The sequence below is a fragment of the Hamadaea sp. genome (assembly GCF_013362815.1).
Taxonomy (GTDB): Bacteria; Actinomycetota; Actinomycetes; order Mycobacteriales; family Micromonosporaceae; genus Hamadaea.
Genome location: NZ_JABFVK010000064.1, coordinates 1 through 55,022, shown reverse-complemented (window position 1 = coordinate 55,022; position 55,022 = coordinate 1). Strand labels below are relative to the sequence as shown.

General features: G+C 69.2%; 57 protein-coding genes and 1 tRNA gene (1 of these 58 running past the window's edge). 32 read left to right on the top strand and 26 right to left on the bottom strand.

Going from position 1 to position 55,022, the window contains the following annotated elements; all coding sequences use genetic code 11:
* Positions 1-645: the 3' portion of a hypothetical protein gene (locus HOV77_RS26730; RefSeq protein WP_290866337.1), read on the top strand. It extends 174 nt beyond the left edge of the window; only the last 645 of its 819 coding nucleotides appear in the window; its start codon lies off the left edge, out of view; the stop codon is at positions 643-645.
* Positions 646-696: 51 nt separating this feature from the next.
* Here HOV77_RS26730 and HOV77_RS26725 read toward each other — a convergent pair.
* Together HOV77_RS26725 and HOV77_RS26720 are read right to left on the bottom strand one after the other, a co-directional pair.
* Positions 697-768: transfer RNA gene (locus HOV77_RS26725), tRNA-Lys, on the bottom strand.
* 338 nt (positions 769-1,106) lie between these two features.
* Positions 1,107-1,850: a hypothetical protein gene (locus tag HOV77_RS26720; RefSeq protein WP_290866335.1), complete on the bottom strand. Its 744-nt coding sequence runs from the start codon at positions 1,848-1,850 to the stop codon at positions 1,107-1,109.
* A gap of 159 nt (positions 1,851-2,009) precedes the next feature.
* Between HOV77_RS26720 and HOV77_RS26715 the strand changes: the two genes are divergently transcribed.
* The 5 genes from HOV77_RS26715 (at position 2,010) to HOV77_RS26695 (ending at position 6,852) form a co-directional block, all read left to right on the top strand.
* Positions 2,010-3,263 carry a threonine/serine exporter family protein gene (locus tag HOV77_RS26715; protein ID WP_290866333.1) on the top strand — a complete coding sequence of 418 codons (1,254 nt, stop codon included), beginning with the start codon at positions 2,010-2,012 and terminating at the stop codon, positions 3,261-3,263.
* Entirely contained in the window at positions 3,256-3,831 is a 576-nt protein-coding gene (locus tag HOV77_RS26710; protein WP_290866331.1) for a histidine phosphatase family protein, read from the top strand. The genes HOV77_RS26715 and HOV77_RS26710 overlap by 8 nt, the downstream gene beginning before the upstream one ends.
* A 116-nt stretch (positions 3,832-3,947) precedes the next feature.
* Positions 3,948-4,493 carry a YciI family protein gene (locus HOV77_RS26705; protein WP_290866329.1) on the top strand — a complete coding sequence of 182 codons (546 nt, stop codon included), beginning with the start codon at positions 3,948-3,950 and terminating at the stop codon, positions 4,491-4,493.
* Positions 4,490-4,933 carry a GNAT family N-acetyltransferase gene (locus HOV77_RS26700; RefSeq protein WP_290866327.1) on the top strand — a complete coding sequence of 148 codons (444 nt, stop codon included), beginning with the start codon at positions 4,490-4,492 and terminating at the stop codon, positions 4,931-4,933. Before HOV77_RS26705 ends, HOV77_RS26700 begins: the two co-directional genes overlap by 4 nt.
* Positions 4,934-4,983: 50 nt before the next feature.
* Positions 4,984-6,852, top strand: coding sequence for an ABC transporter ATP-binding protein (locus HOV77_RS26695; RefSeq protein ID WP_290866325.1), 1,869 nt, complete (start codon positions 4,984-4,986; stop codon positions 6,850-6,852).
* Here HOV77_RS26695 and HOV77_RS26690 read toward each other — a convergent pair.
* Complete coding sequence (locus tag HOV77_RS26690) at positions 6,837-7,202, bottom strand: MerR family transcriptional regulator (protein WP_290866323.1); 366 nt, start codon at positions 7,200-7,202, stop codon at positions 6,837-6,839. The genes HOV77_RS26695 and HOV77_RS26690 overlap by 16 nt on opposite strands.
* Before the next feature lie 66 nt (positions 7,203-7,268).
* Here HOV77_RS26690 and HOV77_RS26685 point away from each other — a divergent pair, with 66 nt between their 5' ends.
* Together HOV77_RS26685 and HOV77_RS26680 are read left to right on the top strand one after the other, a co-directional pair.
* Positions 7,269-7,697, top strand: coding sequence for a hypothetical protein (locus HOV77_RS26685; RefSeq protein ID WP_290866321.1), 429 nt, complete (start codon positions 7,269-7,271; stop codon positions 7,695-7,697).
* On the top strand, positions 7,664-8,179 hold the full coding sequence (locus HOV77_RS26680) for a GrpB family protein (protein ID WP_290866319.1): 516 nt from the start codon (positions 7,664-7,666) through the stop codon (positions 8,177-8,179). The genes HOV77_RS26685 and HOV77_RS26680 overlap by 34 nt, the downstream gene beginning before the upstream one ends.
* Before the next feature lie 179 nt (positions 8,180-8,358).
* Here the strand turns inward: HOV77_RS26680 and HOV77_RS26675 are convergent, their stop codons facing one another.
* From HOV77_RS26675 to HOV77_RS26645, 7 genes are read right to left on the bottom strand one after another with little or no spacing between them, the layout of a single operon-like run.
* Complete coding sequence (locus HOV77_RS26675) at positions 8,359-9,363, bottom strand: GNAT family N-acetyltransferase (RefSeq protein WP_290866317.1); 1,005 nt, start codon at positions 9,361-9,363, stop codon at positions 8,359-8,361.
* 53 nt (positions 9,364-9,416) lie between these two features.
* Positions 9,417-10,505 (bottom strand): DUF3419 family protein, encoded by a 1,089-nt coding sequence (locus tag HOV77_RS26670; RefSeq protein ID WP_290866315.1) that lies wholly within the window; start codon positions 10,503-10,505, stop codon positions 9,417-9,419.
* Complete coding sequence (locus HOV77_RS26665; RefSeq protein ID WP_290866314.1) at positions 10,489-11,631, bottom strand: SDR family oxidoreductase; 1,143 nt, start codon at positions 11,629-11,631, stop codon at positions 10,489-10,491. The genes HOV77_RS26670 and HOV77_RS26665 overlap by 17 nt, the downstream gene beginning before the upstream one ends.
* A complete protein-coding gene (locus tag HOV77_RS26660; protein ID WP_290866313.1) occupies positions 11,628-12,503 on the bottom strand; it encodes a hypothetical protein in 876 nt (291 codons plus the stop codon). Before HOV77_RS26660 ends, HOV77_RS26665 begins: the two co-directional genes overlap by 4 nt.
* Entirely contained in the window at positions 12,496-12,741 is a 246-nt protein-coding gene (locus HOV77_RS26655) for a hypothetical protein (protein WP_290866312.1), read from the bottom strand. Before HOV77_RS26655 ends, HOV77_RS26660 begins: the two co-directional genes overlap by 8 nt.
* Positions 12,731-13,606 carry a diiron oxygenase gene (locus tag HOV77_RS26650; RefSeq protein ID WP_290866311.1) on the bottom strand — a complete coding sequence of 292 codons (876 nt, stop codon included), beginning with the start codon at positions 13,604-13,606 and terminating at the stop codon, positions 12,731-12,733. The genes HOV77_RS26655 and HOV77_RS26650 overlap by 11 nt, the downstream gene beginning before the upstream one ends.
* Entirely contained in the window at positions 13,603-14,541 is a 939-nt protein-coding gene (locus HOV77_RS26645; RefSeq protein WP_290866309.1) for a 3-oxoacyl-[acyl-carrier-protein] synthase III C-terminal domain-containing protein, read from the bottom strand. The genes HOV77_RS26650 and HOV77_RS26645 overlap by 4 nt, the downstream gene beginning before the upstream one ends.
* Positions 14,542-14,751: 210 nt before the next feature.
* On the opposite strand from HOV77_RS26645, the gene HOV77_RS26640 reads away from it, so the two are divergent.
* From HOV77_RS26640 to HOV77_RS26625, 4 genes are all read left to right on the top strand, one after another.
* Positions 14,752-15,738, top strand: a complete 987-nt coding sequence (locus HOV77_RS26640; RefSeq protein WP_290866307.1) for a glycosyltransferase family A protein — start codon at positions 14,752-14,754, stop codon at positions 15,736-15,738.
* Positions 15,735-16,478, top strand: a complete 744-nt coding sequence (locus HOV77_RS26635) for a polysaccharide deacetylase family protein (protein ID WP_290866305.1) — start codon at positions 15,735-15,737, stop codon at positions 16,476-16,478. Before HOV77_RS26640 ends, HOV77_RS26635 begins: the two co-directional genes overlap by 4 nt.
* Before the next feature lie 76 nt (positions 16,479-16,554).
* The gene (locus tag HOV77_RS26630; protein ID WP_290866303.1) at positions 16,555-17,736 is read left to right on the top strand and encodes an N-acetylmuramoyl-L-alanine amidase; all 1,182 of its coding nucleotides are present in this window, start codon (positions 16,555-16,557) and stop codon (positions 17,734-17,736) included.
* A gap of 145 nt (positions 17,737-17,881) precedes the next feature.
* A complete protein-coding gene (locus HOV77_RS26625) occupies positions 17,882-18,709 on the top strand; it encodes a septum formation family protein (protein WP_290866301.1) in 828 nt (275 codons plus the stop codon).
* On the opposite strand, the gene HOV77_RS26620 is transcribed toward HOV77_RS26625, so the two are convergent.
* Positions 18,700-20,724: an AAA family ATPase gene (locus tag HOV77_RS26620; protein ID WP_290866299.1), complete on the bottom strand. Its 2,025-nt coding sequence runs from the start codon at positions 20,722-20,724 to the stop codon at positions 18,700-18,702. The two genes, HOV77_RS26625 and HOV77_RS26620, sit on opposite strands and share 10 nt — an antisense overlap.
* 165 nt (positions 20,725-20,889) lie before the next feature.
* Between HOV77_RS26620 and HOV77_RS26615 the strand changes: the two genes are divergently transcribed.
* Positions 20,890-21,474 (top strand): DUF4291 domain-containing protein, encoded by a 585-nt coding sequence (locus tag HOV77_RS26615; protein ID WP_290866353.1) that lies wholly within the window; start codon positions 20,890-20,892, stop codon positions 21,472-21,474.
* Here the strand turns inward: HOV77_RS26615 and HOV77_RS26610 are convergent.
* Entirely contained in the window at positions 21,461-22,063 is a 603-nt protein-coding gene (locus HOV77_RS26610) for a hypothetical protein (protein WP_290866297.1), read from the bottom strand. The genes HOV77_RS26615 and HOV77_RS26610 overlap by 14 nt on opposite strands.
* 101 nt (positions 22,064-22,164) lie before the next feature.
* On the opposite strand from HOV77_RS26610, the gene HOV77_RS26605 reads away from it, so the two are divergent.
* From HOV77_RS26605 to HOV77_RS26585, 5 genes are all read left to right on the top strand, one after another.
* Entirely contained in the window at positions 22,165-24,348 is a 2,184-nt protein-coding gene (locus HOV77_RS26605; RefSeq protein ID WP_290866295.1) for an MMPL family transporter, read from the top strand.
* Between the two features lie 63 nt (positions 24,349-24,411).
* Entirely contained in the window at positions 24,412-24,828 is a 417-nt protein-coding gene (locus tag HOV77_RS26600) for a MarR family transcriptional regulator (RefSeq protein ID WP_290866294.1), read from the top strand.
* A complete protein-coding gene (locus tag HOV77_RS26595) occupies positions 24,825-26,570 on the top strand; it encodes an MFS transporter (protein WP_290866292.1) in 1,746 nt (581 codons plus the stop codon). The genes HOV77_RS26600 and HOV77_RS26595 overlap by 4 nt, the downstream gene beginning before the upstream one ends.
* A 187-nt stretch (positions 26,571-26,757) precedes the next feature.
* Entirely contained in the window at positions 26,758-27,138 is a 381-nt protein-coding gene (gene paaI / locus HOV77_RS26590) for a hydroxyphenylacetyl-CoA thioesterase PaaI (RefSeq protein ID WP_290866351.1), read from the top strand.
* A gap of 140 nt (positions 27,139-27,278) precedes the next feature.
* Complete coding sequence (locus tag HOV77_RS26585) at positions 27,279-28,910, top strand: cellulose binding domain-containing protein (protein ID WP_290866290.1); 1,632 nt, start codon at positions 27,279-27,281, stop codon at positions 28,908-28,910.
* 4 nt (positions 28,911-28,914) lie between these two features.
* Here the strand turns inward: HOV77_RS26585 and HOV77_RS26580 are convergent, their stop codons facing one another.
* Positions 28,915-30,003 carry an FAD-dependent monooxygenase gene (locus HOV77_RS26580; protein WP_290866288.1) on the bottom strand — a complete coding sequence of 363 codons (1,089 nt, stop codon included), beginning with the start codon at positions 30,001-30,003 and terminating at the stop codon, positions 28,915-28,917.
* Positions 30,004-30,066: 63 nt separating this feature from the next.
* On the opposite strand from HOV77_RS26580, the gene HOV77_RS26575 reads away from it, so the two are divergent.
* The 3 genes from HOV77_RS26575 to HOV77_RS26565 all read left to right on the top strand — a co-directional run bounded on the left by HOV77_RS26575 (position 30,067) and on the right by HOV77_RS26565 (position 32,126).
* On the top strand, positions 30,067-30,621 hold the full coding sequence (locus HOV77_RS26575) for a TetR/AcrR family transcriptional regulator (RefSeq protein ID WP_290866286.1): 555 nt from the start codon (positions 30,067-30,069) through the stop codon (positions 30,619-30,621).
* 10 nt (positions 30,622-30,631) lie between these two features.
* Positions 30,632-31,648 (top strand): methyltransferase, encoded by a 1,017-nt coding sequence (locus HOV77_RS26570; RefSeq protein ID WP_290866284.1) that lies wholly within the window; start codon positions 30,632-30,634, stop codon positions 31,646-31,648.
* An 85-nt stretch (positions 31,649-31,733) separates the two neighbouring features.
* On the top strand, positions 31,734-32,126 hold the full coding sequence (locus HOV77_RS26565) for a hypothetical protein (RefSeq protein ID WP_290866282.1): 393 nt from the start codon (positions 31,734-31,736) through the stop codon (positions 32,124-32,126).
* Positions 32,127-32,158: 32 nt separating this feature from the next.
* Here HOV77_RS26565 and HOV77_RS26560 read toward each other — a convergent pair whose 3' ends face one another.
* Positions 32,159-32,770, bottom strand: a complete 612-nt coding sequence (locus tag HOV77_RS26560) for an SGNH/GDSL hydrolase family protein (protein ID WP_290866280.1) — start codon at positions 32,768-32,770, stop codon at positions 32,159-32,161.
* Positions 32,771-32,830: 60 nt separating this feature from the next.
* Here HOV77_RS26560 and HOV77_RS26555 point away from each other — a divergent pair, with 60 nt between their 5' ends.
* Positions 32,831-33,082, top strand: coding sequence for a glutaredoxin domain-containing protein (locus HOV77_RS26555; RefSeq protein ID WP_290866278.1), 252 nt, complete (start codon positions 32,831-32,833; stop codon positions 33,080-33,082).
* Between the two features lie 11 nt (positions 33,083-33,093).
* On the opposite strand, the gene HOV77_RS26550 is transcribed toward HOV77_RS26555, so the two are convergent.
* The 4 genes from HOV77_RS26550 to HOV77_RS26535 form a co-directional block, all read right to left on the bottom strand.
* Positions 33,094-33,567, bottom strand: coding sequence for a DinB family protein (locus HOV77_RS26550; protein ID WP_290866276.1), 474 nt, complete (start codon positions 33,565-33,567; stop codon positions 33,094-33,096).
* A gap of 209 nt (positions 33,568-33,776) precedes the next feature.
* Positions 33,777-34,541 (bottom strand): FkbM family methyltransferase, encoded by a 765-nt coding sequence (locus HOV77_RS26545; RefSeq protein WP_290866274.1) that lies wholly within the window; start codon positions 34,539-34,541, stop codon positions 33,777-33,779.
* Between the two features lie 4 nt (positions 34,542-34,545).
* A complete protein-coding gene (locus HOV77_RS26540; protein WP_290866272.1) occupies positions 34,546-35,034 on the bottom strand; it encodes an NUDIX domain-containing protein in 489 nt (162 codons plus the stop codon).
* A gap of 22 nt (positions 35,035-35,056) precedes the next feature.
* Positions 35,057-35,809 (bottom strand): CDP-alcohol phosphatidyltransferase family protein, encoded by a 753-nt coding sequence (locus HOV77_RS26535; RefSeq protein ID WP_290866270.1) that lies wholly within the window; start codon positions 35,807-35,809, stop codon positions 35,057-35,059.
* A gap of 17 nt (positions 35,810-35,826) precedes the next feature.
* On the opposite strand from HOV77_RS26535, the gene HOV77_RS26530 reads away from it, so the two are divergent.
* The 3 genes from HOV77_RS26530 to HOV77_RS26520 are packed head-to-tail and all read left to right on the top strand — an operon-like array spanning position 35,827 to position 38,184.
* Positions 35,827-36,834 (top strand): zinc-binding alcohol dehydrogenase, encoded by a 1,008-nt coding sequence (locus HOV77_RS26530; RefSeq protein WP_290866268.1) that lies wholly within the window; start codon positions 35,827-35,829, stop codon positions 36,832-36,834.
* A 1-nt stretch (position 36,835) separates the two neighbouring features.
* Positions 36,836-37,234: a 6-carboxytetrahydropterin synthase gene (locus HOV77_RS26525; RefSeq protein ID WP_290866266.1), complete on the top strand. Its 399-nt coding sequence runs from the start codon at positions 36,836-36,838 to the stop codon at positions 37,232-37,234.
* Positions 37,231-38,184: a glycosyltransferase family 4 protein gene (locus HOV77_RS26520; RefSeq protein ID WP_290866264.1), complete on the top strand. Its 954-nt coding sequence runs from the start codon at positions 37,231-37,233 to the stop codon at positions 38,182-38,184. The genes HOV77_RS26525 and HOV77_RS26520 overlap by 4 nt, the downstream gene beginning before the upstream one ends.
* On the opposite strand, the gene HOV77_RS26515 is transcribed toward HOV77_RS26520, so the two are convergent.
* The 4 genes from HOV77_RS26515 to HOV77_RS26500 all read right to left on the bottom strand — a co-directional run bounded on the left by HOV77_RS26515 (position 38,185) and on the right by HOV77_RS26500 (position 41,915).
* Complete coding sequence (locus tag HOV77_RS26515) at positions 38,185-38,802, bottom strand: hypothetical protein (protein ID WP_290866262.1); 618 nt, start codon at positions 38,800-38,802, stop codon at positions 38,185-38,187. It lies immediately after the preceding gene.
* Positions 38,803-38,804: 2 nt separating this feature from the next.
* Positions 38,805-39,782, bottom strand: a complete 978-nt coding sequence (locus HOV77_RS26510) for an aldo/keto reductase (protein ID WP_290866260.1) — start codon at positions 39,780-39,782, stop codon at positions 38,805-38,807.
* Positions 39,783-39,813: 31 nt separating this feature from the next.
* Positions 39,814-41,397, bottom strand: coding sequence for a Na+/H+ antiporter (locus tag HOV77_RS26505; protein ID WP_290866259.1), 1,584 nt, complete (start codon positions 41,395-41,397; stop codon positions 39,814-39,816).
* A gap of 68 nt (positions 41,398-41,465) precedes the next feature.
* Positions 41,466-41,915: a YdeI/OmpD-associated family protein gene (locus HOV77_RS26500; RefSeq protein WP_290866258.1), complete on the bottom strand. Its 450-nt coding sequence runs from the start codon at positions 41,913-41,915 to the stop codon at positions 41,466-41,468.
* A 168-nt stretch (positions 41,916-42,083) separates the two neighbouring features.
* On the opposite strand from HOV77_RS26500, the gene HOV77_RS26495 reads away from it, so the two are divergent.
* From HOV77_RS26495 to HOV77_RS26475, 5 genes are all read left to right on the top strand, one after another.
* Complete coding sequence (locus HOV77_RS26495) at positions 42,084-42,983, top strand: lysylphosphatidylglycerol synthase transmembrane domain-containing protein (protein WP_290866257.1); 900 nt, start codon at positions 42,084-42,086, stop codon at positions 42,981-42,983.
* Positions 42,976-43,680 (top strand): dihydrofolate reductase family protein, encoded by a 705-nt coding sequence (locus tag HOV77_RS26490; protein ID WP_290866256.1) that lies wholly within the window; start codon positions 42,976-42,978, stop codon positions 43,678-43,680. The genes HOV77_RS26495 and HOV77_RS26490 overlap by 8 nt, the downstream gene beginning before the upstream one ends.
* An 11-nt stretch (positions 43,681-43,691) precedes the next feature.
* Positions 43,692-44,297, top strand: coding sequence for a GTP cyclohydrolase II (ribA, locus tag HOV77_RS26485; RefSeq protein WP_290866349.1), 606 nt, complete (start codon positions 43,692-43,694; stop codon positions 44,295-44,297).
* A 63-nt stretch (positions 44,298-44,360) separates the two neighbouring features.
* The gene (locus tag HOV77_RS26480; protein ID WP_290866254.1) at positions 44,361-45,962 is read left to right on the top strand and encodes a sulfatase; all 1,602 of its coding nucleotides are present in this window, start codon (positions 44,361-44,363) and stop codon (positions 45,960-45,962) included.
* 68 nt (positions 45,963-46,030) lie between these two features.
* Positions 46,031-47,002 (top strand): proline racemase family protein, encoded by a 972-nt coding sequence (locus tag HOV77_RS26475; RefSeq protein ID WP_290866252.1) that lies wholly within the window; start codon positions 46,031-46,033, stop codon positions 47,000-47,002.
* A gap of 105 nt (positions 47,003-47,107) precedes the next feature.
* On the opposite strand, the gene HOV77_RS26470 is transcribed toward HOV77_RS26475, so the two are convergent.
* Positions 47,108-48,238, bottom strand: coding sequence for a winged helix DNA-binding domain-containing protein (locus HOV77_RS26470; protein WP_290866250.1), 1,131 nt, complete (start codon positions 48,236-48,238; stop codon positions 47,108-47,110).
* A gap of 23 nt (positions 48,239-48,261) precedes the next feature.
* On the opposite strand from HOV77_RS26470, the gene HOV77_RS26465 reads away from it, so the two are divergent.
* Positions 48,262-48,627 carry a phosphotransferase gene (locus HOV77_RS26465; RefSeq protein ID WP_290866248.1) on the top strand — a complete coding sequence of 122 codons (366 nt, stop codon included), beginning with the start codon at positions 48,262-48,264 and terminating at the stop codon, positions 48,625-48,627.
* A 398-nt stretch (positions 48,628-49,025) separates the two neighbouring features.
* A complete protein-coding gene (locus HOV77_RS26460) occupies positions 49,026-49,901 on the top strand; it encodes an ATP-grasp domain-containing protein (RefSeq protein ID WP_290866246.1) in 876 nt (291 codons plus the stop codon).
* Here HOV77_RS26460 and HOV77_RS26455 read toward each other — a convergent pair.
* Genes HOV77_RS26455 through HOV77_RS26445 form a run of 3 tightly spaced genes read right to left on the bottom strand, consistent with a single transcriptional unit; the run spans position 49,882 to position 54,711 of the window.
* The gene (locus HOV77_RS26455) at positions 49,882-53,001 is read right to left on the bottom strand and encodes a DUF87 domain-containing protein (protein ID WP_290866244.1); all 3,120 of its coding nucleotides are present in this window, start codon (positions 52,999-53,001) and stop codon (positions 49,882-49,884) included. The two genes, HOV77_RS26460 and HOV77_RS26455, sit on opposite strands and share 20 nt — an antisense overlap.
* Positions 52,998-53,636, bottom strand: a complete 639-nt coding sequence (locus HOV77_RS26450; RefSeq protein ID WP_290866242.1) for a hypothetical protein — start codon at positions 53,634-53,636, stop codon at positions 52,998-53,000. Before HOV77_RS26450 ends, HOV77_RS26455 begins: the two co-directional genes overlap by 4 nt.
* Complete coding sequence (locus HOV77_RS26445) at positions 53,626-54,711, bottom strand: DUF559 domain-containing protein (RefSeq protein WP_290866240.1); 1,086 nt, start codon at positions 54,709-54,711, stop codon at positions 53,626-53,628. The genes HOV77_RS26450 and HOV77_RS26445 overlap by 11 nt, the downstream gene beginning before the upstream one ends.
* Positions 54,712-55,022 lie beyond the last annotated feature (311 nt).

Sequence of the window (55,022 nt, the reverse complement as noted above, 5' to 3'; positions counted from 1 at the left end):
GTCGGGGTCAGCACTGTCGTCGCCATCCTGCTGACGGTGCTGCCCAAGGGCGAAGGGCCGGTCGCCCAACCGGGCTCGCCGGTGCCCGGGCCGAAACGGATTCGATACGTCTCGGTGGCTTGGGTCGTGGTCGTCATGCTTTTGGTCGGCATCGGCGGGGTCGGCTTGACCTTCGCCGTCCAACGGGGCGTTCCAGCGGTATGCGAGAACCTGCTGCCGAACGTCTGCGGCAAGAGCGAACCCATCACGGTAGCCGCATCCGGGTCGGCTCCCTGGGCCGCCGAGGGCTACGGGATCCGCTTCGAAGTCGTGTCGACTCGGCGTACGACGAGCAAATGGATGAGCGAGACGTTCCCGTCGATCACGATCACCGCCTACGTCACGCGTACGACCAAGTCCAGCACGGGTGGGATGACCTACCTGATCAAGGATCAGGCCAGTGCGGAGACCTTGGAGGACGTTCCGTTCGGCGGAAGCACCGGCGACAGCGGCCTGCCCTACGGCCAGCGGCTCAAAGTGGTGTTCGTCGTGCGGGACGCGAAGGTCAAGGCGACCCGGCTCACGTTCTGGCTGCACGGGTTCTTCTGGCGAGAGGGGCGGAGTCTCCTGCTGACCGACGTACGCGTACCGTCGCCGGCGACGTGATCGGCGCGCCGAATTAGGCGAGGGCCACCCCTACCCTGGGGTGGCCCTCTGATACGTGAGCCGGATTCGCACCGGCGTCCGTCGGATTAAGAGTCCGATGCGCTACTACTGCGCTATCACGTGGTGCCGGCACTCGCCGCCACATTTAAAGCTCCAGGTCATTCCTGTCGGCTGCCGAGTTGCCGCTACTCCACGAGACCACGAGAGGTCCCGCCCAGATTCGAACTGGGGTCTGCGAATCCACTGCCTGGCGCTGGTCGATGCGAACTGGCCGGACGGTGCTTGAGCTTGGAGCAAGAGTCTGTGGTGCCGCCGGTCGCCTCTGCCGATTGGGCTACCGGGACCCGAGTGTCCCGGGCAGGACTCGAACCTGCACTCTTGCCGGCTTGCGCCAGTCTGAACTCCAGCCTCAATCTCATCTTGTGCTCACCCGGCCGAGGCCGGGAGTCTGGGTACGCGTGTCAGGCGCGGTTCTCGGTGAAGACGAAGTCGAGGATCGCCTTGCCCATCTTGGCGTCCACCACCTCGGCCAGGTTCGCCTGCTCGCGCGCGGTCTTGACCGCCTCGGTCACCGCAGTGACCTGGGCCAGCCAGGTGTCGCGCTGCGACGGCGAGACCGCGCCGGACAGCTTCGTGGTCGACCAGGTGCCCTCGGGCACGTCCTTGGTCACCTTCTCGACGTGCGCCGGGTGCTTGTCGGTCGGCGGCACGACGACGATGAAGTCCTCGGACTTGCGCGAACGCATCGTCTTCACCGTGGCCGATCGGAAGACCTGGTTGTCGGAGTCCCACGTCCAGTCGTCGGCGACGTCGGTAACCGGCAGCTTCGAGATGAAGGTCCGCAGGTTCGTCAGCTGCTTCTCCAGCCACAACAGCGTCGTGACCGGGACGTCGCGCGCCAGGACGGTGTCGCCCACCTTCACGTCGGCCTTCGCGCCCGCGTTCGCGGTGTCCTTGGTCAGCGTGAGGTCGATCAGCCGCTCCACCGCCGTCTGGATCTCCGAGACGAGCAGGGGCACCTTCGCGGTGACCTTCTTCGACTCGGACGGCAGGACGTAGCCGTCCTCCTCCAGCGGCTCATAGGTGCGGATGAGGCCGGCGAACAGGTCCGGCTTCTGCGCCTCGTGGTACGCCTTCGTCAGGGTCGTCTCGGCAGTCGCCTTGACGCCCTTCTCCAGCGCGATGATCTGGTTCAGCTTCGTCATCGTGGTCCTCCCCGCGTCCGACTTCCCTCGCCGGACGACTGACCGTAGTGGAGGATCACGGTCGAGGGCAACGGGTTTGGCGCTGCGGGTCGCCGCGAAATGTCGGTCAGAGTCCCAAATCACCCGCTATCGTGGGCTCATGATCGAGGCCGCGGACAGGTGAGCGACGAGTCGGCGGACGTCGACCGGTTCCTGCGGCGGCTGACCCGGTTCTACCTGCGGAACAGTGCGGAGGGCGCATTCGACGTACGCGACGTGGTGCGGAGGGTCGGCACGTCATTCGGGGTCCGAGCCGACGTGCTGCTCATCGCCGAGGCGGCAGTCATCACGGTGGCGCACCCGGACGGCCGGGAATCCGTCGCGACCGTACGCGCCGTGCCCCAGCTGGCGCGGCTCGATCTCGTGGCACGGTCGAAGTTCCTGGTGGGCTCGATAACCGAGGGCCGATTGAGCCTGGCCGAAGCGAACGAGGCGCTATTGCGGCTGGAGACCAGCCGGGCGCCGTTCCCCGACTGGGCGAAGATGGTCGGCGTCACCCTGTTCGCCGTGGGCTTCGCCCCGAGCGTGCAGGCGACCTGGCGGGAGGTCGGCTCCAGTGCGCTGCTCGGACTGGTCATGGGCGTGCTCTTCATGCTCGCCGGGCGCTTCCGCCGGCTGGAGGTCGTCCTGCCGATCATCGGCCCGCTCGCCGTCGGCGTCGTCGCGTTCGGACTCCTGGACGCGGCGAACGCTCCCGGCGGGCCGGTGCTGGCGATGATCCCGGCGCTGTTCGTGCTCATCCCCGGGGATTATCTCTGCGCGGCGGCGGCCGAACTCGCCGTCGGGCAGTTCACCCCGGGTGCGGTCCGGCTGGCCCAGGCCGTCTTCACCCTCGTCGAACTGGCCGTCGGCCTGATCATCGCCGCCGAGGTCACGCAGGCCGGCGCGGGGAGCCTGTCGGAGCGTACGGTGCCGGACGGCCTGCCGTTCTGGGTCGTGGCGGCGTCGTGGATCCCGTTCACGCTCGGCTTGGTCTTGACGTTCACCGCCCGCCCCCGCGACTTCGGCTGGATGCTCCTGCTGGTCTACCTCGCCTGGGGTACGCAGCTCGTGGCGACCGCGCTGACCGATCACATTGCCGGGATCTTCATCGCCGGGGTGGTGCTGTCCGCCGCGGCCGGCATCCTCGAATGGCGACCGCGTACGCCGCCGCGCATCGTGCTGATCCTCGGCGGGTTCTTCGCGCTGACCGTCGGCGCGGTGGCGCTGCGCGGGCTCACCACTTTGGAAGGCGGCCAGACCGGCGTCGCAGCCGGTGACCTGATCGCCGCCGTCATGCAGGCCACGGCGCTGACCCTCGGTCTGGTCGTCGGCACCATCGCCACGCTGTTCAAGCCGGGTCGCCGGGCCTTGGTACCTTTCCGCCGTGAGTGAGTTGATCCTGGTCCGGCACGGCGAGACCGAGTGGAGTCGCACCGGCCAGTACGCCGGGCGCACCGACATCCCGATGACCGAAGCGGGCCGGGCGGCTGTACGCCGTCTCGCCCCGGTGATCGCGGCCCGGCCGGTCATCGCCGCGTTCACCAGTCCGGCCGTACGCGCAGTCCAGAGCGCGGAGTTGATCGGGCTGGGCGATGCGCGTACTGATGGAGATCTATGGGAGTGGGACTACGGCGGCTACGAAGGCCTCACCGAGGACGAGATCAGGGCGGATCGGCCGGGCTGGGACCTGTGGCGCGACGGCGTGCTGGGCGGCGAATTCATTCAGGAGGTCTCCGCGCGGGTGGACGCAGTCCTCGACCGCGTCCGGCCACGCCTCGTGGAAGGTGACGTCGTGCTGGTTCTGCACGGTCACCTCCAACGCGTACTCGCCGCTCGCTGGCTCGGCCTGCCGCCGCAGTCCGGTGAGCTGTTCGCCCATCCGCATACCGCGACGATCAGCATTCTGACGACTGAGCACGGTCGGCCGGCGCTCGGCTCCTGGAACACTCGCGCCGCTTGATCCACATCCCGATCTGCGTCAAAATCGCGCCCGAATTCGACACGGAACGGGATGTGGATCAAGAACCGGCCACCCTGGTGGGCAAACGGGTGGCGGGCTAGCGCAGGATGATCGCCATGGAGTTCTTCTGCTTCCACCGCGATCGGCCCGGCTCCCTCCCGCTGCGGGATGCGCTGATCGAGGCGCACTGGGCGTACATGGACGGGTTCGAGGCGGAGCTGATCGCGCGCGGGCCGGCGTTCTCGGTGGACGGCGAGGTCCTGCTGGGCAGCGTGCACATCGTCGACCTGCCGGATGCCGCGGCGGCCCGCCGGTTCGCGTTCGAGGAGCCGAACTACCAGGCTGGGGCGTACCGGGACGTGCTCCTGCGGCGGTGGCGCAATGTGCTCGGGCGGACGATGTGGGAGTTCCCGGGCCTGCGTGAGGAGACCAACCGCTACCTGGTCGTGGGGCTGGGCGAAGGAGAGCCGGCCGATCTGGTCGCACCCGACCAGGACGGGCTGATCGCGTACGGGCCGCTGTTGTCGGACGACGGCACGGCTTGGCTCGGGACGGCGGCGTTGCTGCGCGCGCCGGATGACGAGGCAGCGCGCGGCATCCTGACCGCCGACCGGTACGCCGACATCGAGGTGTATGGCTGGGAGCCCGGGGGCCGGCGGTGAGCGAAAATCGCGTTGAGCAGCGCGAACTCGGTGACCCCGAGCTTGACGCACTGCTCGGTGCGGCCTTCGCCGAACTGGTCAGCCGGTACGGAGCCGAGGGCCGGTCACATGTCCAGCCGAACGCGACCTACCTCGTTGCGGTGGTCGACGGCGAGGGGGTGGCTTGTGCGGCGCTGCAACAGGCCGACGACGTCACCGGCGAGGTGAAACGGATGTTCGTCAGCCCGGCGTACCGGGGACGCGGGCTGGCTCGGGCGCTGCTGAAGGCTTTGGAAGACGAGGGCCGGCTGCGTGGCTATCAGACGATCCGGCTCACCACCGGCAATCTGCAGCCCGAGGCGATGGCCCTATACCAGAGCAGCGGATACGCCGAGATTCCCCGCTACGGAAAGTATGTCGGCCAGCTCTGGACCCACTGCTACGCAAAGCCGCTGACGTAAAGCGCGTAAGAGTCTTCGTGAATCGCGCTCACGCCGCGACGATGATGCGAGTGAGCGACATACCGAAGTTGCGCAGCGCCTGGTGGGAAGTCGGTCTCCAGGCCCGGGTGGACGCCGGGATCTCCGGCGTGGCCAAGGCGCTTCCGCGCCTGATCGGAACCGCGTTCCGCCGGGCGATCGCCGCCGACCGGGCCGGCACGATCGCCACCATCGCCATCACGGTCACCGCCGGCGTCATGGCGACGCTCGGCCTGCTGACCACCCAACGAGTCCTGATCGCGGTGCTCGCCCAAGGGCCGACGGTCGAACGGATCGAAGCCGCTCTCCCCGCGCTGATCACGCTGGTCGCTCTCACCGCCGTCCGGGGCGGGCTCGGCATCGCCTCCGGGTGGACCCAGACCCGCCTCGAACCCCGGTTGCGTCAGCAGGCCGAGCGCTCCCTCTTCGAGGCGACGACCGCGGTTCCCCTTTCTGCGTACGACAGTGAAGGTTTCACGGACGAGCTGGAACGCGGCAGCGGGCGAGGCGTGGACGCGGTGTGGAATGTGGTCCGGCACGCGATCAACCTGATGGCGGGCGTGATCGGGGTGATCGCCGCGGGCGCCGCGCTGGCGATCCTGCATCCGCTGCTGCCGGTCGCGCTGCTGGCCGCGAGCGTGCCGGAGGCGTGGGCGGCGTTGCGCGCGGGCGGGCAGCGCTACCGCGAGTATCTGCTCGGCTCGATCCGCCGCCGTCGAGTGTGGATACTCACGGAGCTGATGGCGCGGCGCGGGTCCGCCGCCGAGCTGCGCGCTTATCACCTGCGAGACTTTCTCCTGCGTCAATACGACCTGGTCATGGACGCCGAGACCGCGGCTCAACTGCGGCTCGCGCGGGCCGTCACGGCCACGACGACCGTCGGCGCGATCATCACCGGCGTCTGCAACGCCGGGGTATACGGCCTGCTCGCGGGCCTCCTGGTCACCGGGCATCTCCCGCTCGCCGCCGCGGCCACCGCCGTGGTCGCCCTCCAATCGGCGCGCGGCAGCTTGCACGTCGCCACTATTTACATCAATGAGTTGTACGCCGATGGCCGTCACCTGCGAGACTTGGAGGAGTTCCTGACGCGAGCGCGGGGGCTGACCCCCGACGCACCGGTTGAACCGGTTGTGCCGCAACCGTTCCGCACCCTGCGGCTGGACGATGTGAGCCTGACATACGACGATCGCGACAGTCCGGCCGTCGACGGCGTGAGCCTGACGATCCACGCTGGACAGACGGTGGCGTTCGTGGGGGAGAACGGCTCGGGCAAGACCACCCTCGCCGCCGTCCTCACTGGACTGCGTACGCCGAATCGGGGCACCGTCTGGTGGGACGAGCACCGGCTGCCGGACCTCGATGCGGGCGCCGTCCGGGCGGCGTTCGGCGCGGTGACGCAGGACCATTGGAAGTGGCCGTTCACGGCGGAGATCAACATCCGGCTCGGCGACCTGACCTTGGACGGTGGCCGGGACCCGGTCGAGTCGGCCGCCCGGGCCGCCGTCGCCCACGACATGATCCTCGGCCTGCCGCACGGGTACGCGACCTTGCTCGATCGCAGTTTCGAAGGTGGCCAGGATTTGTCGGGTGGGCAATGGCAGCGTCTGGCCGCCGCCCGGGGCTTCTTCAAGGACGCAGATCTGCTGATCATGGACGAGCCGTCGTCGGCGCTCGACGCACGAGCCGAAGCCGCCTTGTTCGCCTCCGTACGCGCCCGGCACGGCACGAAGACCACCGTGCTGATCACCCACCGCCTCGCCAACGTACGCCACGCCGACGTCATCTTCGTGCTCCACGAGGGCCGCCTCGTCGACCAGGGTACGCACGCCGAGCTGATCGCCCGGGGCGGCCTGTACAAGACTTGGTACGACCTGCAGAAGATCGGCTACACCGACGCTTGACCGCCCCGCAGCGGGCACTCCGTGCCGACCCGATCGGCGAGGTCGGCCCGCAGCTGCGCGAGTTCGGCCAGCCGGGCGTCGATGACCTCGATCTTCTCGGCGAACAACGCGGAGAGGGCGGCGGCGCTGTCGGGAGCGTCCTTGAGCCGCTCGCCGGTCCGCACGATCTCGGCCAGCGAGAATCCGAGGCGCTGCGCCGTGCGCACGTAGTCAAGCCAGGGCAGGGCCTCCGGCGGGAAGTCGCGATAGCCGTTGCCCGACCGGCTGCTCGTGAGCAGGCCGACCTTCTCGTAGAACCGGACGGTGTCCGTGGTCAGCCCGGCCCGTTCGGCGAGTTCCCCGATGCGCATGTTCCTCCCTGACTTGACCTTGCTTGCTTGACCTTGGAGCGTACTCCAGGGTTTACCGTCCCGATCATGACCATGAACTACTCACGGGTCGTCCGGGTGAGCGCCTGGTACGACCTGATCGTGACGGCCGGATTCGCCACCCCGTGGACCTACGCGCTGCTGCACGACACCTTGTCGGAGGCGGGAACGGCGCTCGGCCTCGGCGGCTTCCCGCCCCTCGACCCGCTGCAATCCCTGTACGCCACCCTGATGGGCTCGGTCGTGGTGATCTGGGCGCTGCTGCGGATCCTCCGGCCGCTGCCGATCCATGGGCTCTTCGACGGATTCGCCCGCGTTCTGTTCTCCGCCTGGCTCGCGTACGCACTCGGGCACGGGGTCAGCGGGATCCTCTGGGGATTCCTCGCGGTCGAGGTCACGTTCGGACTGCTCCAGCTCGTGCCCTGGACCCGTAGAGTCACGGAATGGCCCAGCTCGGTTTGCGCTACGGAGTCGTGACCGTCGTCGACCACGACCCGTCATGGCTGCTCGTCGGCTCCGAGTACGCGGCCGAGGTGGCGGCGTTGCTGGATGGGCTGGCCGCCGGGGTCGAGCACATCGGGTCGACTTCGGTGCCGGGGCTCGCCGCCAAGCCGGTGATCGACCTTGCGGTCCGGCAAGCACCCGGCGTGCCCTTCGCCTCGGTCCGCGATGTGCTGACCGAAGCCGGATACATCTACCGAGGCGACGCCGGGCCGGACGGCGGTCAGGTCTTCGTCGCCGAATCCGAGGCGTGGGTACGCGTCGTCCACCTCCACGTGGTCGCCGCTGACGATCCGCAGTGGTCCCGCTATCTCGCCGTACGCGATCGTCTCCGCGCCGATCCGGCGGCGGTCGCCCGCTACAGCGCCCTCAAACGCGAGCTCGCCGTCCGGTACGCCGCCGACCGGCGCGGTTACACCAGCGCGAAGACGGAGTTCATGCGCGACTTGCTCGCGTGACCCAGCAGGCTGCTCCTCTGAAGCTCTCGATCCAGTGCCCGTGGTCAGCGATTTCGGCGCTGACCACGGGTACTCGATCATGCGCGGGTGCCACCCGCACGCGCGGACGCAGCTCAGGTGACGCCCATTGCGGTGGGTGCAGGCGGATGCTGCCGCGGACGGGCGGGGGTGGCGCCGGGTCAGACGGTCGCGATTTCGAAATGGACAGGTGCGCTGCGATCGGATGGTCCATTCAGGACAAGCACATCGACGTCCGCCGGCTGAGCGCGTAGCCCGGTCAACGCCCGGGCAAGCGGGTCCCGGATGTCGAGGCCGACGGTGAGGAACGAGTACCGGCCGTGCAGGTGTTCGCAGGCGTACCGCAGCAGGGCGTGGAGCGTCGCCGAATCGAGTGCGCACACGTGGACTGCGGTGCGATAGCTCAGTGCGCCGCCCGGTCTCGGCAGCCGGGGCGCGCCGAAGAGGGGAGCGGCCAGGTTGAAGGCGACCCGGACCGCGGCCAGCCGGGCGGAGTAGCCCATGACGCGCATCTGCTTGATGTCGTGCTGGTCCCACAGCCCGACGAACCCGGCCAACGCACCACCGGGCCTCCGGGCCAGCTGGTAATCCAGCCCGGGCTCCTGGAGTGAGAACCCCGTGAGGACGGGCGCGAACTGTCGGCGTATGGCTGACCGACGCCAGAGCTGGAGCATCTCCGGTTCGTCGGCCGGTTCGGCGAGGCGTACGTCGAGGCCCAGCGCGCGATCGGCTCGGCGGGGACGATGGCGGGTCAGCAGGTCGACGCTGGCCGACCGGATCGTGGCCGAGCGGGTCACGCCCGGCAGGAAGCCCAGCGCCAGGTTCGCAGCCGCTTCGTTGCCGGCCAGCACCGTCGACATCATCGGCGCGGCCGGCCCGGCCAGATCTTGGGCGGTCGCGTACGCCCACTGCCCAAGCGCGCGGGCGACGCCCTGCCGCCGAAACGACGGATGCACCTTGAGATCGCCCACGTACGCGATCGAGCAGGGTGAACCGTCGACGTACGCGTCCCGGCATGCGACTGCGAGGCATCCGAGCGGTCCGTTGTCGCCGTCGACCACCCCCACCCGCCAGTCCGAGCCGGCGAGGCGGTTCAGCGCGAAGTAGTCCGGCTCGCGGTCGAACCGAAGAGCGAGGTCGCCATCCATCGTGGACAGAGCAGCCAAGTCGACCAACCCTGCGTTGTCGTCAGCGCAGGCAGCTCGAACGGAGAAGCCAGTCACGATCCGACCGCACAGACCGCCACGCGGCGCTGGCACAGGCTGCGGTCGGCGTCGATCATGCGTTCGCCGAGGGCGCGGTCCTCGCGTACGGCGTCGCGCCACCGCTCGGGAACCTCGGTCCAGCCGACGAAGTTGCGGAAGACGAGCCGTGCACCGGGCCGGGCGGTGCGGACGATCTCGGCGAACAGTTCGTCGATCTGGTCGGCGGTCAGCCACTCGCAGATGTTCGACAAGGCGTACCCGGCCATGCTCTGGTCCGGGCGCGTCCGCAGGTAGTCGGTGAAGGTCGCGTCGACGAGGCCGAGCCGGCCGATCGCCACCGCCTGAGTGAGATAGGGCGGCCGGCTCGCTGCGGGATAGCTCCCCGTCAGCAGGTAATGCAGGAAGTAGTTGTCGGCGATGGCGAGATCGGTCAGCGTGTGCTCGGCGACGCTGTGGAAATGCGCCGCGTAGCTCGCGTCTTCGACATGGGCGAAGAATCTCTCGTCGTACGCGCGGCGCAGCACCAGCCGGTTGCACAGCACCCGGAACAACGCCCGCCAGGCGGGGGTGTCCCACTCGTCGCGATAGAACCGCCGTTGCTCGTCCAGAGTGGACAGTCGAAGCAGCTCGGGCACCCGGCCCCGGTGGATCAGGCGTACGACCCGGGCGATGAGGCGCATGAGCCGTTCGGTGACGCCGGACTGCAGGACGCCGGTCGCGATCGCGCTCCGCCGTCCGTCCCAGTACCGGCCGGCCGCCGGGCTGAGCACCGACCGGATACCCCAGTACGCATACCGCCGGTCGTCCGCGCTCATCGGAGCCGCGCCGAGCAACCCCAGCGCCGTACGCCGATCGAGCCGGTCGATCGCGGCCGCCTTGAACTCCACCAGATGGTTCTGCGTACGGTTGACGTCGACCCCGGTGACGTCCGGCGCACCGGCGGCGACCAGCGACAACGCGGTGCAGCCGGCCGAGCTGACCACGGCGATCGGGCCGTCCCACCGCCCGGCGAAGGCGTCGATCTCGACCTGGGGGTCCTCGCGGACCTGGGCGAAGAACAGCCTGTCGTCGACCGCGCCGGCCAGCTCAACGCGCCGCAGCATGAGCCCGGCCCTTCTCGGCGGTCTGGCTGCCGGAGGCGGCCCGCTCCGACGAAGCTCCCCGGGACACGGCAGCGTCAGAGTCAGCCCGACGATCGGCGAGCGCTACCACCAAGGCGCGAGCAGCCGCCGCGACCACGGCGAGCGAGTCGTGCTCGCGATACCCGGGCCAGGCCGCGCGCAGCCGATCGGCCCGGAACGTCTTGGGCAGGTACAGCTGCTCGGCGAACGGCAGCAACGACGGCAGCACCGGTTGCAGCGCGCCGCCACGCAAGCGACTGGCCGCGTCCGCGAGATCCAGGAAGGCAGCCCGATCGCAGGAGACCGGTCTCGGCAGCATCCGCCGCTGGAAGTCCGGGTCCGCCTCGAACACCGTGAACGCGGTCTCGATCACCTCGCCGAGCGCCACCGGTCCAGCGCAGGCGTGGTAGATGCCCGGGTTGGCGGCGAGCATCGCCACGGCGGCATCGGCGGTGAACTCCGCGGTCGCGAGGCTCAGCGGGGTCGCCGGATCGCCTGGCACCAAAGTCAGCAAACCCCGATGGAACAGCCGCAGCGTGTGGTGGAAGACGTTGAACTGGCCGATGGCTCCGGTCGCGTCTTCGGCGATCACAGTCGGCAAACGCAGAATGGTGACAGGGAGGTCGGAGTCGAGCAGCAGCTCCTCGGCCGCCCATTTCGACCACTCGTAATGGTTGACGAATCCGACGTCGCCGAGGCGGGACTCGCGTATGTCGCCGCGACGGCGGCCGGCTGCGTACAGGGTGGACAGGAACATCAGCCGATCGAGACGGTCGCAGCGCTCGGCGAACTCGCGTACGCGAGCCGTCCCGGTCACGTTGACCTGCTCGGCGTCGGCCCGTTCGAGGTCGAACCGGATGAGCGCGGCGGCGTGCACGATCCGGGTGATCCGGCCCGGGTCGACGTACGCGAACGGGTCGTCGTCCCGGAGGTCGACGGGAACCACCTGATGACCGAGATGGCTGAGATGGGCGAGCGCAGCCCGCTTCCGGTTCAGCTCGGCGTTGTCGGCCGCGCGTACGCCGAGCACGAGATCGTCGGAGCCGAGGAGGGCGGTGGCGATCCGGCGGCCGAGGTAGCCGTCTGCGCCGGTGATCAGGGTTGTCATGCGGTTACCACCTCTGCAGGAAGAGCGATTTCGGGCCAGGCGCCGGGGTCGGTCCCGTGCCGGTCGACGACGGCGTACAACCAGCGTTCGAGGCCGAAGGCGACGCAAGCGGTGCTCACCGGCACCCCGGCTCGATTGATGTCGAAAGTGGACCCGAAGTGGTCGTGGTGCCGGTTGGCCGAGGCCAGGGCGAGCGAGCCATACATCGCCTCGTGCTTGACGGGCTGTACGCGTTGCAGCAGGAACCCCGGCTGGCGATGCGGCCGGAAGAACGGATCGGTCGCGGGAGCCCAAGCCAACGGCAGGCCGATCCGGCGGGCGAAGTCGTCGGTCTGCGCGCGGGCTTCGGCCAGGAAGGACGTCGTCTCGTCCGAAGTGCCGAGGCACACGATCTCGCGCATCGAGAAGTTCCACTGACGCCGGAGTGGTTCGTAGTGCTGTTCACGGCGGAAGCACGTGGTTCGAGTCGTCACGTACGCCGCCTCGGTCAGCTGCGTTCCCCGGCGTTGTGCGTACACGTGGAAGCAAGCAGCTGGAGTCAAGACGGTCGTGACCGGGCCGGTGCGCGTGAGGACCACCGAGCCGGCCGGGCCGACCACCGGCCCGTCGGCGAACTCGCCGAGGTTGGTGTCGGTGGGTTCGAGCCCGATCGCGAACGTGGCCTGGTGCGGGAAGGCGCGCAGGTGACCGGTGAGCGCGCTGGCGGGCAGTGTGGCGGGTGGGCGTTCCTCGACGGCCTGCCACTGCGCGGCGAGCTGCTGGAACGCGTGGTCGAGGTCGTCGGCCAGGCGCAACAACGGTCCGGTGAGACCGGCCTGGCCGTACGCGTCCCAGCGCAACCCGAGCGCGGTCAACGCGGCAAGGTCAGGCATGCGGGCCTCCGAATCGGGTGAGCATCGCGTCGATGCTGTCGAAGTCGCCGATGCGCAGCTGCTCGACGTCGATCGGCGCACCGCGCAGCCGTTCGAGCAGCATGATCAGCTCGGGCAGGTGGATCGACCGCAGTACACGCACCGAGAAGAGCGCGGTCTGATCGGTGAACGCGACGTCACCGGCGTGCCGGGAGACGTAGGTTCGCAAGGCGCTGCGGATTTCGGGCTCAGAACGCATCCGTCGGCTCCTCGGTCAGGACGCCCGCCGCCGTGAGTACGCGCAGGCACTTGTCCGAAACCCGCCGGCGATGAGCCCGTTGGGCGGGCGCGGACCAAGCCGCGTCGGCGACCTCCCACGGGTCGGCGATGCCGGCGTCGGCGTACACGTCGGGGTGGTAGAAGTCGCGCCAGGTGATGGTGAAGAAGCGGTCGAGGTCGGCACGGATCTCCGCCTCCTGCGGCCACGGCGCGCCGGCCGCCCAGAGTGCGCCGACGAGCTGCCGGCCGAACGCCAGATGCCGGGCCTCGTCGCGGTGATGACTGTCGTTGATGAACCGGGCGAGCGGATGCAGCCGCCGATCCCGGGCCTGGACCCGGTTGTAGTGGTCGACGATCTCCTCGAAGATCATCGTCTGGGCGAAGAACAGGAAGTCCGCCACGTCTCGCGGCCGGTCGGCGGTGAAGGCCAGCTGCCGGGCTCGGTGCACGCGGGCGTACCGGGTGCAGAAGCCTCCGAAGTAGACGCTGTGCTTGTTCTCCTCGTCCAGGAAGTGGTGCAGATAGCCGGTGAACTCCGTGAGGTCGCTGCGATACAGCCGCGCGGCGAGCCCTTGCATCAGCGACTTCTCGCCGTGGATGTTGAGGCTGTAGAAGCCGGCCGCCTCGTGGAAAGCCAGCCGCCTGCGGCCCTTCTCGTCCAGCTCGGACCACGCCGGGGTGCCGAAGAGGCTGACGTACTCCGGGCTGCCGAACCAATCCGCTTCGGGTTCTACTGTGGAGGGCCAGTCGACCGCGTACGGATTCTGATAGGCCCGTTGCGACAATCGGCTCAGCCGGTCGGCCGTCGGTGCGACCTCCGCGAGCGCAGCCGCCAGCACGCTCATCGCGTCACCTCCAGCGCCGCGCATTGCCAGTTCAGCCCGAATCCGGCCATCGCCAGCGCGATCCGGTCCCCCGGTTGCGCCTGGCCGGAGGCCAGCAGGGCCGCCAGATTCACCATCACATCGGCCGAGATCACGTGGCCCACGTCCGGCAACGACGGATGCCACACCCGGCCGTGGTCGACCGCGAGCAGCCGCGCGAGGATCCGCCACGCCTGCTCGTGGGTGTTCTGCGGCACGATCCACTCGAGTTCCGGCGGCGTCGCGCCGATCCGGTCCGCGGTCTCCCGGACGATGCGATGCGTGTACGCGAAATAGGTGCCGACGGTTTCGTCGTCTCCGGCGCGGCCGAGCCCGCCGTTGGTGATGTGATGCACGGTCAGGAGGCGGCAGACGTCCGGTTCGCGGCCGACGACGCAGGCCGCGGCTCCGTCCGAGATCACGTTGTACGCCTGCTCGTACCAGGCGCCGTCGGGAAAGCGGTCGGCAGTGACACACAGGATGCGCCGCCAGCTCGGTTCACTGACCAGCAGCGCCTTCGCCACCCGGAGCGCGCCCAGCATCCCGGTGCACGCCTGCTGATGCAGGCCGACCACGATCGCATCGCGTAATCCGAACTCCGCCTGCAAGCGGCTCGCCGGGAAGTCCATGAGCATTTTGACGTCGCGCACCGGGTGCTGCTGCGGCTCGGGTAGGCAGGTGGCGTACACGATCGCGTCGATGTCGCGCAGTCCGCCGTTCCCGGCGATCTCCGCCACCGCCTGCCGGGCCAGGTCGTACGCCGACTCGTCCGGCCCGCATACGTGATGCCACCGGAAGCCGGCCGCCTCCAGGTCGCTCGCGGCCGACCGGAGCAGGCCCGCTTCGGCGGACTCGCGGACGTGCTGCTTGCGGCTGCCCAGCGCGTACGCCGGTGATCCGAGATAAACCCCGTCCATGACCATCATCCTCGGCAGCCTCGCGGTCGCGGTCATGAGCGCCGTTACTCAGGTCGGGGTGAGCTGTTGTCACCGCCGCCCGGGTCGTCTCGCCTGGGTAGCCCGTCCCACCTGGGGTTGGGTGCACCTCCTTAGGGGGGATAGCCCCAGGTCGAAGTCGGGGGAGCTCCTGATGGTTCAGGCAGGCCCTTTCGACGAAGACTTGACGCCATGGCAGACAAGATCAGGTTCAGCGTCGTGATCCCGTGCTTCAACGAGGCCGGCTACGTCGCCGACGCCCTCCTGTCCCTGCAGAAGCAGGACTTCGACGGTGGCGGTCCCGGTGGCGGCTTCGAAGTGATCGTCGTCGACAACAACTGCACGGACGACACCGCGCAGATCGCCCGCGACCTCGGCGCCCGGGTGGTGACCGAGCCCGAGCCGGGAGTATGCAACGCGCGGCAGCGCGGCACCCTCGAAGCGCGCGGCGAGATCGTGGTCTCGGCCGACGCCGACACCGTCTACAGCCGCGACTGGCTCAGCCGCATCGACGCGGCGTTCCGCGCGAGCGACGACATCGTGGCGGTCGTCGGCCCGTGCGAGTACGCCGACGGCCCGCGTTGGGGCCGTACGTATGGCCGGGCGCTGTTCGGAGCGGTCAACGGCGTCTACAAGCTGACCGGCCGGGCGATGTACGCCAGCGCGACCAACATCGCGTTCCGGCGGGACGCCTTCACGGGCTACGACACCAACCTGACCCAGGGCGGCGACGAGCTGGACCAGCTGCGCCGGTTGCGCAAGCGCGGCCGGGTCGTGTACGCGCACGCCAACCCCACCTTCACTTCGGGGCGGCGCTTCACTCGAGGCCTGGGCTACAACGTGTTCGTGAGCCTTCCCGTGCACTACCTGCTGACCTACGGCGTCAACCGGATCGCCGGGCGGCGGGTGCTCGGCTCCGCTCCCGCCTTCCGGCTTCCTTCTGCGCTCTCGGGTACTTCTCCCGCTGTCTCGCCCGTTTCGTCGTTGGCTTCGCCCGCTTTGTCGGCTGCGTCGCCCGCTTCGCTCGCGGTATCCGGGATAACGTCCCCTTCCCGCGCCGCAATGCCGCGTTATCCCGGATACCGCGACGATCTTGACCCCATCCAGGGCGACGATCTTGACCCCGGACGCGACGATCTTGAGCCCGCCCGGAGTGACGGTCTCGAGGTCGTCCGGTGATCTTCGCGGTCGCAGCATTGCTGGTCGTTGCGTTCGGGGGCGCGGCGTACTGGTTGCTCATGGCACCGTTCGGGCCCACCGCGCGGAACTATCCGCACCGCGCCCGGACGGACGAGCGGGTCGTCGCGCTGACCTTCGACGACGGCCCGAACGAGCCGTACACCTCGCAGATCCTGGACTTCCTCGGCAATCGGGGGGTCAAGGCGACGTTCTTCCACGTAGGACACTGCGTGGAACGTCATCCCGAGGTGGCCCGGCGGGTGGCCGACGAGGGGCACGTCGTCGGCAATCATTCGCTGAGCCACCGGTTCGGCACCTATCTGCGGCCGGGTGCGTACGCGGACGAGGTCGAGCGGACGCAGCAGATCCTCACCCGCGTTCTCGGCCGCACTCCGGCGTTGGCGCGTACGCCGTGGCTGTGGCGGCATCCGTCGCTCCTGCGAATGCTGCGCAGCCAAGGCATGCAGCCGGTGGCGGGGGAGTTCGGGCACGCGCTCGAAGTGTTCCAGCCGTCCGGCGTACGCATGGCGCGGCGGGCGGTCGCGAAGACGCGTCCGGGCTCGATCCTCATCTTCCACGACGGATTCGACGGCCATGGCGGCGACCGCGGCGCGACCGTCGACGCCGTACGCGCCACCGTGGACGGCCTGCTTTCCCGGGGTTACAAGTTTGTCACCGTGGACGAGCTGCTGGGGGTGTCCGCCTACCAGGGTCTTGCGGCGACCGCCGGGCGGAAATAGTCTTCGTGAGCCTGTGGCAAGAAGAAGAAATCTGCCACCTCGCCCCGAAGTCACCGTCGCCCCCCAAGAGGTCCTCATGGCACACGACCAGGCATATGGCCAGGCACACGACCACTCCCATCAACCGATCGGTGAGCCGATCTCCGAACTGGACCGCCGGACGATCCTGCGCGCCGGTCTCGGCCTGGCGGCGGTCGCCGTCGTCGGCACCGAGCTGGCCGCCGGCACGCCCGCCTTCGCCACGCCGAGCAGCGAGTTCCCCTGGATCATCGACTGCGACTCGTGGGGCGCCCGCCCGCCGTCGAGCACGATTCAGCTGACCAACAACACCACGAACAAGATCATCCTGCACCACATGGCCTTCCCGAACGTCACGGACTACTCGCGTGAGCAGGCCGTGAAGCTGGCTCAGGACTGCCAGAACCTGCACATGGACGGCAACGGCTGGGCCGACACCGGGCAGCATTTCACGGTCAGCAGAGGCGGTTACGTCCTCGAAGGCCGCCACCGTAGCCTCGAGCGGCTGGAGGCCGGCAGCCACCAGGTGGTCTCCGCCCACTGCCCGGGCGAGAACGGCAACGCGATCGGCATCGAGAACGAAGGCACCTATATCACCGAGGTGCCGCCGGACGCGCTGCTCGATTCCCTCGTACGTCTCTGCGTCGCGGTCTCCCAGCGGTTCGGGCTGCACGCCTGGGACATCTTCGGGCACTGGGACTTCCGGGTGACCGACTGCCCCGGCATCGCCTTCTACAAGCTCTTCCCGTCGGTACGCTCCCGGGTCGCCCAGGCGATGGGCTCGTCCCACGCCGACATCCCGGCCCGGCGCTGGCCCGACATCTGGCGGTTCGTCAACAGCCCGGTCGTCCAGGTGGGCCAGTACCTGCTGAACCACCACGGATACGCCGTGCCCACCGACGGCGCGTTCGGCTCGGCCACGGTTGCCGCGGTCGGCGCGTTCCAGGCGGCCAACGGCATCGCGGTCGACGTCGACGCCACCTTCACCCTGGACACGTGGGAGGCGCTGGTCGTCGACCTCGAGAAGGACGCGACCGGGCTGCCGGTCAGCGCGGTGCAGTTCATGCTGAACCGCAAGGGCTGGCCGGAGGTGACCGTGACCGGTGAGTTCGACTACGTCACGAAGAAGGCCGTGCAGGACATGCAGCGCATCCATGGGCTGGAGCCGAACGGCAAGGTCGACCACTCGACCTGGTGCGCGATCGTCGGCGGCGCCGTACGCGAGGCGTTCCAGTACTGAACCGCTCATGATCAGCGGAAGTTTCGCGGGGCCATGACCCCACGAAGCTTCCGCTGATCATGCCTGGGGCCGGATCCCTATACTTCGTCCGATCGGTGCGTCGGACGGTGGAGGACAGATGACGGGGGAGCGGAGCGGCCGCGTTGTGGCTGCATTCGTGATGATGGCGGCGCTGGTCGCGGGGTGCTCGCCCGAGAGCCCCTCGCCCGAGGCGGCGAGTCCCTCGCCCACGATGGCCGTCCCCAAGGCGGGCGACTGCTACGTGACCATCGGCGGTGGGTCGAAGACGTTCGACCTCGCCAAGGACTGCCTCGACTCCCACAATCGCGAGGTCGCCTACGTCGCCGAGATCACCGGGCCGGCCGCCGCAGCCCCGCCCGCCGTCACCGACGCTTCGCTGCCGGTCTCGTTCGGGATCTGCGATCAGAAGGTGGCTGAGCGGCTCGGAAGTGATTGGCGGCCGCTGCGGGCGGTCGTGACGATCACCGTTCCGCGCCCGTCGGAATGGGAGCAGGGCGCCCGCTGGGTCCGCTGCGACGTGGACTTCCTGGATGAGCGGCTCAGCCGGATGACGGCGATCGACGGTTCGGGGCGGGTGAACATCCCGGAGTTGTCCATCGGCTGTTTCCGGCGGGACGCTGCGAAGACCGAGACCTTCGTCCCGGTCGACTGCCGTGAGCCCCACAACTGGGAGTTCGCCGGCGCGACGGACGTGGCCGCCACGAGCCCCTTCCGGAAGACCGACGACGCTTGGCCCGAGGCGCAGTCGGCCTGCGAACGGAAGGTCCAGGCATTCGTCGGTGTCTCCGCGGCTCAGTACGCCAAGGCGTACCGGGCCCGGTTCACGGTCCTCAACACGCGCGCGATGTGGGACGCCGGCGATCGAACCGCGCGTTGCTTCCTCGACCTCGGGCGGACCACGATGACCGGATCCGCCCAAGGCCGGGGCACCAAGGTTCCGCGTTACTCCTGAGCGAGGTACGCGGGCAACGGCGAAGCGTGCAGCACCTGAAGCGAGCTGACCGCTCGCGTCAGCGCGACGTAGAGCCGCTGAAGTCCCCGTTCTTCGGCGTCGACGATGCGAGCGGGTTCGACCACGATCACGGAGTCGAACTCCAGCCCCTTGGCCAGCCCGGCCGGTACGCATACCACCCGCGAGGTCTCCAAAGCGTCCTCGTCGACGCCGACGAGCGAAGCGTCGACCCCGTCCGCCAGCAGCCCGGCCTGCAGTTCAGCGTGCAGGGCGGCGATGTCGGAGTCGGCCGCGATCACGCCGATCGAGCCCTCGGCCGTCAGCCGGGAACGGCAAGCCGACAGCACTGCTGCGTCCATGGCATCGGCGACGGATACCACCGACAACGCTCCGGAAGTGCGCCGGACCGACGTCGGTACGCCGAGCCCCGGCGCGATCGCGGGCAGCAGCCGGGCGGCGTACTCGATGATCGCGGCAGGCACCCGGAAGCCGCGGTCCAGCACCGAGACCTCCGCGTCCGGCTTGCCGAGGTGCGCCAACAGTGTCGGCCAGTCACCTGCCGCCCACGGGCTCGTGCCCTGCGCGATGTCGCCCAGGACGGTCAGCGACCCGTTGCCGCAGCGCCGGCCGAGCGCCCGGCACTGCATCGGGGAAAGATCTTGCGCCTCATCGAGCATCAGACAACTCAGCGAGGGCACCCGGTCGATCAGCCCCGCGAGCTCGTCCAATAGCACGGCGTCGGCGGCCGACCAGCGGGCCGACTTCACCGAGCGAGCGGGCTTGGCCCACAGCAGCGCCTTCTGCTCCTCGGGCGTCAGCAGCTCCGCCGCGCACGTGGCGAGGAAGTCCGCGTCGGACAGCAGCTTGAACAGCACCTGCTCCGGCGTCAGGCGCGGCCAGATCGCGTCGAGCACCGCCTTGACCGGCTTCGATCGAGCCACCGCGGCCACCTCGCGGTCGTCCGGAGTCGCGCCGCGCCGTTCCATCTGCATCACGACCAGCCCGGCGATCCGTTGCGCCGCGCCGTCTCGCCCGGCGGCATAGCGTACGGCCTGCATCTCGGTCACGATCTGAGCCATCCGGCCCAGCCCGACTCGGTACCGGGTCGAGCCGTGGACGTACACCAGGTCCTCGGCCGGCAGCGAGACGTGGCTCCACAACGCCCGCCGCAGCACCTCGGCCATCCGCGCGTCACCCTTGACGACCAGCGCTTCCAGAGTGTCCACAGCGGACGTGGGCCGGTCCAGCAGCTCGTCGACCGTCTTCTGCACGACCGACACCTCGCCCAGCGCCGGCAGCACGTGGCGAATGTAGGACAAGAACGACCGGTTCGGCCCGACGACCATCACTCCCGCGCCGAGCCGCTGCGGCTCCGCGTACAACAGGTAAGCCAGTCTGTGCAGACCGACCGCGGTCTTGCCGGTCCCCGGCGCGCCCTGCACGCAGATGCTCGGCTGCAGCGGCGCGCGGACCAGTTCGTCCTGCTCAGGCTGGATGGTCGCGACGATGTCGCGCATGGGCCCGGACCGTGGCCGCTCGATCTCCGCGGCCAGCAACGTGCTCCCGCCGCCGGTCCCGCTCTCCAGAATCTCATCCTCGTACGCCGAGAGCAGCGCGCCTTCAGCGAAACCATAGCGCCGCCGCCGAACGACACCGCGACGATCCTTGGGCGTGGCCCGATAGAACGGCATCGAGACCGGTGCCCGCCAGTCCACCACCAACGGCGTGCCGTCGTCGTCGCGCACGTGCCGCCGCCCGACGTAGACGCGGTCCATGTTCTCGCCGATCACGCCGTCGTCATAGTCGAGCCGCCCGAAGAACAGCGGAACGTCGGGCAGGTCGACGAGGTCCCGGCCCCGTTGCGCCCGTGCCATCCGGTACACCGTGTTGAACCACACCTCGTCGGTGCCCGACACGAACTCCGGCGTCTCCGTGTCGACGACGTCCTGCCGCATCCGGTCCAGCGCACCCCGCGCGTTCGCGAGGTACGCCTGTTCTGACTCGATTTCGCCCATGCTGAAGTCCATCCCCTCGCAGTGATGATTCAGCCGACAGTCACGCCCGTCCTCAGTTCAGCGTGCGTACGCTGCGAGGGGTTCGCCTCGAATGCGGCGGAGGATGCTATCCCGCCGAAACTCGAAGGCTCAACCGATTTTCCCATCGATACCTTGGGCACCGAGATGAACGAGATTCCCGCCCGGCAGATCCGGGCGCTTCACGACGACGAGACGATCACCGTCTACCAGGCCTACTCCCCGGCGATCGCCGAGCCCGCCGCCCGCACCGGGCGGTTCGGGCCGGGCTTCAAACGAGACCGAATGACCTGGATCAAGCCTTCTTTCCTCTGGATGATGTATCGCTGCGGCTGGGGCGACAAGCCTGGCCAGGAACGTGTGCTCGCCGCCCGGATCCGCCGCGACGGGTTCGACTGGGCCCTCGCGAACAGCGCGCTGAGCAGCTACGAGCCCGGCATTCACCGCGACCGCGACGACTGGAAGCGCTCATTGCGAGCCCCGGTACGCATCCAGTGGGATCCGGAACGCGACATCCGTCTACGGCCCCTTCCGCACCGGGCGATCCAGGTGGGCCTGTCCGGCGACGCCGTACGCCGCTACACCGAGGAGTGGATCGTCAGCATCGAGGACGTCACGACGCAGTGCCAGGCGATCCGCGCGATGATCCGCGGCGGCGACCTCGACGCCGCCCAGGTCATGCTTCCCGCCGAACGCCCCTATTCTCCAGGCGGGGAGGTCAGAAACTGCTGATGCGTTCCGGCAGCTGCTCTTCGGCCTCGTCGAGGTCGGTCCACAGGTCGAACCACACGCGGCTCCGGCCTTCGGGTTCGTCGAGCCCGACGACGGCCAAGCTGTAGACGCCCCAGAGGATTTCGTAGCGGTCGCCGGGCGAGTCCACGCCTAAGGCGAACGAGGCAGCGAGGGCCGCGCGCGTGACGATCAGCTTGTCCGGATCGTCCGGGTCCGGCCGCCCGGCGGTCAGGAAGCGCGGCTCGGCGACGATCTTCAGCCAGCGCAGCGACGCCTCGGGCACCTGAGCCTGCAACACTTCCAGGACCGACTCGCGTACGCCGGCGGCCGGATCGTCGCCCAGCCAGTCGAGCCAGTGATCCGCCTCGGTGAGGTACGTGAGGTCGTCCTGCGGCGGCCCGTACTTCTCGTTCGGCTCGTACGCGCCGGTCAGGACGCCGTCCGGGCCGACCTCCCACGCGCCCCGGATCGCCTCCGGGGGGATGTAGCCGTCCGGATCGCCGATCAGGTCTCCGTCGATCTCGTAGACGTAGCCTCCCGGGTTCTGGGCGGCCTCGGCGATCAGTTCCTCGGGCGGCGTCCGCTGCATCGCTCCAATGTAAAGGGCGTCGGTTTCCGACCGTTGCCGGGCGGGTACGCGCCGCGCACAGCGGAACGGGACCGAGCGGCTGGGGAGCGGTGGGGAGCGCTATGAAGATCTACGCCTGGGTGGTGGTCGGCCTGCGCTGGGTCGTCGTGGCGTTCTGGGTGGTGGCGGCCATCGCAGCGGTGCGATTCCTGCCCGCGGTCGGTCAGGGCGGTGAGGATCTGAGCCAGCTCGTGTCGGCCGGCAACCCGGCCGTGCAGAGCGAACTGCGCTCCTACGACAAGTTCGGGTTTCCGCTGCTGAGCCGGGTCGCGGTGGTACAACGCGATCCGGAGGGGTTGCCGCTCGACGTGCAGGCGAAGGCGGTGGAGCGGGCGCGGGCGGTGACAACCGGCCAGTACGCCGATGTGCAGCCGATTCTCGCGGCGGTGCCGATCTCCAACGAGAAGAAGCTGCTTCCCGGTTCCCAGGAGGACGGGACCACGATCATCACGTACCTTTTCACCCGGCCGGACGTGAACCTCGCCGAGCAGACCGAGGCGGCGAACCAGTTCGTGGCGAAGTACTACGGGCCGCAGGATCACGTCGTCGGCGTCACCGGCTCGGTTCCGGCCCGGGTGGAGCAGGGCCGCATTGTCTTGTCCTCGTTGACCTGGCTCGAAGTGGCGACCGTCGCGGCCGTGTTCCTCATCGTGGCGTTCGCTTTCCGTTCCCTGGTAGCGCCGGTCCTGGCGCTGGCCGTGGCGGGGGTGGCCATCGTGATCACGCTGCGCGTCGGCGGCGCGCTCGCGGAGCGGTTCGACGTCGCGGTTCCGCAGGAGACTCAGCCGTTGCTGGTCGCGTTGCTGCTCGGGGTGGTCACCGACTATGTGGTGTTCTACGTTTCGGCTTTACGCGTACACCTGGAAGAAGGCCTGGACCGGCTGCCGGCCGCACGCCTGGCGACGGCGCGTTTCTCGCCGATCATCATGACGGCCGGAGCGACCGCCGCGGCCGGCACCGGCGCGTTGATCGTCGCCGGATCGCCCACCTTCCGGGCGTTCGGACCGGGGCTCGCCGTGGCCGTGGCGATCGGCATGGTCGTGGCGGTGACCCTGGTGCCCGCTTTGCTGGCGATTCTCGGACGTCTGGTCCTGCCGACGCGAATGCGGAGACCGGCCCCGGTACGCGAACCGCGCGGCTGGTGGGCCCGGGTGCTGACCTGGCCGGGATTCTCGTTCGTCATGCTCGTGGCGTGCGTCGGCGGGCTGGCCTGGGCGGCGTTGCCGGTGCGGCACATGACGCTCGGAGTGTCGTTTGTGGAGGCATTGCCCGCGAGCCACCCGGCGCGGCAGGCGGCGGACCAGGCCGAGGCGGGATTCGCGAAGGGCATCCTCTCGCCGACCGAGGTGCTGGTGGAGGGCGCGGGGGTTGCGGGCAAGAGCGCGGAGCTGGCCCGGCTGCGCGACGCGCTGGCCCGCGAGCCTGGGGTCGCGGCGGTGGTCGGCCCGGACGACCGGCTGATTCCCCAGGTGCGCCCGCTGTTCGAGGCGAAGGACGGCAGCGCGGCCAGATACCTCGTGGTGTTGTCGGACGAGCCGCTCGGCGGGCGGGCAGTGCAGACGTTGACGCGGCTACAGGCGGATCTGCCCGGCCTGGCGGATCGAGCCGGGTTGGGCGGCGCTCAGCTCAGCCTGGGCGGCGACACCGCGGTGGCGGATGTGATCGTCGACCAGACGGTGAACGATCTCGGCCGCATCGCACTCGCAGCGCTGGCCGCCAATCTGCTGTTCCTCGCGCTCTATCTGCGCGCGCTCGCGGCTCCGCTGGCTCTGCTGGCGTGCAGCGTGCTGGCCATCCTGGCCACGCTCGGGCTCACGACCAGGGTGTTCGAGGACTGGCTCGGCAACGACGGCATCACGTTCTACGTGCCGTTCGCGGCGGCGGTGCTGCTGGTCGCGCTCGGCTCGGACTACAACATCTTCGGCGTCGGTCCCGCCTGGCGCGAAGCCCGCCGACGGCCACTCCGCGAGGCGCTCGCGATCACGCTGCCGGAGTCGGCCCGGGCCATCCGCACCGCGGCCTTCACCCTCGCGATCAGCTTCGGGCTGCTGGCGCTCGTGCCCCTGCGACCCTTCCGCGAGCTGGCTTTCGCGCTGTCCGCGGGGATTCTGATCGATGCCTTCGTCGTACGCTCGCTGCTCGCCCCGGCTCTGTTGTCCGTCATCGGTACCGCCGCCCAATGGCCGGGACGGTACCTGGAGCGACGGCGTACGCGGGATGCATTAGGAACTTCTATAAGTTCGTGATAGAAATGCGGCATGCGGTCCACTCGTGTTTCGGGCGGCCCGGCTGACTCTGCGGACCTGGATGTGAGTACGACCGTCGTGCGGGTGTTCACCGCGTTGCGCCGGCTCAGCCCGTCCGGCCTCAGCCTGTCCGTCGCGTCGACGCTGGCCACCCTCGACCGCGAGGGCCCGTGCCGGCTCACCGAGCTGGCCGGGATCGAAGGCGTCACGCAACCCGGGATGACGCAGATCGTGTCGAAGCTGGAACGGGACTCGCTCGCCGTGCGTACGGCCGATCCCGGCGACCGCCGAGTGGTGCTGGTGGAGATCACCTCGGTCGGACGCGAGCTGCTGAGGCATCACCGCACCGTCCGCAGCGGCAAAGTCGCCGCCCTCCTGGCCCAGCTCGACCCGCGCGACGCCGCCGCGATCTCGGCCGCCCTCCCGGCACTGAACGCCCTAGCCGATCTCGTCACCTCTCCTGAGAGCAAGGCTTCATGACTGACAGGTACAAGTGGGTCGCGTTGTCGAACACGACCCTCGGCATGCTCATCGCCACGATCAACTCCTCGATCGTGCTCATCTCGCTCCCGGCCATCTTCAACGGCGTCGGCCTGAACCCGCTGCTCCCGGGCAACGTGAGTTACCTGCTCTGGATGCTGATGGGCTACATGCTCGTCACGGCGGTGCTGGTGGTGACCCTGGGCCGGCTGGGCGACATCTACGGCCGCGTACGCATCTACAACCTGGGCTTCGCGATCTTCGCCGCCACTTCGGTGATCCTCTCGCTGGACCCGTTCACCGGCGGCAAAGGCGCTCTGTGGCTGATCGGCTGGCGGGTCGTGCAGGCGATCGGCGGCGCGATGCTCATGGCCAACTCGGCGGCGATCATCACCGACGCGTTCCCGGCGGCCCAGCGGGGGATGGCGTTGGGCATCAACATCGTCGCGGCCATCGCCGGGTCGTTCATCGGGCTCGTGCTCGGCGGCGTACTGGCCGAGTGGAACTGGCGCTCGATCTTCTGGGTGAACGTGCCGATCGGCGTACTCGGGACGGTGTGGGCGTACAAGTCGTTGCGGGACAACGGCGTACGCCGGCCGGGGAAGATCGACTGGTGGGGCAACCTCACCTTCGCCGCCGGTCTCACCGCGGTGCTGGCCGCGATCACCTACGGCATCCAGCCGTACGGGGGCCACTCGATGGGCTGGACGAACCCGTGGATCATCGCCGGGCTGGCCGGCGGGGCGCTGCTGCTGGTGGCGTTCGGCATCATCGAGTCCAAGGTCGCCGAGCCGATGTTCCCGCTCCGGTTGTTCCGCATCCCGGCGTTCACCGGGGGCAACGCGGCGAGCCTGCTCGGCTCGATCGCCCGCGGTGGACTCCAGTTCATGCTGATCATCTGGTTGCAGGGGATCTGGCTGCCGCTGCACGGCTACGACTACGAGCAGACCCCGTTGTGGGCGGGCATCTACCTGCTGCCGCTGACGGTCGGCTTCCTCGCCGCCGGACCGCTGTCGGGCTACCTGTCCGATCGCTTCGGACCGCGTCCGTTCGCGGCCGGCGGCCTGCTGCTGATGTCGGTGTCGTTCGCCGCACTGCTGCTCGTCCCGACGAACTTCCACTACGGCGTGTTCGCCGCGCTCGTGTTCCTCAACGGCTTCGGCGGCGGGCTCTTCTCCGCCCCGAACACGGCGCTCATCATGTCCAGCGTCCCCGCCCACCTGCGCGGAGTCGCCTCCGGCATGCGGGCGACCTTCCAGAACGCCGGCATGGTGCTGTCCATCGGCGTGTTCTTCTCGCTGATGGTCGCCGGGCTGGCCGGATCGCTGCCGTCCACTCTGGACTCCGGGCTGACCGCGCAGGGCGTACCGCCCGAGGCGGCGCACACGATCGCGTCGTTGCCGCCGGTGGGCACGCTGTTCGCGGCGTTCCTCGGCTACAACCCGATCCAGGAGCTGCTGGGACCGCAGATCCTCGGCCAGCTTCCGGCGGCGAACGCGGCGACGCTGACCGATCGCCAGTTCTTCCCGAACCTCATTGCCGGGCCCTTCCACGACGGGCTGGTCGTCGTCTTCTGGCTCGCCATCGTGATGGGCGTCCTCGGCGCGCTGGCCTCCCTCGTCAAGCCGCGTACGCCGCCGGCGACAGACCTGGTGACCCGGGAGAGCGAGCTGATCGACGAACTGGGCGCGCAGCCGCTCACGCCGATCCCGGCTTCGGCCGAGCCGTCCCGCCGCGACTGACATTTGCTCGCGGGGCGCTTGCCGCTTCGCGTCGTGGGGCGGCGGCGTCGGTGGTACGCCAGGTACCTCACCGGGCGGCGGTGGCGTGCATGACGTACCACCGAGTGCATCATCGGGGGGCGGTACCGTGATCACCGTGACCGAGCAGAACGACGCGCTTGAGCTGGCCCGGCGTTCCGCCGAGGCGATGTACGCCGGAGACCGGGCGTCGCAGCACGCCGGGGTGACCGTCGAGGATGTGGCACCGGGCCGGGCGACCGCCCGGATGACGGTGACCCCGGACATGATCAACGGGCACGACATCTGTCACGGCGGTTTCGTCTTCCTGCTGGCGGACACCGCTTTCGCCTTCGCCTGCAACACCTACGGCACCGCGACGGTGGCGCAGTCGTGCGACATCGTGTTCGTCCGGGCCGCCCGGCTCGGCGAGGTGCTGACCGCCGTCGCCGCCGAGCGCACCCGCTACGGCCGCAGCGGCATCTACGACGTGACCGTCAGCTGTGACGACGAGGTCGTTGCCGAGTTCCGAGGGAAGTCTCGGGAGCTCCGAAAGTCTTCCGACAGCTGATTGGGCTATCTACCTGCTTAGTTGAGTTGATGTTGCGGGCCAAGCTCCGAAAGTTTCCGAAAAAACCTTGACGTGGTGCGCCTCCCCGGCCGACCCTGGTTCTGCCCGATCATTTGTGATCATCTATCGGGGAGGTTCGAGTGAATCATGTCCCGGGCCGTTCCAGCGTGCGGTCGACCGTCCTCGCCCTGGCGGTCGTCGCGCTCATCGCGGGAGCGGCCGCCGTCGTCGCCAACGCCGCGCCCTCCGTCGACCTTGCCGCCGTGGTCGAGGACGAAGGAGCAGACTGCGCGGTTTCCCTGCCCGGCTCCACGCCGTCCACCAGCAAGTTGCCCGATCCGTTCAAGAAGATCGACGGTACGCGGATCACGTCGAAGTCCGACTGGCGCTGCCGTCGCGAGGAGATCAAGAAGCAAGCCGAAGCGACCGTCTACGGCACGAAACCACCGAAGCCGGCGAGCGTCAGCGGCACGGTGTCGCGTACGAGCATCACGGTCAACGTCAGCGACAACGGCCGCAGCTCGAGCTTCTCGGCGAGCGTCAGCGTGCCGAGCACCGGCACCGCGCCGTATCCGGCCGTCATCGTGGTGGGCGGACTCGGCGCGGACACGGCGACCATCCAGAACAGTGGCGTCGCGATCATCAACTACGACCCGCTCGCCGTCGGCAAGGAGGGCACTGCCCGAAACAACAAGCAAGGCGCGTTCTACAGCATCTACGGCGCGACCAGCAGCACCGGCATCCTCATGGCCTGGGCTTGGGGCGTCAGCCGGATCATCGACGTCATCGAACAGTCGGGCGGCACGGTGCTGCGGGCCGACGGGCTCGGTGTCACCGGCTGCTCCCGCTACGGCAAGGGCGCGTTCGTCATCGGCGCGTTCGACCAGCGGATCGCGCTGACCATGCCGATCGAGTCCGGCAGCGGGGGAGCACCCATCTTCCGCGGCATCCCGGGCGAGTCCGGTGCCCAGCCGCTGAGCAGCGCATACTCCGAACAGCCGTGGCTCGGCGACGCGTTCGGCTCGTACACCGGCAACCCCACCGGGCTGCCGGTCGACACCCACGAGATGGTGGCGATGGTCGCGCCACGGGGGCTGTTCCTCATGGAGAACCCCCGCATCGACTGGCTCGCCGCCCGCTCGGGCAGCGTCGCCGCCCTCGCCGGCGCGGAGGTCTACAAGGCCCTCGGCGCGGGCGACAACATCACCTACTGGTCCGACATTCAGGACGGTACGCACTGTGCCGTGCGGTCGGAGTGGCGTACGCCGTTGCAGCAGAACCTCCAGAAGTACCTGCTGAAGACGGGCAGTGCCGCCGGAACGTTCCGGATCTCCAGCCTGAAGGCGGGGAACCTGACGGACTGGCGGGATTGGACGACTCCGGTGCTGAGCGACAACCCGTCGTCGCCGCCGCCGTCTTCTCCTCCGCCCTCGTCGCCGCCACCTTCATCGCCTCCGCCGTCGTCCCCGCCACCGACCGGGGCTTGCGCGGCGGCGTACCGAACGGTCAACTCCTGGCCGGGCGGGTTCCAGGGTGAGGTGACGATCACCGCCGGAGCCTCGGCGATCACCGGGTGGACGGCCGGCTGGACCCTGTCGTCCGGCCAGACCATCACCCAGCTCTGGGGCGGCACCCTCACGGTGAGCGGCTCGGCCGTGACCGTGAAGAACATGTCGTACAACGGAAACCTCGGCGCGAGCGCGTCGACGACGTTCGGCTTCCTGGCCAACGGCAGCCCGTCGGCCCCGGCGGTCAGCTGCACGAGTCCATAGTCGCCTAGGACCGGAGGCGGGCGGCGAAATCGCGTACGCGTCGCCCGCCCTCGGTTCGGGGCACCATGATCCGCACGTTCACCCCGATGCGCTGCTTCTTCGCGACCAGGCCCCGATGTGTCGCGTGATAGCGGGGGAAGGCGATCCGATGGTCGCCGTCCGCGGCGGCCAGTTCCTCGGCCAGCTTGTACGCCCCGACGAGCGCGAGTTCGGCGCCGGCGCCTGATGCGGGTGAGGCGCACCAGGCGGCGTCGCCGGTCAGCGCGACCCGCCCGGCCGACCACGACGGCATCTTCACCTGGCTGAGCGCGTCGAAGTAGAACTCCGGATCTTCGAGAGCCGCGTCGAGCAACTCCGGTACGCGCCAGGCCGAGTCGCCGAACGCGTCGCGTATCAGGCGTTTGTGTTCGGTGAGGTCACGGTGGTCGAACGAGAGCGGCCGCGACCGGAACACGAAGTACGCCTTGGCCTGCGAATGGTTGCCGGACCGGTAGAGCCCGGCCATCTTGCCCGGGGTGTTGAACATGGTGACCCACCGGTTCTCGCCGAGCGTGGAATCGGCGTTCGCGAAGGCGAAGTAGTGGTCCTTGAAGACGAGGTAATTCTTCTCCGGGCCGAAGGCGAGTCGACGGGTGGCCGAGTGCAGGCCGTCGGCCCCGACGACCAGGTCGAATCGGCGGGATCCACCTTGGGCGAAGTCGACGGTCACCCCGTTTTCGTCTTGGTGGAGGGCCGTCAACCAATCGCCGAAGACGTACTCGACGTCGGTCACGCCGCGCAGTAGGGCCACCAGATCGCCGCGCATGATCTCGATGCTCTCCGGGTCTCGGATGTCGATGCGAGCCAATGCCCGGTCGTCGGCGTCGACGAACTTCATGCCGTGCACGTCGGCGGCGGCCGCCCGAATCTGCGGCAGCAGGCCCATCTGCTCGACGACCTCGACGGCCTGGTCGCGCACGTCGACGCCGTTGCCACCTGTGCGGAGCCGGTCGGCCCGTTCGACGACGGTGGGCTGGAAACCCTGCCGCGCGAGCCGGTGCGCCAGGGTCAGTCCGGCGATGCTGGCGCCGGAGATAAGGATGCGCTTGTTCATGGCTCCTCCTCGCGTACGATAACTGAAATGCTCGTTCCAGATTATGTGGAAGGGACGTTCCAAATGTCAACACCCAGCCGCGCCGACGCCGTCCGCAACCGCCAGCTCGCCCTCGACGCCGCCACTGCGCTGCTCGCCGAGCCCGACACGGCCCTCACCGTCGAGGTCATCGCGCGAAAGGCGGGGCTGGGCGCGGGCACCGTCGTGCGTGCGTTCGGTGGCAAGGACGCACTGCTCGACGCGGCCGTCGCGGGCTTGCTGCGTCCGGTGGTGGCGCGGGGGCGGGAACTCGCCGCGTCAAACGAACCGGTTCGCGCGCTGCGCACGTTCCTCGGCGAGTTGATGGCCTTCCAAGCCGCTCACCACGCTGCGGGCGACAACCTGCGGGGGCTGGCGGCGCCGGAGACGACGGCGCTTCGGGCGGAGCTCGTCACGGCGGTCGAGATCATGATCGACGCCGGTCGCCGGGCCGGCCAGGTACGTGGTGATCTGCCGATCGACGTGCTGACGACGATCATCGGGGAGTCCGCGTACGCCGTCGCCCGATCCGGATCCGGACCGGAGCGCATCGACGTCTTCCTCACCGTGCTGCTGGACGGGCTCCGACCGTCGACATGAGAATGTCCGGATGATCTCTCCCACCCCGCTGATGCGGCTCGTGACCGGCTTCTGGAGCTTCAAGACCCTGGCGGTCGCGGTCGAGCTGGGCCTGTTCACCCGGATCGCCGGCGGCCGCGTCGTCACCGTCGCCGATCTCCGCGACGAGTTCGGCCTGGCCGACCGGCCCGCCGACATGCTGCTGGCGGCGTGCGCGTCGCTCGGCCTGCTCGACCGCGCGGGCGACGGTTACCGGAACTCGGCCGTCGCCGAGGAGTTCCTCGTCGTCGGCCGGCCCTACTACTTCGGCGGTCAGGTCCGCTACTGCGACGTCAAGACCTACCTGCCCTGGCACCGCGTGGGGGACGCGCTGCGAACCGACCGGCCGCTCACCTGGGATCCCGACGCCGATCGATCGGCCTTCGAGACCGGCGACCCCGAGATGCTCGCCGAATTCTGGGAGGCGATGTACTCGACCTCCAGCTTCACCGCTCGCTCGCTGGCCTCGGCGTACGACTTCGGTCCGCATTCGCGGCTACTCGACGTGGGTGGCGGCGGTGGGGCGTACCCGATCGAGTTGTGCCGGACCTTCAGCCACCTCAAAGCCGCAGTGCTGGACCTGCCGCACGTATGCGAGATCGCGGCCGGGAAGATCGCGGCGGCCGGGCTGATTGATCGCATCGACACGGTGCCGGGCGACTTTCGCGCGGACCCGGCGCTGCCGGACGGTTTCGACGTGCTGCTGCTGAGCATGATCCTGCACGACTGGGACGAGACGACCAACCGCGAACTCCTGGCGAAGTGCTACGCCGCTTTGCCGGCCGACGGCGTGCTCATCATCTCGGAGCTGCTGCTCAACGCCGAGCGGACCGGACCGGCGGAGGCGGCGCTGATGGGGATGAACATGATCGTCGAGACGGCCGGTGGCCACAATTACTCCGATGTGGAGTACGCCACCTGGCTCCGCGACACCGGATTCGCCGACGTACGCGTGATCCCGCTCGACGCGCCCGGCGCCAACGGGGTCGTCCTCGGCCGCAAACCCTGACACAGCGGCTGCCTGACCTGCGCCGTTACGTCACGGTTCGTCGGGCGTTCCTTCCAGCAGATGTGGTACGCGGGAAGGTGCGCCCATGGAACTGCCGGTGGAATCTTCGGCGAGTACGACAGCAGACCCGTCCGAAGGCGAAGCCGACACCGGTGAGGACCCGATGTCGGCGTACGCGTGGATCGGCGCGCTGGCCGCCGTCGTGGCGATCGCCGGGGCCTGGGCGACCGGGTGGGGCCTGCGGACGTGGATCCCCGACTACCACCTGACGCCGCACCCCGGCCGGGATCTGCTCGTCCGGTTCGCCCTGCTCGGCATGGCCATGGCGCCCGGCGTACTGGCGATCGTCTGCGGGTGGCGGGCTCGCCGCCGGGGCTTCGCCCGGGCGCTCGCCCCGGCCGCGCTCGGCCTGCTCGTGACGCTGTTCTGGCTCGCCACGTACGCCGTCTCCGCCGCCTCCGAAGTGCTCGCCCGCTGACCGGCCGGGGGGTCAGGCGGGGCGTACGGCCGTCAGCCAGGCTTGGGCCAGCAGCCCGCGTGCCCGGCCGGCGTCGGATGCACCCCGTCGGTGGTCCACTCGTCGGCGGAGCTCGCCGCGGCGGCTTCGGCGAACAGGGCGTCGGTGCCGATCAGGGCCGCCCCGAATTCGGCCGCCAGTGTGCGTACCACTTGGATTTTGAGATCGAGATCGGGCCGATAGGAAGCGCGGAGCTGGTTGACCGGCAGGACGAAGGGCTCGAGGAGCACGAGCCGGGCGCCGCGGGTCGCGGCCTGGTCCAGAATGGACCGATAGTGCGCCGCGAACGTCTCGGCCGGCATCGCCTCGCCGCCTGCGAAGGCCCGCGCGCAGTCGTTGATGCCGACCATGACCGAGACGACGTCCGGTTGGTGTGCGAGGCAGTCGTCGGCCCAGCGGGCGGCCAGGTCGGTGACCCGATTGCCGTTGATCCCGCGATTGACGAACCGTGCGCGATGGCCTGGATTCCGGGCGGCGAACAAGGCTGCGACCAGGTACGCGTAGCCGCACCCGAGCGAGGCGGGATCGGTCCGGACGCGACCGGCGTCGGTGATGCTGTCGCCGATGAGCACGACGGTGCCGCCGCGCGGAAGCTCGACTGCCATGCGGGCGAGCCTAGATCATCTGCCGGGAATAGCGAGCGCACGGCCGGACTTGATCGAGGCATGACTGACACCCTCACGGTGTACGGGGCGACCTGGTGTGGCGACTGCGTACGCACGAAGCGGTTCCTGGATCGCAACGGCGTCGAGTACGCCTGGATCGACACCGACGCCGACGACAACGCCCGGGACTACGTCCAGCGGGTGCAGGACGGGCGCATGTCGATCCCCGTCGTCGCCCTGCCCGACGGCCGTCACCTCGTCGAACCGGCCGACAAGGAACTCGCCGAGGCGCTCGGCCTCGCCTGGCCCTGAAGCTTCCGTTCCTAGAGCTTCTCGATGGTCTTCCGGAGTTGGCGCAGGTGCCCGCGTTCGTGGGTGGCCAGGCGCGTGGCGTAATACAGGACGTTCTTGCGCATGGGTGCGCCCGCTCCGGTGATGGTGGCGGTGTGCGCCCACTCCGCCTCCGACAGCCCGGCGAGCGTCGTCAGCAGGCCGGCCCGTTGTCGGGCGTACGCCTGCCAGGCCGGTGCGAACTTCTGCGTCATGTAGTCGGTCTGCTCGATCCAGGCGGCCGGGTTGACCACGCGGAACGTGGTCTCGTCCCGGGCGATGATCGCCGCCATGTACTCGCCCCACAGGGTGGCGCACGACCGCAGGTGGGCCAGTACCTCGGCGACCGACCACTCGTCCGGCTCGGGTCGCTTCTGCAACTGAGCCGCGGTGAGACCTGCTGTCAGGTCGGCGATGCGCTCCGGATTCGTACGGAGCAGTTCCAGGATCTGCGATCGGTCAGGCATGACCGTCAGTCTGCCCGGTGTTCCCGACATCCTGTGTCGGGAACTCGCGCGGTCTTCTCGCGCGGTCTTCTCGCGCGGTCTTCTCGCGCGGTCTTCTCGCGCGGTCTTCTCGCGCGGTCTTCTCGCGCGGGTGGTACGTCATCGACGTCACCTGACCAAGATCAGGTGCGTGGCGTACCACCCGGCGGAGCGCCCTCGGGCCGCCCGCGTCAGCGGGCAGACCGCGCGGATGCGGTGAGGCGGGCGTACACGTCGCCGGATCGGCCCAGCGGGCGGAATCGCTCCAACAGCGCGACGAGTCCGGCCGCGTCGAGCCAGACGTCCGAGGCCAGCCGCATGGTCTCGACCGGCGAGTAGTTGTACTCGTACTCGCCCAGCTTCGCCACGAGGTCCAGGCACGCGAGCGCGGCGTCGTGCGCGGGTGGCAAGTACTCGAACGACAATGCGCGTACCGGGTGGGACAGGCCGCGCAACACTTCCGGCTCGAATCCCTCGACGTCGATTTTCACAAACACTGGTACGCCGTACGCCGAGACGAGTTGGTCGAGTGTGACGACGTCGACGGTGACGGTCCGGTCCCAGTGAATGCCGGAGAATCGGTGATCCCGGGTGACGGAGGAGATCCACTCGTCCGACATCGAGGAGACCGTCGGGGTCGCCGAGGACAACGCCATCGTCGTGCGCCCCGCGGCGGCGCCGACCGCCGACGGCACCAGGACGACCGCGTCCGATCGGCCGAACAGGATGCGCAGGAGCCGGGCGAAGTCGGGCTGCGGCTCGACGGCCACCACTCGGGCGCCGAGCGCCCGCCATGCGCGTACGCGATTGCCGACGTGCGCGCCGATGTCGAAGCCGAGCTCGCCCGGCCCGAGGAACTGGCCGTAGAACCGCCGCATCCGGCGCTGCCGTCCGGGGATCCCGTGGTACATCGCGATCGACCGGGCCATTCCCCACGCACGCGCGAAGGACGTCATCCGGTCAGCGTAGAAGGGCTTCGGCGAACAGCCCGCTCAGGCCGAGTGGAACGAACGTCTCGTGCCGTTCGCGGTCGAGCATCTCCGCATGGGTGAACCAGGCGTACCCGATCGTGGTGGAAGCCTCCAGCGGCTCGTGACCTGCGAAGCTCACCGGTACGCCCGACGGCACCCGTCCGACGAAGATCTGCTGGTAGACGTGCTGCAGTTCGCCGTACGGGTTCTCGACGACCTTGTCGTGCCGAAGAATGCACCGGCCGAGGGTGAAGTCGCTGATCCCGGTCTCCTCGAAGACCTCCCGGCGAGCGGCCTCCTCGTAGGTCTCCGACTGCTCCAGCCCGCCGCCGACCAATAGCCAGAAGTCGACACTCGGCAACGGATTGGGGCCGCGTACCGCCGAGGGATCATGGATCTTCAGCAACAGCACCCGGTCGTCCGCGTCCAGCAGCAGTACGCGCGCGGACCGCCTGATCTTGATCTCCCCGTCGGTCATGCCGAGGAGCGTACAAGCCGACTCATGTCGAGGTGCGGACCAGCGGGCGGCCGTCCCAGGCGCGGGCCGGCTCGGCGGGGAAGGCGAGCGGCCCGAGCCGACTCAGTGCCGGGAAGCGGCGGGCGGCGAGCCAGACGACGTCCCGCCCGAACGATTCGAGGAGCAGTGCCAGGGACAGGCCCAACGCGGTGAGGACCAGCCAACGCGGGAACAGGCCCGAGACGGCGCAGACGAGGACGATGCCTTGGACGGCCGCCACGACCTTCCGCCAATATCGGTAGGGCACCGAGCCGCCCAGCCAGGGGAGAAGCCACCCGGCGACGGCGTACAGGTAGCGCATGAGGCCGATGAGCATCACCCAGCCGCCGACCGACCGGCCGACGTAGACGGCCAAGACGAGCAGGAGGAAGGCGTCGACCTCCATGTCGAACCGCGCGCCGAGCGGCGAGTCCGTCCCGGTACGCCGGGCGACCCAGCCGTCGATCGCGTCGAGGATCAGGGCGAGCGTCGCCGTCCAGACGATCACCCACACCGGGCCCGGGACGGCGACCGACATCGCCAGCACCCCGCCGACGAGAGCCGAGCGCGCCAGCGTGATCCGGTCGGCCGGGCCCAGCGAGGCTGAGCCGAATCCCCAGGTCAGCAGGCCCGCCAGCGCCACGGCATAGGAGCCGCCGAGCGCCCAGCCGAGCACGGTCAGCCCGACCGTGGCGGAAAGTCCGCCAAGCAGACCGACGTGGACGGCGAGCCCTGTCACCGGTCCGGTACGCATCATCGGCACAATCATCAATTATGGGGACTGGCACAGCACGCGCTTTCTGGGTGCGTACGCCCGGGGTCGGGGAGATCCGCGAGGAACCGCTCCCACCTCGGGGCGGGGACGACGTCGAAGTCCGGACGCTCTACTCCGGCGTCAGCCGGGGCACGGAGACCCTGGTCTTCCGGGGCGAGGTGCCCCCCGACCAGTACGCCCGCATGCGCGCCCCGTTCCAGGCGGGCGACTTCCCGGCGCCGGTGAAGTACGGCTACCTCACCGTGGGCGTGATCGAGGCGGGCCCGGACGTCGGGGCAACGGTGTTCGCCCTGCATCCCCACCAGACTCGGTACGTCCTGCCGAGGAGTGCCGTGGTGGAGGTTCCCCCGCAGGTAGATCCGAAACGTGCGGTGCTGGCGGGCACGATCGAGACGGCAGTGAACGCGCTGTGGGACACCCCGCCGCTGGTCGGCGACCGGGTCACGGTGATCGGCGCGGGCATGGTCGGCTGCGGGCTCGCCGCCGTCGTCGCCAAGATCCCCGGTGTCGACGTGGAACTCGTCGACGTCGACGAGGGTAAGCGGCCCGTCGTGGCACGGTTGGGGGTCCGCTTCGCGACGCCGGGCCAGGCGCGTACCGGCCGGGACCTGGTCTACCATGCGAGCGCGACGCAGGCGGGACTGCGTACGGCGCTCGAGGTGGTTCGCGACGAGGGCACGATCACCGAACTGAGCTGGTACGGCGATCGCGAAGTGAGCCTCGGGCTCGGCGGAGTGTTCCACTCTGGACGGATCACCATCCGCAGCAGTCAGGTCGGCCGGGTCGCCCCGGCGCGCCGGGAGAGCCGCACCTACGGCGACCGCCTGCGCATCGCGCTCGACCTGCTCAAGGACCCGGTCTTCGACGCGCTGCTCGGCGGTGAGTCGCCGTTCGAGGAACTGCCCCAGGTCATGCCCCGCATCGCCGACGGCGAACTGCCCATGTGCCACGTGATCACCTACGACCACATTGCAGACGACGACATTGCAGACGACGAAGGAGAGTGAGATGTTCAGCGTCACGGTCCGGGACCACATGATGATCGCGCACAGCTTCCGGGGGGAGACCTTCGGACCGGCCCAGCGGCTGCACGGCGCGACCTTCGTCGTCGACGCCACCTTCAAGCGGTCCGATGTAGACAGTGACGGCGTCGTCGTCGACATCGCGCTGGCGGCGGACACCCTCAAGCAGATCGTCGGGGCATACCACCTGCGCAATCTCGACGAGCTGCCCGAGTTCACCGGACTGAACACCACCACCGAGGTGCTCGCCCGAGCCATCGCGGATCGGCTCGCCGACGGCGTCCACTCCGGACAGCTCGGCGAAACGGCGCGCGGTCTCAGCGGCATCGCGGTGACACTGCACGAGTCGCACATCGCTTGGGCCACCTACGAACGAGATCTATGACCGTCTACTTCGCAGTCCCGAACGACATCGACGCGACGCCCAGCGGCGGCAACATCTACGACCGTCGCGTGATCGACGGTCTCGGTGCCGACGAACTCACCGTCGCGGGCAGCTGGCCGCACCCCTCGCCCGCCGACCTCGAACGGCTGGACCAGGCGCTTTCGCTTCTGCCCGATCAGGCCACCGTCGTCGTCGACGGGCTCGTGGGCAGCGCCGCGCCCGCCGTGCTCGCCCGCCATCAGCAGCTGCGGCTGATCCTGCTGATGCACATGCCACTGTCCACACCGGAAGAAGAACAGGCGCTGCGAGCCACCCGCGCCGTCGTCACCACGAGCCAGTGGACCCGCCGGCTCCTCATCAGCTTGTACGCGTACCGCAGCGACCGGGTGCACGTGGCCGAGCCCGGGGTGGACGCCGCGGCGGTCCATCCCGCGACGGCAGCCGGATCGCGGCTGGTCTGCGTCGCGGCGGTGACGCCCGGCAAGGGCCACGACATCCTCGTCGACGCGCTCGCCACTCTCGACGATCTGGAGTGGACACTCGACTGTGTCGGCCCGCTCGATCGCGACCCCGCCTTCGTGGACGCTGTGGGCAAGCAGATCAACGCAGCCGGCTTGAGTGACCGGATCGTGCTCTGCGGTGTGCGTACCCGATGGGATGGTGATTTGCTCTGTCACGCGAGCCGGAGCGAGACCTACGGCATGGTGATCGCGGAGGCGCTGGCGCGCGGCATGCCGGTGGTGGCCACGGACGTCGGCGGCGTGCCGGAGGCCTTGGGGCGCGGCGGTCTGCTCGTGCCGCCCGACGATCCCGCCTCGTTCGCACGGGCCGTGCGTGCCTGGCTCACCGACCCGCACGTACGCACGGACCTGCGCACGGCCGCGTTGGCCCGCCGGGCGACGTTGACCGGCTGGGACGAGACCGTACGCAGATTCGCGGCAGCGCTGTGACTAGAGCGACGCGAGTGCGGTGGGCGTCGCGCCGGGCCACGTCGCGGTGAGCGTCGCGCCCTCGACCGGAGTGCCGACGACGCGGACGACGTGGAGTTCGGCGCCATCCGTCACGACGCGGGCCGGATCGCCGTCGACGACCTCGCGGACGACGGTGATGCGCGCCGCGACGGCGCCGGGAAGCCCTCTGCCGCGCACCGTCATCGAGGGCTCGCGCCGCTGCTGCTGACCGTGCTCGTCCTCGACGTACTCCTCGGCCTCGGTCCCGCCGGAGACGATGGCGGCGGCCAGGACGGCGGCGTAGACCGGATCGCCGACCGCGTCGTAGATCCACCGAGTTCCGAGGACCGAGTGCTCCGACGTGCCCAGCAGGTACGCCTCGCCGCCGGGCAGCGGCGCGCCCCGATAGGTCAGCGGGACGTGGTAGACGGGACCCTCGGTAGCGCGCACAAGAATGATCTCGACGCCGACTTCGCCGGCCGGGTCGTCGAAGCGGCAGGCCGCGACGCGGTCCACGGGCGCTCCGACCGGTCCCTGGAACCAGGACCGGCCGGGCAGCCAGGCGTTGATCAAATCGAGTTTGGACGGATGAAGTTCCGCCCGGTAGACGACGGCCATGGCTAGTACCGGCCTCCTTCCGGGGTGGGCAGCGCGTCGAGTTCGGCGAGGTCTTCGGCAGTGAGCCGGAGGTCCGCCGCACCCGCGTTGTCGGCCAGATACTTGGGGGTCTTGGTGCCAGGGATCGGGATCACCCGGTCGCCCTGCGCGAGGACCCAGGCCAGCGCGACCTGCGCCGGGCTCGCCCCGACGCGGTCGGCGACCGCCTGGACCCGGCCGACGATGGTGAGGTTGGCCCGCAGCGCGTCCTGCTGGAAGCGGGGCAGCCGCCGCCGGAAGTCGTCGGCGGGCAGGTCGTCGAAGGACGAGACGCGCCCGGCGAGGAAGCCGCGGCCGAGCGGGGAGAACGGCAGGAACGCGATGCCCTCGCGCTCGCAGTGGGGCAGCACCTCGGCCAGCGGATCGCGCGTCCACAGCGACAGTTCGGACTGAACGGACGCGACCGGGTGCACGGCCTGCGCGCGTCGGATCTCGTCCACCGTCACCTCGGACAGGCCGATCTGCCGGACCTTGCCGGCCGCCACGGCCTCCGCCATCGCGCCCCAGGTCTCCTCGATCGGGACGTCGGGATCGACTCGGTGCAGCTGGTACAGGTCCACGTGATCGGTGCCGAGCCGGCGCAGGCTCGCGTCGACGGCCTGGCGGACGTACTCGGGACGGCCGTTGCGACCGTAGTTGGGCGAGGTGCCGGTCGACGAGCTGCCGTCGCTGGGCACGAGGCCGACCTTGGTGGCCAGCACCGCCCGCCCCCGGTACGCCCCGGCGAGCGCCCGGCCGACGAGTTCCTCGTTCGTGTACGGGCCGTAGACGTCGGCGGTGTCGATCAGGGTGACGCCAAGGTCCAACGCCTGACGGATGACGCCGATCGACGTCTCGTCGTCTCGGTTGGCGGGGTCGTCGTAGGCGTGGCTCATTCCCATGCACCCGAGGCCGACGACGCCGACCTCGGGACCTTCGGTTCCCAACGTGGTGGTGCGCATGTGATCACCCTATGCGAGGTGCCTGACGTGGCTAATCGAGGGCCTCGCGCCGGGTCAGCCGCACTTCCTCCAGATCGAGCCGCGTCTGCACGTCGCGCAGTACGCCGTCGTCGATGCTGCCGTCGTCGCGCAACCGCACGACGGTCGCCCGCTTGGCGGCCAGCACGGCCAGCTTGAGCTCGGTGTACTGCTGGTCGTACGTCAGGGCGGGCTGGTCGTCGGCGTCGGGCTCGGCCGCCCGCAGCACTCGCAGGTGCTTCTCGTACTCGTGGCGCAGCCGGTCGACAACCTTGCCCTCGACGCCGAGATCGTCGGCGATCCGGGGCATCGCCGCGAGCGCCTCCTCGGTCGCGGTGGTCTCCGCGAGATGGCGTTCCTGGGCGGGCGAGGTGTCCGCCGGGAGGTGCGCCCAGCGTACGACGCGGGGCAGGAGGAGGGCCTGGGCCAGGGTCACCACGATGACCCCGGTCGTGACGAAGATGATCATGTCCCGGTTCGGGAACGGCTCGCCCGACGCCATCATCCGGGGGATCGCGAGCGCGGCGGCGAGCGAGACTGCGCCCCGGAAACCGGACAGGCTGCTGACGACGCGCGCCCGCGCGCCGACTCGGCGCAGCCGTTGCTGCGGACGCCGGTCGATCGCCCGGATCAGGTACGGCGTGGTGAACAGCCATAGGAACCGGGTGCCGATGACCACCGCCGAGATGATCGCCACCGCCCGCAGACCTTCGGTGAACGCAGTTCCGTCCTGGCTGCGTACGGCGTCTTGCACCTGCAGGCCGATCAGCACGAACAGCGTGCCGTTCAGCAGATAGGTCGCCATCGACCAGAACGCCTCGGCCTGCTGACGGGCTTCGGCCCGGATGACCCGAGGCCCGGCCTGCGACAGCCACAGTCCCGCCACCACGACCGCCAGTACGCCGGACGCGTCGACGAGCTCGGCGAGCAGGAACGCCGAGAACGGCGTCAGGATCGTCACGACGTTGCCCAGCACCCGGTCGTCGACCCAGCGCCGGACCTGCACCGACAGCCAGCCCACGAGGGCTCCGGCCAGCGCCCCACCGGCGTACGCGACCAGGAAGAGCCAGCTCACATGCAGGGTGCTCAGGTGCTCCTCGCCGACGGTGACCCCGACGGCCAGCCCGTAGATGACCAGTGCCGTCCCGTCGTTGACGAGGCTCTCCGCACGCAGCACGGTCACTTGGCGGCGGGGCAACGCCCGGGCCAGTACGCCGACCGCCGTCGCGTCGGTGGGAGCGACCGCCGCGCCGAGGACCCAGGCCGGACCCCACGGCATCCCCAGCAGATGGGCCGCCCAGGCGACCGCGGCCGCCGTCGCGATCACCAGCGCGGTGCTGACCAGCATGATGACGCGGAGGTTGTTGCGGATCTCGCGCAGCGAGGTGGTGATGCTCTCCCAGTACAACAGGGCGGGCAGGAAGAGCAGCAGCACCATCTCGGGCGGCAGGTGCACCTCGCGGAGCGCCGGGATGAAGCCGAGCAGCACGCCGAAGCCGAGCAGCAGCACCGGCGGGGCGACCCCCGTACGCCGGGCCAGCAGGCCGCAGAGGAGCAGGCCGAGGCCGAGGAGCACGACGAGTTCGAGACCGAGCACGTGACCATCTTTCCGGTTCCGCTATCTCGGCCGGTCAGTGGGCCTGTTCGTCCCACTGGTAGGGCGCATCAGCGAGCGCGGCCCTCGGCGAGCGTCGCCACCGCCTTCTCGATCCGGCGCTGCCGGGTCTCGTCGGTCTTCGCGCCCGTCACCTGGGTGACGTGATACTTCTTCAGGCTCACCGACAGCCCGTCGAAGGTCTTGCGGGCGGCCGGCACGGCGTCCAATGCCGACGCCAGATCGGCGGGGACGTCGACCTGCCGCGGGGCGGTGTCGACGACCACCTCCACGTCGAGCGTGTCTCCGGCGGCGACTCCGGCCGCGGCGCGTACGTCCGCGCTGACCGGGATCAGGTACCGGCCGCCCATCGGCGCGATCGTGGTCTCGTAGGTGTAGCCCCGGATGGTGGCGCGCACCGCCGGGCGCTTGCCCGCGCCGAGCCCGTCAACCACTTCATCGGGCACCACGATGCCGGTGGCGGTCTTGCCGTGGAGCTCGAGGACGGCCTGGAAGTTCATGACGATCACCCTTCGTTCCGTAGCGCTTGTGTTCGGTAAGACGGGCCGGCTCGGGAAAACTCATCGGCGGAATCCGGACGGCCGGGCGGAAAATCCCGGCGCGCCGGGCGTACCGGCGGTCCGGCCATGTTTAGTCCTAGCACGGGCGGCGGTAGTTAGGGTGGGTGGATGACCGCGTCCAGATCGAGCCGCCGCTTCTGGGGGTGGGCTCGCGCGATCGGCGGCCTCGCGCTGCTCGCCGTGCTCGGCTGGCGGGTCGGCGCCGGGCCCTTTCTGGCCGGCGTACGCCGAATCGATGCGACCGCGCTGGGCGTGGCGATCGCGGTCGGCGCGGTGACGACGGTGTGCTCGGCGTGGCGCTGGCACCTGGTGGCGGCGCGACTCGGCGTACGCCTCCCGCTTCCGCGCGCGATAGCCGCGTACTACCGGGCGCAGTTCCTCAACACGACGCTGCCCGGGGGCATCGCGGGCGACGTCCATCGGGCTGTCCGGCATGGACGGTCGATCGGCGACGTCCGGCTCGGAGTGCGATCGGTGGCGGTGGAGCGGATCGCCGGTCAAGCGGTGATCGCCGTGCTCGGCGTCTTGCTGCTGGCGTTCTTTCCGTCCCCAGTACGCACCTACGCCCGGTACGCCGTCCTCCCGCTCGCCGTGCTGGCCGCCGTCCTGCTGTGGCGTCAGCGCCGGAGGGCAGTTGACATGCGGACTGACCTGCCGTGGCTGGCGATGGCGGGGCTGTCGGCGGTGATCCTCGCCGGGCACCTGACCACGTTCGTCGTCGCCGCCCGGACGGCGGGCGCGACCGCGTCGCTGGACCGCCTGCTCCCGCTGACCGTGTGCGCGTTGCTCGCCATGATGCTGCCGCTCAACCTGGCCGGTTGGGGACCTCGGGAAGGCGTCGCCGCCTGGGCCTTCGGCGCGGCCGGGCTCACCGCCGCTCAGGGCGTCGCGACCGCGGTGACGTATGGCGTACTGGGGTTGGCGGCGTGCCTGCCGGGCGCAGTGGTGCTGCTGGCCCGGGTACTCCGACCGTCTACTTCGGAGGCGGTGGTGGTCGCTCATGGCTGACCGCCCGTACATCCTGCTCAGTTGCAGCATGTCGATCGACGGTTACCTCAGCGGGCCGACCGAGGACCGGTTGCTGCTGTCCAACGAGGCCGACTTCGACCGGGTCGACGCCGTACGCGCGGCCCACGACGCGATCTTCGTCGGCGCGACGACGATAAGGCATGACAATCCACGGCTGCTGATCCGTTCGGGCGACCGGCAGCAGGAGCGCGTACGCCTGGGCCTGCCGTCGAGCCCGATGAAGGTGACGGTCACCGGGTCGGCTCTGCTGGACCCGGACGCGGCGTTCTTCACTGCGGGCGACGCGGAGAAACTCGTGTACTGCCAGAGCGACGCCGTCAGCGAGGCGAAGTCCCGGTTGGGCGGCTGCGCCACGATCGTCGACGGCGGGCAGCCGGTCGATCTGCGGGCGCTGACCGAAGACCTCTACGCGCGCGGCGTACGCCGGCTGATGGTCGAGGGCGGCGGCACCGTGCACACCCAGTTCCTCACCGCCGATCTGGCCGACGAGTTGCACCTGGTGGTGGCCCCGTTCTTCGTGGGCGACTCGCGGGGGCGGCGGTTCGTCGGCGACGGCAGTTTCCCCTTCCACCCCGGACGCCGGGCCGCCCTCGCCGAGGTACGCCAGATCGGCGACGTCGTGCTGATGCGGTACGCCCTCTCGCCGCGCTGCGACGTGTCCGGGGGGTTGCCGTGACGCTGCAAGAGATCCCGCCTGCGGAGGTGAGAACCGAAGTCACGGTGCCGTTGCGCTTCGCCGACGGCTACACCACCATGGCCCGGGTCTTCTCGTTCGCCGGGCTGGTCGACGCCCGGGAACACGTCGCGCTGCGGCTCGGCGCGCTCGTCCCGGGCGAGGCTCCGCTGGTGCGCCCGCACAGCGAATGCCTGACCGGCGACGTGTTCGGCAGCCAGCGCTGCGACTGCGGCCCGCAGCTGCGCGAATCGGCCGAGCGGATCAGCGCCGCCGGGGGATACCTGCTCTACCTGCGGCAGGAGGGCCGGGGCATCGGCCTGTACGCCAAACTCGAGGCGTACACGTTGCAGGACGCCGGACTGGACACCTATCAGGCGAACCTGGCGCTCGGCCACGCCGAGGACGAACGGGACTACACCGTGGCCGCCCAGATGCTGCACGCGCTCGGCGTGAACCGGATCGCCTTGCTCAGCAACAATCCCGACAAGGCTTCGCAGCTCGCCCGGCTCGGGATCGCCGTCACCGAGCACGTGCCGACCGGCGTGCACCTTTCCGCTGCCAACGCGGGGTACCTGGCGGCCAAGGCTCGGCTGGGCGGGCACACGATCTTCGGCTGACCGCTCTCCCCGGTTGGTCGGGCAGCTCGCGCGCGTCCGGGGCTGGCCTGCGATGATGACGGTGTGCGCATCCGGCGTCCGCTGACGGTCGGGGCGGCGGTCGTCGCCGTTCTGGTACTGGTCGGCCTGCTGCTCGCCCCCGATGAGGTACGCCGTCTCAGTCCGGCGGCGTTTCTGCGTATCCCGATCGACCTGCTCGTCGGGCTCGGGCTGATGCTGGTGCTGCCACCGAAGGCCCGCCGCATCGCGGTTCCCGTCGTCGGCGGGCTGCTGGGCGTACTCGTCGTCCTCAAGATCCTGAGCCTCGGCTTCTCCACCGTGCTCAACCGGCCCTTCGACCCCGTCGCCGACTGGGCCTTCCTCGGCTCGGGCGCGACGTATCTCCGCCTGGCCAACGGCCGCACGATCGAGATCGTCGCGATCATCGGTGCGGTGGGACTCGGTCTGCTGGTCCTCGCGCTGGCGGTGGTGGCGTTCCGCAACCTGGCCAAGGTGTCGGTCGCCCACCGCACCCCGGCCGCGGTTGTGCTCGGCGTACTCGCCGTCGGGTGGGTGGTCTTCGCGATCACCGGCGCACAGCTGGTCACGACCGTTCCGGTCGCCGCTCGTGACGGCTACGACCGCGTACGCCAAGTCGACGAAGGCATCAAAGACCAGCGCGAATTCGTCGCCACGCTGAAGTCGGACCGATTCCGCGACGTCCCTGGTGATCGGCTGCTCACCGGGCTGCGCGGCAAGGACGTCGTGGTCGCCATCATCGAGAGCTATGGGCGTACCGCGCTCGACCGGCCCGAGCTCGCGCCGCAGATCGACCAGGTCCTTGCCGACGGCACCGCTCGCCTGGCCCACGCCGGGTACGCCGCGCGCAGCGGATTCCTCACCTCCCCGGTCGTCGGCGGCGGGAGCTGGCTGGCCGATTCGACGCTGCTGTCCGGACTCTGGGTGAACAACCAGCAGCGCTACACCACGCTGACCCACAGCGACCGGCTCACGTTGACCTGGGCGTTCACCAAGACCGGTGGCCGGGCCGTCGCCGTCATGCCCGCAACTGTCGGCGACTTCACCGAGGCCGGCTTCTTCGGCTACGACCAGGTGTACGCCGCGAAAGACCTCGCCTACAAAGGTCCCCTGTACGCCTTCGCGATGATGCCCGACCAGTACACGCTGTCGCAGTTCCAGCAGCGGGAACGGGCCAAGACCGCACGGCCGCCGGTGCTGGCGGTGATCCCGCTGATCTCCAGCCACGCGCCGTGGGAGCCGGTGGCGACCCTGCGCGACTGGGACAAGGTCGGCGACGGTTCCACGTTCGAGGAAAAGTCCGGCGCCGGCGACTCGGCCGACCTGGTGATCCAGCGTGACCCGGCTCGCCTGCGCGCCGACTACCGTACTGCGATCACGTATTCGCTGGAGACACTGATCTCCTATGTGGAGACATATGGCGATGACAACCTGGTGCTGGTGTTCCTCGGCGACCACCAGCCGGCGCCCGCCGTCACCGGGCCCGACGCCGGTCACGACGTGCCCATCACGATCGTCGCCCGCGACCGGACCGTCCTCGACCGCACGGCCTCCTGGGGCTGGACCGACGGACTGCGTCCCGCCGCCGACGCCCCGGTCTGGCCGATGGATCAGTTCCGCGACCGCTTCCTGACGGCGTTCTCCTGACGTCTGCGTCAGTGTCCCGGCCTGGGAGAACTCCCCGACGGCCGGTGCTGGTGAATATGCTGACCGGCATGGATCACGGCGTTGTGCGTACCGTCGACTATCACACGGGCGGTGAGCCCTTCCGGATCGTGACCGACCCGGGGCCGATCGCGGGGGAGAGCGTCGCGGCCCGGCGGGTGACGGCGATGATCGACCCGCGCGTGGACGGGCTGCGGCGGCTGCTGTGTTTCGAGCCGCGCGGGCACGCGGACATGTACGGCGGTTTTCTCGTGCCGCCGGACGACGACGGCGCGCATCTGGGTGTGCTGTTCTGGCACAAGGACGGCTTCTCCACGGCATGTGGGCACGGGACCATCGCGCTCGGCGCGTGGGCCGTCCGAAGTGGATTCGTACCGTCCACGGGCGACCGGACCGATGTCGTCATCGACGTCCCTTCTGGACGGGTCACTGCCCGGGTGCACGCCGATGGGCGAGTGGACTTCGTGAATGTGCCCAGCTACCTCATCGCGCGAGGCGTCGAGGTCGGGAAGTATCGCGTCGACGTCAGCTTCGGCGGGGCGATCTACGCTCAGATCAATGTGGACGCGTTGGGCTTGTCAGTCACACCTGAGTCCTATCAGGACCTGATCGCGATCGGCCGCGAGATCAAATGGGCGCTGAACGACAGCCCGATCGCCCGGCATCCCGGCGACGACCGGCTCAGCGGCGTCTACGGCACGATCCTCTACGAAGAGCTAGGCCCGCTGCATCAGCGCAACGTCACGATCTTCGCCGACGGTGAGCTGGACCGTTCGCCGTGCGGCTCCGGCACTGCCGCGCGCGTCGCCACACTCGCCGCGACGGGGCAGCTGAGCGCCGGGCAGACCTTCGTGCACGACTCGATCGTGGGTTCGCGGTTCACCGCCGTCATCGAGGCGGAGACCACTGTGGACGGTTTCGCCGCCGTTGTGCCGTGCATCACCGGGACGGCGTACCCGACCGGCGAGCACACCTTCTTCGTCGATCCCGCCGACGATCTGCCCGGCTTCGTGCTGCGATGATCCCATCGACCCTTTCGCGTTGATCATGAACCTATGGTCCCGCTCGTCCGGCGTGTCGCGTCCCTGGCACCCTGATCGACTCCCGGAGCGGGTGATCGAGTTCGGTCACGCATGGGGGCCGACGGTCACCTTGTCGATCGTCAGCGACGGCTTCAGCCCAAGAATCTCGCCGACCCGATCCGCCTGCTCCTCAAGCTCCTTGCGCTGTGCAGTCGTCAACGCAGTGAGGGGATCGACCGTGATGGCGACCTTCTTCCCGGACCTCTTCTGGTGCCAGACTCCGGCGACGACGCCGTCGACGAGGAGTACCGGGTGGTTGCCGGCCTGGCTCCCGGCCAGCGCCCGCTTCGCCGCCTCGCCCGGGAACAGCAGCTCGCGAGGCTGGCCGCCGACGGCGTACGCGTCGAAGTGGGGTAACAGGCGCACGCCGGTGGCAGCGGCCGGAAACTCCATGTCCCCGCGGTTCACCCAGGCGGCGACGCCTTCGAGGGAGACTTCCTCGACGTCGCCGTCTGCGAAAACGGCGGCAGCCCAGCGCGGCGGTGCGGCGAGCCAGCGCGCGAAGTGCTGGGGTGCCGCCGGGCCATATGCGTACAAGTAGCTGTGCAGTAACCAGGCAGTCGACTCGGCGGCCGGGGCGGGCGTGAAGCCCGGCAGCCAGCGAGCGGGATTGGTGTAAGTGACGTTGCGGCCCTTGTTCGGGCCGAAGCACAATGCGCCGCGATGGGCCGCAAGGTGGGTGATCTGCCGCCACCGGGGCCAGAGCGTCTGGAAGGCGGGCATCACCGGCTCGACCGCCCACGCCCCGACCCGTACGCCGAGTGCCGCAGTCAGCTCGTCCACGGTGAACTCGCCTTCGGCGAGGATTGCCCCGATGGCCGTGATCAGCTCCTCGGCCTGTTCCGGCGTCACGCGTACGCCCGCAGCGAAGGGGCTGGCCGAGGGGATCGCACCGAGAGCGCCGCACCAGCGCGCCAAATCCTCCGTCGGCAGGAGGTGCACCGTGCCCCGCGGGCCGAACGTCTTGACCAGCGTCCGGTCGGACCACAACGCGTCCTGCACGTCTTGCCGCGTACCGCCGTCGAGCCGGAGGCCGATCGAGAGCTCGGCCGCCGAGAGCACTTGGGCGTGCGTACCGCACATCGCCCGCGCGGCTGTCGCGACGTCGGCCACGGGCGTGGTCAACCCGTGCCGCTCCAGCCGCCGTCCGCTGACGAATCCCCAAGACACGCTCATTTCGCGACTGTATCTTCGGCGGAATGATCTTCGAAGGCTCCGACCAAGAAATCCTGCGTGGCGGAGTCAACGCCGTGGTCCGTCGCGGAGCGCTGCTGCACCGCCCGGCCGGTCCGGAACCGGCCGAGGTCGTCTGCCACAGCGACGCCGCCCCGTACAACACGGTGTTCCGCTCGGGTCATCCGGTGGCCCTGATCGACTTCGACACAGCGCATCCCGGCCCCCGAGTCTGGGACGTCGCGTACGCCGTCTATCGGTTCGTGCCACTCGGCGGCCCGGCCAATCATGACCGTCGCGGCACCGTTGCCGAAGGGCACGCCGACCTTTACGACGCCGATGCGGCGTACGCGCGCGAGCATGCCGCCGACTGGGCCGCCGCGTTGCGGTGATCACCCGCCCGGGGAGTCGATCAGGGTGCTGGGGATACGACACGCCGGTCGAACGGAACCCTAGGTTCATGATCAACGCGAAGGGGGGACGGGGAGCGGCTCATGATCATCGACGCCGATCCGCGCGACGCCTGGTCGCGGGGCCCGCGCTGCTGTGCCCGCCGGACGGCGACGTGGTGGCTGCCCTGGACGCCGCCGCAGGCCTGCTGATCTATCCTTAGTGGATTACCGCCGGAGGCCCCTCGTGATGCTTGTTCTGTTTGTACTGCTGGCGACCCTTGTCGTCCTCGGCGGCATCGCGGCCGGCGTCGTCGTCCTCGTCATGTCCCTGCGCCGGAAATGACCTTCGACGCCGCCCGGCCCGCGCGTGTCGCGATCTGGAGACTACCGTGGTGGGGGTGTCCGCCCATACCGTCCTGTTCTGTGCCGATCCGCTGAGTCCTCGCCGCGTCGACCCGTACTTCGCCGACCAGGAAGCGCTCGTGCGCGAGTACGGCGGCGCAACGGCCTTCGTGGATCATGACGCCGTCCTCGCCGGCAACTCCGCCGCCGCCGTACGCCGGGTGCCGGCGGATGCCGGGCCGGTCTGGTATCGAGGCTGGATGATCCCCGCCGACCGGTACGCCGAGCTCGCCATCGCTCTCGCCGCCCACGGCACGCCACTCGTCGTCGAACCGGACGACTACCGCACGGCACACGAGCTGCCCGGCTGGTACGCCACCTTCGAATCCGTCACGCCGCAAAGCGTCTGGCTGCCGCGCGTACCCCTCGATCCGCCCAGCCGCGATGAAGTCGCCGAACTCGTCCGCCCGCTCGGCGACGGTCCGGCGATCGTCAAGGACTACGTCAAGTCGCGTAAACACGAGTGGGCAGAGGCTTGCTACATCCCGGATCTAGCCGATCTGGAGCACTGCGTACACGTCATCACCCGGATGGTCGAACTGCAGGACGACACCCTCCAAGGCGGCATCGTCGTACGCCGTTTCGAGGACTACGGCCGAAGCACCGGCCAAGCCGCCGAAGCTCGCGTCTGGTGGGTCCACACCGAGCCGGTCCTGGTCAGCGCGCATCCCGACACCCCCGAAGACGTGCCCCAGCCCGATCTCAGCGCAGTCGCCCCGCTCGTCGCCGCGCTCGGCTGCCGATTCGTCACCACCGACCTCGCCCAACGGGCCGACGGCGCATGGCGGGTGGTCGAGGTCGGCGACGGCCAGGTCAGCGACCTGCCTGCCGGTGGGGGAGCTGCGGCGCTGTTCAGCGCGCTCGCTGGATGACCTCCTCTTCCGTCAACGGCGATCGTGGATGGTGGCTCAAGCACATGGGTGTGTCGACCCGGATGAAGGAGAAGCCCTCGCCGGCGGCGTAGAACTGGCCGCTCTTGAGGATGCCGATGTCCGGTACGCGGCCGCTCTTGACCGCCGCAAGCTCCTTGGCCGCGTCGATCTGTGCCGGCGAGTTGAGCAACCCGAAGAACTGAGTAGTCGCGTTGCCTGAGATCTGATTGTGCAGTCCCTTGGGTGCCTGCGTCGCGAAGACCAGCCCCAATCCGTACTTCCGGGCCTGCGACGCGAGCGCGATCGTGCTCGCCGTGCACGGCGTACTGCCCGCGGACGGGGCCAGGGTCTGTGCTTCGTCCATCACGAACAGACCGCCCAACGGTCGATCGCCGGCCGGGTTCCGCTTGACCCAGGCGAAGAGTGCCATCTGGAGCTGGTTGACGAAGCTCTGCCGTTCTTCCTCCGATGGCAGTCCGACGAAACTAATCACCGAGATCCGCGCCCGCTTTCCCGGCGACGGCGTCAGCAAGGCTCCCGGATCTGCGGCAGTGCCGTCACCGCCGAACAGTGGATCGGTCACCATGGCCGCCTTGAGCGTCTCGGCCGCCTCCTCGGACAGTTTGTCGGCCTTGGCCATGGTGCTCACGCCGTCAGGCAGCTCAGCGAGGAAGTCGACGAACCCTCGCAGGCCGACGCGCGAGCCCCGGGCGTACGCCTGAAGCGCTTCGGTCAAGACCGCCTTGCCGTGTCTAGCTGCTCTGGTGGCAGCGGTGACCCCAGCCCGCGGCGCGAGCGCTTCGACGGCCGACCGGATCGCTTGATCAAGCTCGTCCGGCGATTCCCGGATCGACGCGAAATCGGGCAAGGGCTGGAAGGCCAGCGGCCGGCCGCCCATCACCCGTGGCGTCCACACGACGACTTCCGTGTCGGCCAGGTACGCCTGAGCACGCTCTGGATCAGCCGGTCCCCAGCCGTCCGGCCTCGACGGCCAGGCGTCCCCCAGCCGTGCGAGGTCGTTGTTGGGGTCGAGGACTATCGACGAGACCCCTTGCAATGCGCACTCCTCGACCAACCGGCGGATGAGGACGGTCTTGCCAGACCCGGAACCCGCGAAGATGACGCAGTGGCGGCGGAGCGACTCGAGGTCCACGGCGAACGGCTGCCCGTCGCTGGTGGTCTGGCCGAGCGGCACTGCGCCAGCCACGTCCGGCCGGTCGTCATCGAATGCCTGCCGTGCTGGATCGACGTCGCCGTCGGCTTCTTGTGCTGCTCTCCCGGTCGGCGCTGCTACTGATCGGGGGAGCACGTCGCGGAAGAAGGTGATCGAACCGGCCGGCCTGCGTTGGACCAGCCATTCCGTGAAGCCTGAATGACCCTCCTCGCGCATGCGCCGTAGCGCGTACAGCGTCCGAAGATCGTCTTCGGAGAATCCGTGCTCGACGCCACCCGCCGCACGGAACGCCTCCAGGATCTCCGATGTTCGCGGACCGGTCGGCCATGGCGTGTTCCGGAGGAGCACGAGCCGGCGCTGCGGCATCCGGATGTCGAGGCCGATCTTCGTGCACGCGGCTTTCACCCGGTTGATGACCGCGACCGCGTGGCTCTGCGACACGACTCGAAAGCCCCAGTGGGCTTCGTTCTCCGTGGCCTCGTCGAGTACCTCGACCAGGCGTCCGTGGAGCGGCGGCTTGGCTCCCGGCAGCGGATCGTGCTTGTACGTCGTTCCGGTCGGTGCCTGCTCGTCGATCCACGCGGCCAATCCGGCAGCGATCAGGGCCGGCATATGCTCGTCGACGGTCTGCGGGTCGAGAACCGACGACACGTCTGCCGCCGCGACGAGCTCGGCGAACCGCTGGTCGAGTGCCGGTGTGTCGACTGTCTTCGATGTGAGGTCCGAGCCCTCGTAGGTCAGTCCGTCGAAGCGATGCAGCTGCCTGATGTCATTGCCGGTCAGGCACGTCTGCACATGGCCGAAGGCTAGCTTGAGGAGATCTCGGGGGGAGTAGTTGACTGCGTCGCCGAAAGCTTCGGCGGCGATCGGCCAGGTCTCGTGGGGCGGGGTGAACCCCTCGTCGGCATAGGGCGTCGCGAAGCGTTTGGCGACGAGCGCCCGTCCGATGTCGGCAGTCGGGATCCGGTCGGGCAGGATCGCCAGCTGGATGCGGTCCATCACCGGCTTCGGCGCGTACGCCCGAAGCAACTCCCACGTGTCCGGCAAGCAGGAGATCACGATCAGGGTTCGCCGCGTCGAGTCGCGAAGGTTGAGCAGGCCGTCGGCGACGGGTGCGACGACCGACGCGGACTGCTCGTCGTGCCCCTCACGGTGGAGAAAGCTCGCGTTCGCCTGGGCGAACAGCGTGTCGACCTGGTCGACGGCGATGACGGTCGGGCACAGCGTCAGGGCGATCAACCGAGAGATGTCGCGGACGATGAGCTGCGGCGTACGCACGCTTGTCGAGAAGCCCCACGCAGTCCTGGCGGCCGGTTCGACTGGTTCAGACTGCAGGAAGGAGTAGCCGACGTCTTGATGATCGTAATCTTGCGATCCGTGGAGCACGAGGGCCCGCGCAGTGTCCTGGCACTGTCGTCCGACCTCGGGGTCGTGGTCGCGAAGAGCACGAAGGTAGGCGTCCAGACGCTCGCGCGTCAGCGGTAAGTCGCCGGCGACCGCGTCGCGTACGTCGGGTGGAAGTCCGAGCATCGGAGTCAACCGGCGATGGAACGTCTTGAGCTGTGAGCCCCAGCCGATGGCGTCGCGATCCAGCCCCTCGACCACACAGAGCGCTGTGCTTTCCCAGAACGTCTGGCCGTTGATGAGATTGACGAGGAAGAAGAAGCCGTCGTTGCGCTGTATGCGCTCGCGGACTGCCCCGAGCAGATGTGTCTTACCCGCCCCCGCCCGGCCTTGCATGGCTACCGTCATGGGCGTCGTGTTCTCGTTCCGGCGGGCTCGGCCGACTCCGCTCAGAATCTCGTCGACGACCCTCTCATGCAGTTCGGGCACGTCGTACGCCGAAGGCCGCCACACGTCGTCCGGCGTCGGAGCAGGATCGAAGGACAACGCGGCCAGCGCCGCCCGCTCGACCGGGTCGATCATGACCGCCCGATCGCGATGGCGTGGTTCTCCTCAGCCCCGATGCGTAACGCGCCCGCCCGGTCGCGGTCGGTGACGTTCTTGGTGTCCGCCACGGGAATGATCCGGACGTCGGCCAGTTTCGCCATCGCCTTCAGCGTTTCATCCTGCTGGGCGCGGTCCAGCGTCAGGCGCTCGCGGAGATCCGCGAGACCAACCCATGCCCCGGGCTCCCGGGCGAGGTCGGCGTACGCCTGGCGTACCAATGCCTGTGGATCCGCGTCGGCGGCTCGCTCGGTCGTCCGCTTGAAGAAATCCGCGTGGCTGACCTGCAGCCGGTCAAGCGAGCGGTTTACGTTGCCCAGCAACGTGAAGAGCGACCTGATGGCCGATCTGCCCTCCTTGGGCGGCGTTGTGGAGTGCAGGGAACGGACGACCGCCCAGCCCTTGTCCGTGAGCGTGTGCGAGAACGGCTTGTGGGTCCGGTCGGTCTCGACGAGGCCAAGCTTCTCCAGCTTCTTGTTGTTCTCCCCAGTCAGTGAGAATCCCGCCAGCTCGGTCAAATCCTTGTTGGTGAGCTCCCGTGCTTCGGCCATGAGGACGATCAACACGAGTATCTGGTTGGGGGTCAGCTTCGGCTGGGACTCCTCAGTCGGCATGATGCCTCATCTCCGGTATGCGGGCGCTCGATCGGCGCTGGATCAGGATCTGTTGAATCTGCTGGACCACGAACTGCACGTCGGTGAGAACACGCTCGTTGGGGAACCGCAAAACCTTGTGGCCGGCCGACTGCAGCCGGTTGTCGCGATCGCGGTCGTCGGCCCACTTGACGCGTTCTCGATGCTCGGCGCCGTCGATCTCGACGATCAGCTGCTCCTCCCGCCAGAAGAGGTCGAGCCGGTACGGGCGGGCGAGAACTCCCGTCTCGTAGACGCGGTTCCATTCCCGGCCCTGCGCCCAGGCGTGACGACGCAAGGCTCGCTCCAGGGTCTGCTCGGCGAGGCTGCCCGGGTGGGGCGAACCGCTGATCGGCGGATACGTGACGAGGAGCGGCGGTTCGGCCGGTTCCTCCACTGGCTCCGGCGCGGTGACGTCGAGGCGGGCGAGCTGCTCCGGGGCGGAGACTGGGCGGACGGCCACCCGGTCGCGGGTATGCGCCAGGTCGCCGGTCAACCACACGGCGTACCGACCTCGACCGGCCAGCCATTCGGCCGCGCCGAGCAGAGATCGCTCGGCCGGTTCAGTGAGACCCTCGGGAACCTCGATCATCACCGCTGTGTGCTCGCGCCCGTACGCCGCCGCGATCACCCGGGCCAGCCCAGCCGCTCTCACCTCGGCCGCGAACGGCGGCGCGGTGTCGGAGCTCCGTAGGCTTCGTTCGGCCAAGTCTATGAGGAACGGTCCGAAGTCGGCCGACGTCCTGGCGGTACGCATAGCGAGTGCGCGTACGGCTGCCAGTCCCAGCGTTCCGGAGCCGTCGAACCGCTCCGCACCAGGCAGCCATCGGGGATAGAGCGACATTGCCGCGCGATCGAGTTCGTCCAGTAACGTCCCGACCTGATCGCCGAACGAATCGGCGGCCGCTGGTCGGAACTGAACGAGCGCCGGCGCGTCCTCCGGCAGGGGATCCAGGCTGATCCGGATGACCTCTGGACTGCTCTCTGTCAGGAGCGTGACCTGCCGTGGAGCCAAGTCGCGCCACCACCGCACGGTGGTCTGCGTCCCGGGCGTCATGCGTTTGGACGGTACGGATGTGATGGGTTGATCACACTCCGCTGATCAGCGCAGCGCTGAATGTCCTTTCGGCCCTCATCGTTCTAGATTGCCGTCGGTCTCGGCCTGGCGGTCTAGACAGGAACCGCGGCATCTCGTCCCTGATGGAGATGGCACTTTCTCATGAGCTTGACCCCCTGGAAGGTGTCGTACCTTCGTTCTAATGTTGATCTGTGAACGGGGCATTGGCGCAGGCAGAGGCGGATGTCGCCGAGCTTGCTGCCGGTCCCCTGTGGACGTTGTCCGACGCGGAGATCACCGATGAGGTACGC

Coding starts and splice junctions, on each gene's coding strand:
- HOV77_RS26720 (WP_290866335.1), bottom strand. CDS start 1,850: ATGACGAAGCTGAACCAGATCATCGCGCTGGAGAAGGGCGTCAAGGCG.
- HOV77_RS26705 (WP_290866329.1), top strand. CDS start 3,948: ATGGAGTTCTTCTGCTTCCACCGCGATCGGCCCGGCTCCCTCCCGCTG.
- HOV77_RS26690 (WP_290866323.1), bottom strand. CDS start 7,202: ATGCGCATCGGGGAACTCGCCGAACGGGCCGGGCTGACCACGGACACC.
- HOV77_RS26685 (WP_290866321.1), top strand. CDS start 7,269: ATGACCATGAACTACTCACGGGTCGTCCGGGTGAGCGCCTGGTACGAC.
- HOV77_RS26680 (WP_290866319.1), top strand. CDS start 7,664: ATGGCCCAGCTCGGTTTGCGCTACGGAGTCGTGACCGTCGTCGACCAC.
- HOV77_RS26670 (WP_290866315.1), bottom strand. CDS start 10,505: ATGCTGCGGCGCGTTGAGCTGGCCGGCGCGGTCGACGACAGGCTGTTC.
- HOV77_RS26665 (WP_290866314.1), bottom strand. CDS start 11,631: ATGACAACCCTGATCACCGGCGCAGACGGCTACCTCGGCCGCCGGATC.
- HOV77_RS26660 (WP_290866313.1), bottom strand. CDS start 12,503: ATGCCTGACCTTGCCGCGTTGACCGCGCTCGGGTTGCGCTGGGACGCG.
- HOV77_RS26655 (WP_290866312.1), bottom strand. CDS start 12,741: ATGCGTTCTGAGCCCGAAATCCGCAGCGCCTTGCGAACCTACGTCTCC.
- HOV77_RS26650 (WP_290866311.1), bottom strand. CDS start 13,606: ATGAGCGTGCTGGCGGCTGCGCTCGCGGAGGTCGCACCGACGGCCGAC.
- HOV77_RS26645 (WP_290866309.1), bottom strand. CDS start 14,541: ATGGACGGGGTTTATCTCGGATCACCGGCGTACGCGCTGGGCAGCCGC.
- HOV77_RS26640 (WP_290866307.1), top strand. CDS start 14,752: ATGGCAGACAAGATCAGGTTCAGCGTCGTGATCCCGTGCTTCAACGAG.
- HOV77_RS26630 (WP_290866303.1), top strand. CDS start 16,555: ATGGCACACGACCAGGCATATGGCCAGGCACACGACCACTCCCATCAA.
- HOV77_RS26620 (WP_290866299.1), bottom strand. CDS start 20,724: ATGGGCGAAATCGAGTCAGAACAGGCGTACCTCGCGAACGCGCGGGGT.
- HOV77_RS26615 (WP_290866353.1), top strand. CDS start 20,890: ATGAACGAGATTCCCGCCCGGCAGATCCGGGCGCTTCACGACGACGAG.
- HOV77_RS26610 (WP_290866297.1), bottom strand. CDS start 22,063: ATGCAGCGGACGCCGCCCGAGGAACTGATCGCCGAGGCCGCCCAGAAC.
- HOV77_RS26605 (WP_290866295.1), top strand. CDS start 22,165: ATGAAGATCTACGCCTGGGTGGTGGTCGGCCTGCGCTGGGTCGTCGTG.
- HOV77_RS26595 (WP_290866292.1), top strand. CDS start 24,825: ATGACTGACAGGTACAAGTGGGTCGCGTTGTCGAACACGACCCTCGGC.
- paaI (WP_290866351.1), top strand. CDS start 26,758: ATGTACGCCGGAGACCGGGCGTCGCAGCACGCCGGGGTGACCGTCGAG.
- HOV77_RS26580 (WP_290866288.1), bottom strand. CDS start 30,003: ATGAACAAGCGCATCCTTATCTCCGGCGCCAGCATCGCCGGACTGACC.
- HOV77_RS26575 (WP_290866286.1), top strand. CDS start 30,067: ATGTCAACACCCAGCCGCGCCGACGCCGTCCGCAACCGCCAGCTCGCC.
- HOV77_RS26570 (WP_290866284.1), top strand. CDS start 30,632: ATGATCTCTCCCACCCCGCTGATGCGGCTCGTGACCGGCTTCTGGAGC.
- HOV77_RS26565 (WP_290866282.1), top strand. CDS start 31,734: ATGGAACTGCCGGTGGAATCTTCGGCGAGTACGACAGCAGACCCGTCC.
- HOV77_RS26560 (WP_290866280.1), bottom strand. CDS start 32,770: ATGGCAGTCGAGCTTCCGCGCGGCGGCACCGTCGTGCTCATCGGCGAC.
- HOV77_RS26555 (WP_290866278.1), top strand. CDS start 32,831: ATGACTGACACCCTCACGGTGTACGGGGCGACCTGGTGTGGCGACTGC.
- HOV77_RS26550 (WP_290866276.1), bottom strand. CDS start 33,567: ATGCCTGACCGATCGCAGATCCTGGAACTGCTCCGTACGAATCCGGAG.
- HOV77_RS26545 (WP_290866274.1), bottom strand. CDS start 34,541: ATGACGTCCTTCGCGCGTGCGTGGGGAATGGCCCGGTCGATCGCGATG.
- HOV77_RS26540 (WP_290866272.1), bottom strand. CDS start 35,034: ATGACCGACGGGGAGATCAAGATCAGGCGGTCCGCGCGCGTACTGCTG.
- HOV77_RS26535 (WP_290866270.1), bottom strand. CDS start 35,809: ATGATGCGTACCGGACCGGTGACAGGGCTCGCCGTCCACGTCGGTCTG.
- HOV77_RS26530 (WP_290866268.1), top strand. CDS start 35,827: ATGGGGACTGGCACAGCACGCGCTTTCTGGGTGCGTACGCCCGGGGTC.
- HOV77_RS26525 (WP_290866266.1), top strand. CDS start 36,836: ATGTTCAGCGTCACGGTCCGGGACCACATGATGATCGCGCACAGCTTC.
- HOV77_RS26520 (WP_290866264.1), top strand. CDS start 37,231: ATGACCGTCTACTTCGCAGTCCCGAACGACATCGACGCGACGCCCAGC.
- HOV77_RS26515 (WP_290866262.1), bottom strand. CDS start 38,802: ATGGCCGTCGTCTACCGGGCGGAACTTCATCCGTCCAAACTCGATTTG.
- HOV77_RS26510 (WP_290866260.1), bottom strand. CDS start 39,782: ATGCGCACCACCACGTTGGGAACCGAAGGTCCCGAGGTCGGCGTCGTC.
- HOV77_RS26500 (WP_290866258.1), bottom strand. CDS start 41,915: ATGAACTTCCAGGCCGTCCTCGAGCTCCACGGCAAGACCGCCACCGGC.
- HOV77_RS26495 (WP_290866257.1), top strand. CDS start 42,084: ATGACCGCGTCCAGATCGAGCCGCCGCTTCTGGGGGTGGGCTCGCGCG.
- HOV77_RS26490 (WP_290866256.1), top strand. CDS start 42,976: ATGGCTGACCGCCCGTACATCCTGCTCAGTTGCAGCATGTCGATCGAC.
- HOV77_RS26475 (WP_290866252.1), top strand. CDS start 46,031: ATGGATCACGGCGTTGTGCGTACCGTCGACTATCACACGGGCGGTGAG.
- HOV77_RS26470 (WP_290866250.1), bottom strand. CDS start 48,238: ATGAGCGTGTCTTGGGGATTCGTCAGCGGACGGCGGCTGGAGCGGCAC.
- HOV77_RS26465 (WP_290866248.1), top strand. CDS start 48,262: ATGATCTTCGAAGGCTCCGACCAAGAAATCCTGCGTGGCGGAGTCAAC.
- HOV77_RS26455 (WP_290866244.1), bottom strand. CDS start 53,001: ATGATCGACCCGGTCGAGCGGGCGGCGCTGGCCGCGTTGTCCTTCGAT.
- HOV77_RS26450 (WP_290866242.1), bottom strand. CDS start 53,636: ATGCCGACTGAGGAGTCCCAGCCGAAGCTGACCCCCAACCAGATACTC.
- HOV77_RS26445 (WP_290866240.1), bottom strand. CDS start 54,711: ATGACGCCCGGGACGCAGACCACCGTGCGGTGGTGGCGCGACTTGGCT.